Below are 44,429 nucleotides of genomic sequence, written 5' to 3'. Positions count from 1 at the left end.
CAAATCGAGGCAAAACTAAGGACCCTATTAACCACGAGAGCAAAATGTAATCTGATATAACTTCGCAAAAACTGTAACTCATTACGAAAAAAACGATCTATCCTCCGCTGCCCTGCTTCCAGGGCAGTTGTTCAGAGGTTCCTTAAGCGATGCGACCCCCGTCAAGTTATTCTGCGACGAGGCGAAACTGGCAACGACACCGACTTGAATTGGGTCGCCGATGACGCTGAACACGATCGGAATCGTCTGCGTCGCTTTCTTCACAGCCAAGGTTGGCATCGTCGTCACGGTAAAAATCCCATCCGGTTTGCTCTCGATAAGCTTCATGGCGCGCGCCTCGAATGACTTTACGTCGCCCTTGCTATCCTCGACGACATAACTAATCTCTCTGCCCTCTTTGAAGCCGAGCTTGGCCATACCCTCGCGGAGGCCCTCCAGAACCGGATCGTAGCTGCCGCCGGGCGTAAGCACTCCGATGACCGCAGGACCGGCCTGGATTGAAGGCGGAACAATCCCGGCGACCATCCCCAGCAGCGCAATGACGCCGCAAACGAGGTCGGCATTAATGGAACGATAACGATTCATATTGTTCTTCACTCCTAATTTAAGCGAATTGTCTATTCCACCAGGCGATCGATGCGGCCCGCTAAAGTCTGGGGAATTTTCATCCCCAGAAGCTTTAACGTACGGCTATTTAACGTAAGCAAAAATTTCTCGGGAATTTCCGACGGGATATTTTGCGGCTTCTCCCCTTTGAGCACTTTGGCCAGCAGCCGCGCGCTTTGCATTCCGACCAGGCGAAAATCCGGCCCGTAGTTGAAAAGCGCGCCGCGCTCAACGATGTCTTCCGCGGTCACCGCCAGGGGTAGTTTCTCTTCCTTGGATTTGGCGATTAGTTGATCGATCTGATTGAGCAACAGCACCGACGGCAGAAATAAAATCGCGTCCACCGCGCCTTTGTGTTTTTCCGCGAGAAATTTTTCGACTTCCGCCTTGCTCGAAACCTCGCGGCGAATCAGTTGCAAGCCGATCCGTTTGGCCGCCGCTTCGGCGTATTGATAGGAGACCTCGGAAGCAATCTCTTTCGGAGACACCGGCGCAAGCACCCGCTTGACGCTGGGCATAATCTCCTTCAGCAGTTCGAGCCGTTTTTCACTCAACGGCCCAGAGTAGCTGGTAACGCCGGTGAGATTATTTTTTGACGCCGCAAAGCTGGCGATCAGTCCGGAACGGATCGGATCCGACGCCCAAGCAAAGACCACCGGCAAAGTCGTCGTAACTTTCATCGCCGCTTCGGCATGAGCTGTTGGCAGCGCGAAAATGACGTCAGCTTTGGCGTCCACCAGCCGTTTCGCTTGACTGACGAGGTCGGTGATCTCGCCCTTGGAATCTTCGGCGAGATAGGAAATATTTTTATGGTCTTTGAATCCGAGCCGCTCCATTCCCTCTTTCATTCCGGCGACCACCGGCACCCAAGACTTGCCGCCGCTGAGGATACCGACGACCGGATTGGCACTCTGCGCCAACACTGAAGTTCGGTCCCTCGCCAAGATCGCAAGGCAGATCAGCGCCAATAATTTTATTTGCCATCGAAATCGCTGCATTCGTTAGCCCTCCACTCTCGCCTCGAAGCTATTTTGATTGTTTGCCAGAGCGTCGACGGCCGGCGCGCGCGGCAGCGTGAAATGGAACGTCGAACCCTTGCCGGGCTCCGACTCGAGCCAAATCTTGCCGCCATGCCGCTCGACGATTTTTTTGCACACCGCCAGGCCGATGCCGGTGCCGGGATATTCCGCCTGGCTGTGCAAGCGCTGGAAGATGGTGAAAACTTTTTCACCAGACTGAGGATCGATACCAATGCCGTTGTCTTTCACCGAGAATAACCAGTCGTCGCCTTGAGCGGCGCAGGACACGCGGATTTCCGGCGTGTTGCCGTTTCGAAACTTGATGCCGTTACCGACCAGGTTCTGAAAAAGCTGTCCCAATTGCGCCTGATCCGCGGCGACACTCGGCAGCGGCTCGACGACCAGCTTCGCGCCGCTTTCCTCGATGGCGAGCTTCAGGTCCCGGCGCACCCGCTCCATCACCGCGTTGCAATCGGTGCGCTGCAGTTCTTTGCCATGACTGCCCACCCGCGCGTAGACGAGCAGAGCGGCGATCAAGGCCTGCATGCGATCGGCGCCGTCGACCATGAAGTGAAAATATTCATCGGCATCGACATCCAATTTACCCTTGTAACGCCGGGTGATCAGTTGGGCGTAGCTGCTGACCATGCGCAGCGGTTCTTGCAGATCGTGGGAGGCTACGTAGGCGAACTGTTCTAAATCGGCATTGGAGCGCGTTAAATCTTGGGCTTTTTCCGCCAGCGCCTGCTCCGCCCGTTGACGGGCCAGTTGCTGGCGTTGCATTATTTTTTCGGCGTGGCGAACGATTAGAAATAGTACGCCGTAGAGCACACCCAACAGGAGAACGACACCGGCGACCAGCTGGTTCTGCGTCCGCTGCATTTTGTCGAATAGGTCGGTCACGTCATAATAGAGTTCAAAAACTCCCTCGATCTTGCCGTCGGCGCCGTCCGCTCGCACCGGGATATAGCTCGATATCAAGTCACGATTCTCAATGACGCCTTCGAATGCGCTAAACGTGTCTCGATGGGTAATTTCGCTCGCCGCGATGCCGGAGCGGGCCGCAATAAAGCCTGCGTTCTTGCTTTTGCTTTCGCCGATCTGCTTAGCTTCGCTGGAAAAAACCGTACGACCGTGGAGGTCGTAAATTTTGATCTTGAGAACCGAAAGCCCTTTGACCGACTGTGATAAGGAATGGCGAATTTTGTCGATCGCCGCATGCTGACGCAAAGCGTCGTCGCTCAGTTCCGTGGTCGTCGTGAGAAACGAACCGAACTCGGGCCACAGCGAGTTGGCGAGCGCGCGGGTCAGCGCGACGTTGTGGCGTTCGCCGGTTTCGAGCAGATCGTTGAGCGCGACCTGTCGATAAAAGAACGCCAGCAGCGCCGTGATCAGCGCGACGCAAGCCAAACTTGCCAGGGAAAAATAGCGCAGCAGCCTAAACATCGCTTCCTCCATTGCCGGGCAGGGTGAAATAAAACGTCGAACCCTTGCCGGGCTCCGACTCGAGCCAAATCTTGCCGCCATGGCGCTCGACGATTTTCTTGCAAACCGCCAAGCCGATGCCGGTGCCTTCGTATTCCTCGCGGGTGTGCAATCGTTGAAAGATCACGAAAACTTTCTCGGCGAATTGCGGATCGATGCCGATGCCGTTGTCCTTGACGCTGAATCGCCATTCGTTTCCTTGCTTGTGGCACGACAGGTGAACCTCGGGCGCATTACCGTTGCGATATTTGATCGCGTTGCCGATCAGGTTTTGAAACAGTTGGCCGAGCTGGCCGACATCGCCGCGCACCGTCGGTAAAGGATCGTGATGAATCTCGGCGCCGCTTTCGGCAATCGCCACCGCCAAACTCTTTAAAGTAGTCGACAACACCGACTCGCAATCGGTCGGGACAAATTCATTGCCCTTGCTGCCGACGCGCGAATAGGTCAGCAGATCCTGAATCAAGCCTTGCATCCGCTTGGCGCCGTCCACCGCGAAGCCGATGAACTCATCGGCGTCGGCGTCGAGCTTTCCCTTGTAGCGTTTCGCCAACAGCGTGGTGTAGCTGGTGATCATGCGCAGCGGCTCCTGCAAATCGTGCGACGCCACGTAGGCGAATTGCTGGAGTTCTTCGTTGGAAGTGGTGAGTTCAGCTTCGCGCTGTTGCAAGCCTTGATTGGCGCGCGACAAGTCGCCCTCGCGTTGTTTCAACTCCTCGATCAGCTTGCCGTTCTCATCGAGTGCCCGGCGCAGCGACCGCATCGGCAGCACGCGCAACACCCAGAAAATCGCTATGCCGAGAAGCGCCGCCAATGCGCCAACCTGCGCCATTTGCCACAACAATGGCGCCGTCGAACGGCCGATGACCACCTGACCGACTTTGACGCCGGAGTCCATGACATCGGCAAAATACCAAACCATCGGCGGCGTGAGCGCGTCGGCACTTTCGGCGACGGTCTTGCCGTCGAGATCGACGACTCGGCGAATTTCCGGCGTGCCCTGGCGCGGCCGGCGCTTGAGAAATTCTTCCAGTCTCCCGGTCTGGAATCGCCAGAGCTCCGGATTGGCGCGCACCACTTGTGCCGCAATGCGCGCGTTGATCTCCGCCTCGGTTTCGAGCACTGCGTACAGAACGTTTCTAGCGCCCAAAAAATAGGTGAGCGGCAGCGCAATCGCCACGATGGCGCCGATAATCGCCGCAATCCAACTGATGGTAACGAACAATCTGTGGTCGGCTGGAATCACGCCTTACCGTTTCTCTCCGGCTTCGGGCAGCCAGTGTCCCAACTTCGCGATGATTTGTTGGCCGCGCGCCGAGACGACGAAATCGGCGAAGGCTCGCGCCGTCGCTGAACCGTTCGTCTTATTGACGATATAAAAACTTTTGAACCAGGGATAAGAACCATCGGCGATGCTTTTAGCGCTGGGCACGACGCCTTTCACTGACAGCGCTTTGAGAGCGCGTTTTTCCGCTGAGATCAAACAGATCGTCGAGCTGCCGATGGCACCGGGAGTCGACTCGATCAGGTTGGCGCTTTCCTCGTCGGTCATAGCGATCGCCATGCCCTCGCGCTGGTACGCCGCTTTGAGCGCCTGTTCCATGTCGGCACCGATGTTAAACAGAATCTCGCTGTCCTAATCGGCCAGCGGCCGCAAGATCAAGCGCAGCCGCTCGCCGTTGGCCCAAGTAATTTTCTTCGCGCTATAAATATCGATGACATCTTGAATCGTCAGATTGCCGAGCGGATTTTTTACCGGCACGGCGAACACGAAGGGCGAGCGGCCATACAGCCGCGCGCTGGCGCCGTCGATTTTTTCCACCGACTTACCGGGCCGGCTGGTCACCGCGAGATCCAGAGCGCCGCCGATCAGAGCTTTGCGGCCGCCGCCGCTGCCGAGCCCCGGCACCACGACGATGTCGATCTTCGGATGGTCTTTCTTGTAGACATCGCCGAGCACGCGCATGACGCCCAGCGCGGCGCCGGTGCCGCCGACTTTCACGGTCTCGGCCGCCACCGGTGCGGTCAGAAAGCCGATCATCAGCAACGCCCCAGCCGACAAATTTCTCGATCCTAGTTTTCGCATCTTCATCACCTCATGCCTGATGTTAATCTCGGTCATGGTTACAGCGCGGGGTCATGGGCCGGTAGCTTGACGATAGTGAACCAAAACTCTTCGAGTAATTTTACAATGTCGATGAAGGCCTCGATGTCGACAGGTTTGGCGATGTAACAGTTGGCGTGAGCGCCGTAGGTCGCCTGGATGTCCGACTCGGCATGGGATGTGGTCAGTACGATCACCGGGATATGCATGAGTCCGGCATCGCTTTTGATCTCCCGCAGCACTTGCCGGCCATCGACTTTCGGCAAGTTCAAATCGAGCAGAATCAAATCAGGACGGATCGCGTCGCCGAAGCCGTTACGCCGGAAAAGCATTTCAATTGCTTCCTGACCGTCTTTAGCGACGGTCAGATTGACAGCCAATGGACCTTCACGGAGCGCCTCTCGAGTCAGCCTCACGTCGCCGGCATTGTCCTCTACGAGCAACACTTCGATGGGCTTAGAAGTACTTTCGAGCATAATCAGATCTCTCCTTCGATTGCCGAACCATTGATCCTACAGCAATTTTCGTGACGCTCCGTTAAAGGCCGCTACCATTGCCCTGGTAATCGGCAAAAAGAGCTTTTTGTTTAGTTACTTGCCGGGATTGAGCGGGCTGTGGTAGAGTTTTTCAGGTGGTTCACGGACAGGTTTGGTAAGGACCGACTGTTCATATCTGACAGCTAACCGACAAAAATCGTCATCATAGGTATATGAAAATCATTCAAATCCCGCTGTTACGCGACAACTACGGCTACTTGCTGGTCTGTGAAAAAACCCAACAGGCGGCCATCGTCGATCCTTCGGAGGCGGCGCCCGTGCTCAGCCGCATCCAACAAGCGGCGGTGACGCCCGTGGCGATCTTGAACACGCACCACCACCGCGATCATACCGGCGGCAACGAAGGGTTGTTGGCGAGCCGGCAACTAAAAGTCTACGGTCACAAAAGCGATCGGGAGAGAGTTTTTGGTATGACCGACGGCGTCGACGAAGGCGACGAGATCGAGATCGGCGAGCTCAAAGGCAAAGTGTTTTTCATTCCCGGCCACACCACCGGCCATGTGGCTTATTTATTCGGCGATAATTTGTTTTGCGGCGACACGCTGTTCACCGCCGGTTGCGGCCGGCTCTTTGAAGGCACGCCGGCGCAGATGCAGGCGTCGTTGAAAAAACTCATGGCGCTGGGCGACGATATCAATGTGTACTGCGGCCATGAATATACCGAGAGCAATCTGCGCTTCGCGATGAGCGTGGAACCGAAGAATGGCAAATTGGCGGCGCGCTACGAGCAGGTGAAAAATCTCCGCGCCCAAGGCCAGTCGACGGTGCCGGCCAAGATGGCGGAAGAGAAACAGACCAATCCGTTTCTCCGTTGGGATAGCCAAGAAATTCAAGCCAGCGTGAAGTCGGCTATGCCTGACGCAGGCTCAGATCCGGTTTCAGTTTTCGGCGCGGTAAGAAAAATGAAGGACGCGTTCTAAAATTTCTGCGCCGCGTTGCCACGCTGGCGCACAATCTCTGTCTCCGTTCTCTGTCTCTATCTCAAATCTCTGTCGCGCCTATTCCCGTCCCTTGCGATGCATCTTGTCGACGGCGAATTCCCGGCCCCGGCCGTGACAGACGACGCAGCTTTCTCTGCCTATCGAAGCGATCTGCGCTTCCATATGCGCCTTGGCCGGTTCCCGCGTGTGACAACCGACGCAGGCGCTCATGATCGGCGTTAACGGCTTCACGCTGCCGTCCGCTTGGGGAATAAAAGTCGGCAACACCCCGGCGGGCAACGGCAATTCAAAGGCGCCGGGCTCGTGACACTTGGCGCAATTGCGCCGGTCGCCGGGAAAACGAATATCGCCGAAGTCCACCGGCACCGGTGCCGCCGCCGGCCCGCCGTAGACGATGAATGGCTCGCCCAAATTTCGCCCAGTGTGAATCCGATGGATGAAGCGTTTCAAATGGACACTCTCCGCCGGCATCGGTCCCTTGGCGACCTTACGCTTTACCTCATCGTTGTGGTTGGCGTTGTGGCAGAGCACGCAAAACTCGGTGTTGTTGCGTTGCTCGCCGTGGGGCTGCAACTTCAAGTGGCAAACGTTGCAGCGTTCGATTTTCACCGCCATGCGCCGTGGCACCGGCTCTTTGTCGGTGATGGCGAAATACTTGACCACGTTGGCGCCGGCGTTGCGCTGGCCTTTTTCGACGACGGTGCCGTTGGGCCGTTTCACATCGTAGAGCCGATAGCCTTGAATGCCGATGGCGCCGGAGCCGGTGGCGTCGGTGGGAATCGTGTAGCGAAATTTATAAGTATGAACGCCGTTCCCGAGGGGCTCGGCTTTGCGCGCGTCCTCGGGAAATTCCATTTTGTAATCGGTAGTCGGCCACGCCAGAACTAAACCGAGATTGTTCATCTCGCCAGCGTTCACCGGCGCGCCTTTTTTATCTTTCAGGCTAAAAGTTACTACTGGATTGCTGCCGGGCTTGCCGCCGTCGATTTTTAAAATATCGAAAACGAGCCCCGGCAGCCCGCTCCAATTGCCGGAAAAAGTGTGCGCGCCAGTGATCGACGGACCGAACTCCGGCCCGTCCGGTTGATGACAGTTGACGCAGCTGCCGTCGGCCGCCGGACCGGGGCCGTGATGTTTGCCGGAGCTGAGATCGACGTTGTCGTGACACGACACGCAAGCCGCGCTCGACGGTTGGATTTTCCAGTTGGTAACCTTGGGATTGGCGTGGCAGCCGGTGCAGTCGCGATATTCTTTCGGAATGGTTTCGGTGACCACCATGCGCGGCGTGCGAATGCTCGAAAAATCGCGCACCCGCTGCTCGGCGCCGACCAAAAGATACGGCTTACCTTCGCCGACACTGGGCAGATACTTGCCGCGGTGCATCTTGTGAATCAAAAATTTGAAATCGAGACTCTCGCCGGTCTCCGGATCGCTCAACTGCGAGGTATGACACAGCGCGCAGTAACCGGTCTGGCGCGCCGCCCCGCCATGCCAACGCATGGGATCGTGGCAGGTATTGCACGAAGCGGTCTCCGCCAGCTCCCGGCGCATCTGAACTTTGCCGCCGGCGGGGATGAATTCGAAAAGCGGATTGGCGGCGGACAGCCGATTGTTGCGCGTCATCTCGGCGCCCAGCACGTGCGTCGCGCGCGGGTTGAAATTGGCCGGCAGCGCCGACTTGAACGTGTAAGTAAAAACACCCGGCGCCAAACGCGCAAAGCTGCCGCCTTGATCCGAATCCGGCTGCATGGTTTCGCTCAACACCGGCTTGCGGGTTTCGCCTCTGAATACCCAGTTCTTGCCGGCAACTCTGCTGAGCAAATAATTTTGATAATCCTGTTCGCCGCCTTTGCCGATTTTGAGAACCGCGATGGTAAACTTCACGCTGTCGGCGTCGAGGGCGTTCAATTCAAGCGGCTTGCCGCTGGCGTCGGTAATTTTAAAAGTCGCCATCGGCCGGCGATTGGCAGGAATCGCCACCGCGCTGATTTCCGCCTTGAGTCCGCCTTCAGCGTTGCTTTGAGCGTAACCGGGAAGCGCTGGGCCGAAAAATAGCGCGAAGTTAAACAACAGAATGGCAAAATATTGTATTGATGGCTCTCCGTCGCGGGTTGATTCAAGCGCGAGTGAATTTATCGAAAACTTATTCGCCGCGGCTAAACTTGTCAAACCGATTGCGGCAAAACTAGTCAACGAATATCGCGCGCCCGCGGCACGGCGAAAAAGATCACCACCATGCACAGCGTGCCGACGATGCTCATCGACGACGCCGCATAGGGCGCACCGATGAGCGCCGATAAGGCGCCCACCGCCATGCCGCCGAGCAGCAGTAAGACTTGCGTCATGTGAAAGATCGCGATGGTCCGGCCGCGAAATTCCGGCGACGAATAGGTTTGAATCACCGTCTGCACGAGCGCATGGAGCTGACGTGGCACAGACCGATGATCGCCATCAGCGCCATCGACAAGGGAAACCAACTCGACGCCGAAAAAATCACCACCAGCACGCCGTAGATCGCCACCCCGCCGAGCATCATGATGCCGCGCGGCATGCGATCGCCCACCGAAGCAATCACAATCGAACTGCACAGCGCGCCCACGCCCATGGCGGTAAGGAGTAATCCCTGGCCGCGCGCGCCGACGCGCAGCAGATCGCGGGCGAACACCGGCAATAGCGTGCTGGGGACCATGAACAAGGCGGCGACGATGACGATCAAGATGCCGGTGCGCACTTCCGCCGTGCGCCAGCTGAACTTCCTGCCTTCGATGATGCTTTGGCCGAAGGATTCTTTATGGCCATGTTCGGCAGAAGACGCCGACGGCGCCGCGCTCAGCTGCGTGGTCCAGATGGTCGCGAGCACCATGAACAGCGCCTGCACCGCGTAGGAAACTCCGGTGTCGAATAGCGAGATCAGCAGACCGGAAAGCGCCGGGCCGGTGCAGCGCGCCATCTTGAAGACCATGGCGTTCAAGCCGATGGCATTGGTCACATACTTGCGCGGCACGGCGTCGGATATCATCGCCGAACGCGACGGTTGGAGAAACACTTGCACGCAGGCCATTAAGAACGCGCTGACGTAAACATGCCACGGCACGATCAGCTTGGTGAAGATCAACAGCGCCGTCACCGCGTATAAAAAGCCGCTGGCGAATTGCGCCGCCACCACCTGAAACTTACGCGGATAACGGTCCGCGGCGCTGCCGGCGATGGGCGACAGCAATAAAAATGGGATCGCTTGAATGCCGCGCACCATGCCTAGCTGCAACGCCGAGTTGGTCAACTCGTAGATCAACCAACCGCGCGTCACCTGGATCCATCCAGGTGCCCATGGAGCCAAAAATCTGGCCGTACCAGAGCAAACGATATTCCCGGTAGCGCAGCGTCTCGAAGGCGCGCAGTCGAACCAGCATCGCCACCGGCCAAGCGAGGGCTTCGTTTCCTTCCGCGTCGTCAGCGGCGGGCGATGATTCTTTTTCCGGTGAAGTAATAGGCGCGCTCACAGCAATTGTTCAAAGTGGCCGACGACGACGACGGATCCCGAAGTTCTAAAGCCAGAATTCGATCATACACGCGCCACCGAAACGCTTCCACTAAGGCACGGAGAAAGTTTGAGATTCGCGTCAAAAAGAAGGCGAAATTCTTAAAGCAAAGGATCGCGCTGAGGCAGTTCCAATGAGCGCTGTTTGCGTCCGAGCCACAAGCTGTTCAGCAACCACAACATCGAAATCGGCACGGCAACGATCGAGACTCCCGTCATCGCCAAGCCAAGCGCGCCCAAACCCGCGTAGGACCAGGCGCCCACTTGATCGCCCAGGCGGTACACCACGGTGTCGATAAAACTTTTCGCTTTATACTTATCCTCGCGCGGCAGCACGGTGAACAGCACTTCGCGGGCGGGCCGAGCGAAAGCGAAATTACCGGCGCGGCGGATCACTTGAAAGGCCACCAGCGCGGCAATGGTCGGCGCCCAGGCCAAGGTCGCGAAACCGAAAATACTCAGCAGCGGCAACAACGCCAGCGTCAATGCCACGCCAAGTCGTTTCAATGTCCGGCCGGTGACGAACAGCTGCGCTCCCAGCGTGAGAATATTGACCCACAGGTCGACGCTGGCGAAAAATGCCGTACGCGCGCCGCGGTCGGCGAAATATTTTTTGGCGATCTCGGCTTGTTGGAAGTAGAGAAACGTCGAGGTGATGGCGAACAGCAAAAGAAAAGTGCTGACGTTGATCAGATAAGGCGACTTGAGCGTATGGGCGATGCCGCTCAGCGGCGAACCGCCGATCAAACTATCGTCGCGTTGCACCGCCGGCCGTAAGTTCAATGAAGAAGCCAAGCGCGACAAACGGCCGACGCAGAAAACCGCGACTTCGAGCAAGATGGCGGAAGCCAGTAACAGCACCGTCGACGGCACCTGCTTGGCGAGGATCGCCGTCAAGCTGGAACCGACGATACCGCCGACGGTGGCGCCGGCGGCGATGAAGCCGAACAGCCGCTTACTCTGTTCGCTGTCGAAGACATCGACCATCAGCGCCCAAAACACCGAGACCACGAACAGGTTGAAAATCGACGTCCAGATGAAAAACAGCCGGCCGATCCAGATGCTCTGGCCGCTTGAAGCCAAGTGCAACAGCACGACGAAGAGCAACAAATTGACGGCAAAAAATCGGTAAGTGAAAGCGATGAACTTAAGCCGCGGCAGCTTCGCCACCAAGGCGGCGAAGGGCGCATTGACCAAGATCATGCCCAACAGCGTGCCGGTGAAAAGCCAAGGAAGATTTTCCACCCCGCCGGCAACGCCCATCTCGTCGCGAATCGGCCGAAGAATATAGTAGGATACGAAAATCGAAATGATATACAGCCACGCCCAGCCGACGGCGCGCAGCTCCGCCGGCCGCACGTCGATGGCGTAGCGCAGCAAACCACGAACCACTCCCCCTGGCTGTCCGGCTTGCGAATTTGAATCGCTCTCCACGCCTAACCCCTTACCCTTCACCCCTTACCGATCTAAACGTTATCGATAAACTGCTCCATGCGCTTGCGCAGCGCCGCGTCCGGTAGACGGCCGCGGGCGGCGCCAAGATTGTCGATAACATACTCCGGACGCGCCATGCCCGGCACGGCGCAGGTAATCGCCGGGTGAGACACGATATATTTTAGAAAGAATTGCGCCCATGACGTGCAATCGAACTCGCTCGCCCACTCCGGCAGCTTCTTACCCTGCACGGCGTTGAACAGCCGACCGCGGCCAAAAGGCAAATTGATCATCACCGCCATGCCGCGGTCGGCGGCCAGAGGAATGATCCGATCGCCGGCGTCGCGATTGTCCAAAGCATAATCGACTTGGATGAAGTCGAGGGTTTCTTTTTTCATCGTCTGTTCGAACTCGCCGTATTGATTATCGAACGAGGTCGTAATGCCGACGTAGCGCACACGCCCGGCCGCCTTCAGCTCGCGAATCGTTTTGAGCTGGGTATCGGTGTCGAGCAAGTTGTGCACGGCGAGCAGATCGATCTTGTCGGTACGCAGTCTCTTGAACGACTCTTCAATCTGTTTGCTGCCTTCATCCCTGCCACCCCTGCGCAGGCTCACCTTGGTGGCCAGAAACAGCGAGCCGCGAATTTTCAAGCCATCGACCAATTCACCGACGACGGCCTCAGCTGTTCCGTAAGAGGGCGAGCTGTCGATCACCGTGCCGCCCAGCGCTTGAAACTGTTTGATTGTCTCGCGCAGCGGCGCTTTATCCGCGTCGGTTTTGATTTCCTCGTAACGGCGCGCCGTGCCGATGCCGACGATCGGAATGCTCTCGCCGGAGCTAGGAATTCGTTTGCGAATTAATGACTGCGCCTGGGCAAACAAGTTTTCAGGTTGGAACGTGAGCGACGCACCCAAGCCAATTGCCGCCTTGAGCGCGGCGCGACGATTAATATTCAAATTGACTCCTGTGACTCGAAGCATCATGTAGCATCGCGTCTTAATCGCCGCAAGCGAATGGCTGTGCCGGGGCAAAGTTTCTCCTTGCCATTACCCCGCGGCACCATTACGATGCGGCCACGTAAAGCCCAGCAAAGGAGACCGCGCCCGTGAAATATCTTCATCGCAATTTCCTCTTCACTCTCGCACTGCTGTTGTCGCTCAGCCTGATATCACCATCGGCATCGGCGCAGTCCCTCGATAAAGTACGCTTGGGCAACAGCGGCACCGGCATCAACGTTTACTTGCTCGATATCGGCAAGCGCATGGGATTGTTCCGCAAGCACGGCATCGATTTGGAAGCGATCTACGTCAACAGCGGCTCGCTGCTCAACCAAGCGCTCATGGCCGGCACCTTCGACATGGTCATGTCCCAAGGTTCGGAAGCGATGTTGGCGAGACTGCGCGGCGCCGATCTGCGCATGAACGCCGTGGTCGCCAACCGTTTCAACCACGTCTATATCGCCGGCCCGACGATCACCGCGATCAAACAGCTCAAAGGCAAACGGGTCGCCGTCAGCCGCTTCGGTTCGGGCTCCCATTTTCAGACTAACCTCGCTCTCAAGGACGGCGGACTCGATCCGGAAAAAGACGTGACGGTTTTACAAATCGGCAATTCCGCCGCGCGCATGGCGGCGATCCTGGGCGGCACGGTGGACGGCACGATCATGGCGGCCGACTTCGTGCCGAGAGCGAAAAAAGCCGGCTTCAACATTCTCGCCGATCTCACCGAGACCAAGATCGAATATCCGTTTCTCTCGGTGCACATGCTCGGCAGCTACACCGACCGTAATCTGCGCGTCGTCAAAGCCGTGATCAAAGCCATGTCGGAATCGATCCGCGCATTGCAAAGCGATCCGACCATCGCCAAAGCAGCGATCCGCGCCGCGCCGCGCTGCGCACCGACGATGCCGAGACCGTCGACTACGCGCTCCTGAGCAGCGTACAGGTGCTCGACCGCCGGCCGTTTCCGACTCCAGGCGGGATTCAAACCGTGCTCGACGAACTGGGCAAAGAAGCCAAGGGCAAGAATTGGAAATTCGAAGACTTCGTCGATCTGCGCGCGCTGCGGGAATTAGAGAAGGAAGGTTTCTTTAATAGCGTGCGGTGAGTCTTCCGAAAGTTTGTCGGATGCGGTGACCAAAGGGAACCGCATCGTTGACAATTCGCAGGCGTGCGATGCGGTTCGCGGACTCACCACATCCTACGGCTCTTCTTTTACAAATCGAAATTACAAGATCGCGGCTTGCAGCAGCACCAATGGCGCGTCGCCCTCGGGACCTTTACCGGTGCTGTGAACAAGCGGCGCGGGCAGATTCGTATTGAGCTTTTGCAGCTCTTTCCATGACGGCTCGGTCATGATGACGAAACCCTTGCCTGCAACAATTTTTGATGCGACCTCGGCAATGGGCCGCTCATCGACGTCGATGAAACTACCGCGATAAAACAGTACCGGATCGCTGTTGAACTCGCCGTAAATGATCAACTTGTCATTTGCACCGACGCGGCCATTGACCTCGTGCATGAATTCTCGATAACTCTTGTCCGCGGCGATCACCGGCAACAGCACGCCGCGGCTGATGAACATGAACGGCAGGGCGTTGAGCACGATGATCCACGCCGCCATGCGCAGCCGGCCAAACCACAAGTTCCGTCCCAAGCAAAACCATAGAGCCATGGTCACCGACAAAACCACGGTGAAGGCCGCGCCCAGACTATTCAGCGCGTTCTGAATCAAGGCCAAATTGGCGCGATCCTTGGGCTTGAGCAGTTTGGCGATGGGTGAAAAGAACCAGCTGGGCTCATGATTCCACAAAGCGCCGGCAACGATGGCGAGTAGAATCGCACCCACTAGCCCGGCAAACATCGCCAAGCCGCGAAACAGCCAGCGGCGCGCGCCCGCCGCCTCGTTATGATCGTCAATCCATAACCCAGTCAACAGCGCCAACGCCGGATACAGCGGTAAAAGATAAACCGGCCGCTTGCCCGCCGAGAGTGAAAAGAAAATAAACATCACCGCCAGCCAGACTTTTAGAAACAATCGATCGTCGTTTGGAACCGAGCTGCGCCGAAAGCAATCCCAAAGCAAAAACGGCAAGAACAAACTCCACGGCAAGCCCAAACTAAGAAGATAGGGCAGATAATAACCGACGCCGTGGCTATGGCCAGAGCCGCCGAAAAAGCGATTGAGATTTTCCGCCAGCAGCTGACGATTGACGAACCCCTCGCCGCCGCGGGTGATCGCCAAACCGTACCAACCGACGACGAGAATTAACGTCAGCACCACGCCGGGATGAAAAGCGAACTTGGCGATGAGATCCCAACGTCTTTTAAGCAAGAGAAAAACTGCCATCACCAACGCCGGCAGCAAGAGACCCAGCGGCCCTTTGGCCAGCGTGCCCAAACCGACCAAACCGTAAAGCGCGAAATACCAGAGCGGATGGCGCAGCAAGTCGCGATAGAGCGCGTAGAAAAGCAGCAAGCTGGCGCTGACGAAAAAACCCAGCGTCATGTCGACCCGCGCGCTCAGCGCTTGGTTTTGATAGATCAGCGTGGTCGCGAGAATCGCACCGGAGAGCGCAGCCACCGGCCCGCCGAACAGCCGGCGGCCGAGCAGATAAACCAACAGCACACCGAGCGTGGCGTAAAACGCCGAGGGGAAACGAATCGTCGCTTCATTGAGATTCCCGGTTATTTTTTCGCTCAGCGCCGCCGACCAGTGAAACAACGGCGGCTTGGACGGAATCGCCGTGGCGCGCTTGAGCGGAAACAACCACTCGCCGCGCTGGACTATGTCTTGCACCGCCAGCGCCTCGCGCGGCTCGCCTTTGTCGAAAAACGGCAGGTTGCCGAGGTATGGAAAGTAGAGCGCGGCACAGAGCAGGAATAGCAAAAAAAGATGGCGGCTTGCCGGCGTCGCCTCGGCAAAAAGTAATTTTTCCAATTCTGCCATCCGATGACGCTTAAGCGCGCGCCACCGCCGTGGCGTCATTCACGGCACTGCCGCCCGCCGCCGGATCGCGCTGCGAAAGCAGAGCCAACTCCTCGCGGTAAGCCGTCAAAACCATATCCACCGTCGGCCCCTTGTCGCGATAGACAATCCGCGCCAACTCGGCGGGCGGGCCCCAGTGGGCGAAATTATTTCTAAGAAAAATCGCCACCGTGCGAATTCCGAGGGCGCAGGCTAGATGCACCGGACCGCTGTCGCACGCAATAAAAAGATCGCAATTGGCGATCATGCCGGCAAACGCGCGGGCATTCGGTTCGCATACGACCGCCGCCTGGGCGCTGAACGCGGCGCTGAAGTACGGCAACAACTCGCGCTCTTCCGGGCCGACGAAAAGCATCAGCCGCGTGCCGTCGGCAAGCAGACAACGGATCAACTCGAGAAAACTTTCTTTCTCCCAGCGCTTCCCGCGGGTTATTCGCCCACCGACAAAAAACCCGACAATCTTGCTTTCAGCCGGCGCCGCCATCGCCGCACACGCATTGGCCGCCAACAGCGTCGCGACTCGCCGTTTGGCGATTTCTTTTTCCTCGGCGGACAGAGCCACCTTGGGAAACACCAGCTCGCTTTCCAGGCCGAGCGCCGCGATCAGCTGCGGCCGATTGGCGTATTGACTCCGCCTGGCCGGTTTCGCGACCCGAAGGTTGAACCAAAAATCCCATTTGCCACGCGCCCCCGCCCTGAGCCGCGCCTGGGAAAACCCAATGATGAAGGCACCCAGCGCCGCGCTGGACCCGCAGATATCAACGGCTAAGTCGTATTTCGCCGCACGGATTTGCTTTAGCAGGACAATATAGGACCAACACACTTTGGGAAAACTTTTGAAAACCTCGTATTGATGATCGATGGGTAACTTTTGAAACAACACTTTTACCACGCTCGGCCCAACGAAGTCGATTTTCGCATGGGGAAAATTCTTGCGCATGAGCAGGATCGCCGGCGTCGCGAGAATCAGATCGCCCATGCGAAAAATGCTGCACACCAAAAGAATTCTCTGAATATTCTCGCGCCGCAAATCGAACTGCTCCTCGATCGAATTGGGGGTGAGCCGCTTCATCACTCCCATGGCGAGGGCGCGAATTCTCCGGTTCAACCAGTAGCGAATCGCTTTACCCGTCTTGTCTGCCGTCGGCATGACTCACCCTTTGCGACTGTTTGAAGTTGCTGCTCGAAAACACTACTCGAAAATAAAATATCCGTAGACGCGACGTAAAGCAACGCGGCAGCGCTGTTGGAGATCGACTCGAAGCATCATTATTATAGCGAGAGCCTAGCTCAATTGACCAGCGCCGGCAGATCCAGGCGATTTGAAAAAACCACGCTGTAATCGTTGGCCGCGACGACGTGAATCGCCCGCGCTTGTTCGCGCCGAAGTATATCGAACGTCGCTCGATCGGTGACCACGAACATCCGGCGCGGCCCATCCCACTTCTGCCAAAAGGACTTGTCGTCGTTGGTTGCGCGGTTGAAATCAACCTGCCCGAGTTCGAAGGATTCGACCCAGCCCACTTGAGTAATGTGACGTTGCAAATAGAGCGGCAAGTCTTGGTAGTAAGCGTGATAGGTTGCCACCTCGTCGTCAGGCTTCAGCGAAGCCTGAAACGCCGCGGCAAGATCCTTCACCGATCGACGCTGGTCGAACACCGGCAAACTCTGATTGAGCACCAGCAAAAACATGGTCGAGGTCGCCGCCAGAGCGGCAAACGACATACCGGGGCGGCGGCGCTTGCCAAAATAAATCGCCAGTAAAACACCGGACAAAAGGATCGCCAGCTCGGCGATCACATAGGGCTGCGATTTTTGCAGGTCGGCGTAAACCGTCAACGCGGTGGAGGGCAATGTCGATTCATCGGCGGGCACTTCGAGATCGGGCCAATTGGAATATCTTTCGAAATAATGCTGCGGCCCATGCGCCGCCAAAGGGACCAACAAAAGAATCGCCGCCAGCAACATGGCGTAACCGACTCGCAGCCCCTCCACCGCCGGACGGTCCAACGCCGCCGCGAAGTAACGTCCCAAGAGAATCGCCAAGGGCGGAAACATCGGTAAAACGTAGGCGATGGTTTTCGAACTTGAGAGCGAAAAGAAAACAAACACCCAGCCGGCCCACAGGGCGAGAAACAGCGCCTCGCGATAACCATGGCGCGGCCGCGAGGAGCGAAACAAACTATGGCGGATCGCCTGGTAGAGAAACGGCGACCAGGGAAAGAAACCAACCAGCAACACCGGGATGTAGGACCAGGGATGATTGAGCGCTTCGTGTTTAAAGAGAAACCGTTCGAAATGTTCGCCGATGAAATAAAAAACAAAAAAATCTGAATGCAGTGCCGCCACCCAAATATGCCACGGCAAAACGATCGCGGCGAAGATCGCCGCACCAGAACCAAGATGGAGAGAACGGAGCAGCTTCCACTCGCGAAAGATCGCCAGCCAAGAAATAATTATCAGACCCGGCAGAACGATGCCGATCAACCCCTTCTGCAATACCGCCAAAGCGCAGCAAATGAAGAACGACCATACCCAGCGGCGGCGCGAAGCCGCCGGTTCGCGAAGCGCCAACAAGAATGAAATCAACGCGCCGGTCAACAATACGGTTAGCCCCATGTCGAGGTTGGCGGTGCGGCTGAGGACGTAATAGAGACAGGAAGTTGCCAACACGATGACGGCGCAGACACCGCTGCGCCGGCCGAATAAGGTTCGGCCGCAATAGTAAACGGCGAGACAGCCGAACAGCGCGAACAGCGCCGGCCCGAGGCGCAGCGCCCACTCGCGCAAACCGAACAGTTTTATGGCAACGCTTTGGGTCCAATAAAAGAGCGGCGGTTTTTCAAAAAAGCGCACGCCGCCGAGGCGCGGCGTGAGGTAATCGCCGCTGGCCACCATTTCCCGAGCGACTTCCGAGTAGCGTCCCTCGTCGGGAGCCCATAGCGCGCGGCCACCCAGGCCGAAACAAAAGAACAGGCCGAGCAACCCCGTGAGGACCATCAAATCGCCGAGCCAATGTGCGCGCATGGTTTTAGCCTTCGGTCTGGACCGCTTCCAATCCCACGGTGAGAAGCGGCAACTCTTCGGTTAAACGCGCCGGCGGCGCCAATTGCTCGATGGAAAGCGGACCGCGAAACTGGTTGAACATGGCGGTAAAAAACTTGTCATCGCAATGTTCGGCGCTCACGGCATAGAGCAGCGGCAAACCGGTCCACGGCACATTGGGATGGGTGTGATGAATTCGGTGATAGTTGAAATTGAGCACGCAGGAGGCGAGCCAGCGCGGCAGCGCGAGATTATGACCGGAAAGAGTTATTTTTAGCTGCGTGCCGTAGTGATAGATGTTGTCCATCAAAGAGACCACCAACGCGCGCACGGCGACGATGCCGATGAATGCGGGCCAATGGCCGCGGTAGCAGTAAGCGCTGGCGCAAAACAGCAACAAGATCGCCAAGCCGTCAAAACGGATTTCACGCTGACGCCGGTCGTCGAGGAACTTCGCCGCCAGCCACTTTTCCTGGCGGTCGCCCTGTTCGAGCAGCCGCGCGCCAAACTTGCGAAACATGCCGTTCGGCAGGATGAACAACCAGGCGCTGAAAACTTCGAGCAAATAGACCCCGCACAGGATGTAAGAAAAGTACTTGCAGCTGGCGATAAATTTCGAGGACGCCGCGCCGTCATACATTTCCGTGCCCTTCTCCAGCGGCGAGCGGTTGAACTTATGATGCGACAAATGGGTCAAGCGCAAAACCTGAAACGGCGAGCCGAACAAAATCGATTGCCAACGTCCGGCGGCGAGGTTGATCGTCGCCGATGAATGAAATGCGTCGTGAATCGCCTCATGCATCAACGCCCAGAGCGGATTGTTCAAGGCCGCGATGGGCACCAGCGTCAGCGCCCACCAAGGATTCACGTCGAGCAAGTAAAGCGGCAAAATGAAAAACTGAAAAAGATTGGCGCCGGAATGAAGCAGCAGCAAACTGAGATTGATCGACTACGGGATCGCCAGCCCGGCGGGGCGGACGGATTTATTATTTGCTAGGAGCACACTGGACATTACTTGCCCTCCGACTTTTTGGATCTGTCAATTCGTCATTGGCGCAGACTTTATTGCCGCGTCAGTCGCCCCATGGTTCGGCCGGCTAAATAGGTATGCAGCCGGCGCGGCGTAAGTTTCAAAATTCCCACCAACAAGCGATTATGCCAGCCGGGGATCGCCACCGGCGCTTTGCCCAAGCGGCGCAGCGCCAACTCGACCACTGGATGGACCGCCATCGCCGCCACCGGCGGGCTTCCAGCGATGGCGTGAAACTCCGTGTCCGTCGAACCGGGACAAAGAGCGAGCACGTCGACGCCGTCTTTTTTCAGCTCGTAGCCCAAGGCTTCGGCCAAAAATAATTCGTAAACTTTGCTCGCGGCATAGTGGCCTTCATAGGGCGTCGCGATGAACGCGCTCACCGACGAGACCAGGATGATGCCGCCCTTCTTGCGCCGCGCCATGGGGTTGCCAAAGCGATGAGTGAGAATCATCAGAGCACGGCAATTGACGTCGAGCAATGCGATTTCGCGTTCGATGTCATGGGCCAAGAAATTTCCCGCCACGCCGAAGCCTGCGTTGTTGACCAACAGGCCGATGTCGATCGACTCGGTGGCATGAACGATAGCTGGGAGAAAATCTTGGCGCGACAGATCGGCGACGACGCAGAGAACTTGAATCTTGAATTGCCCTTCGAGTTGGCGCGCCAAGCTTTCCAGTTTTTCCCGCCGCCGCGCCACTAAAACGAGATTCAAGCCAAGAGCGGCCAACTGGCGCGCGAACTCGGCGCCGATACCGGCGGACGCTCCGGTAATCAGCGCCCAAGGACCGTAACGCTCGGCAAAATTCCCGGCGGACATGTTTTATTGTACGGCTAGTCGATGCGTGAATCTATAGCTTTGGCGGTTATTTAATCTCGCTCCGGCACTCTGGAATAACGCGCCGATTGGGATTGCCTCGCCGGTCAACGTAGGGCGTCTCTGCGTTGTACCGACTCGGGTTGGCGATCCATTCCTCCCGGCAGATTCCCCCCACTATCTATCCCGGATCATTCATGCAACGAGGAAACCTGACGACACTCTGCTGATCGAGGTGTGACCCTGGAGGAACGAAGGCACCAGCGCGAATGTTTGATTGTGTGGTCGGCGCTCGGCACGATGTTTGACCTTTTCGCTGCTGAGCGCAACGCAACTCGCCGCGCTTGCATCTTCAAGGCACAACTGTTTTGCCTTCGTTCCGGAAGGGTTGCACCTCGATCGCAGTTTTACCGCGAATAATCCGGGCTATGTCCCTTTCACTCTCACTTATGCAGTGTTCCGAATCTGGTGGGACCCGACACCCAACAACCGACAGATGATTCAAACTCTTTAATAACCCGTTCACTGGCTTACCAGCGCACCGGATTCAACACATTGCTCGGCTTGCCGGCGGCGAAGTTCACCAGATCGTCGACCACGGTCGCATAATATTCCTCGTAACTTTCCCGGGTGACGTAACCCAAGTGCGGTGTGCAAGTGACGTTGGCCATTTTAATCAATGGCTCATCGGCGCCCACCGGTTCGCTATCGTAAACATCCACGGCGGCAAACCCCGGTCGCCCCGCTTTGAGCGCGGCGACCAACGCGCCCTTGGCGATCAAGCCGGAGCGGCTGGCGTTGACGAGCCGCGCCGTCGGTTTCATGCGCGCCAAATCCTCGCCCGTGACAATACCGCGAGTATCGTTGTTGAGCGGCAGGTGCAGACTCAAAATATCCGCTTCGGCAAAGAAGCCCTCGCGGCTGTTGGCGACTTCGAAGCCGGCGGCTTTCGCGCGGCCAGTCGAACCTTCCCGCCCCCAGCAAATGACGTGGGCGCCGAACGCTTTGCCGACCGCGGCGACGATGCTGCCGATCTTGCCATAAGCGTAAATGCCGATGGTCTTGCCGCTCACGCCGATGCCCAATGTCGATTGCCAGCCGCCATTTTTCAAACTGGTGACTTCCAAAGGTAGATTGCGTAACGAGGAGAGAATCAATCCCCAAGTCAACTCCGCCGTGGCGTTGGGATTGCCCGACCCGCCCGCAGAGACAACAACTCCCTTCTCGGTACACGCCTTCAAATCGACATGTGTCGCCGCCCGGCCGGTTTGACCGATGAGTTTCAACTTGGGCAGCTTCTCGATTAGCGCGCGCGGAAAATACGAACGCTGCTGGGTCAACACCACGGCGTCGGCATCTTTTAATTTTTCCGCCAGACTCGCCACATCGTTCGCCGTGTCGGTGTAAACGACGACTTCATGAGCGGCCAGCTTGGGAAAACATTTTAAAGTTCTAAAAGCATTTTGGTAATCGTCGATGACTGCGATTTTCATTTTAAACGCCCTCTCTTTTTTTGCGATCTTTGCACTGCAATAGCTGTCAATTTACGCGCCACGTGCAAGTCTTTTCCGATTCGGATACGCCTCTCGCAAAGGCGCAAAGACGCAAAGTTCGGAAGGAAAACATTCATATACTTACTTAATGATTTTCTCGTTTTTCCGACCTTTGCGGCCTTGGCGTCTTTGCGAGACATATTCCGATTCCGAACCAGGCCGGGCCGGTCACGACCGGCCCCTACTTTGGGATCTCGATTTCCTTCGCGGCTAATCCCCCTCCTTCATCCTCCCCCGCATGCGGGGGAGGAAAGAGGTGGGGGTCGTGACTGTTCAAGCCAGCGAAACTTTCATTTCACTCTCCGACAATCCATACAACCGGCAAGGATTCGCCGACAAAATCTGCCGCGTGATCGACTCCGACAAATCGTCGCGGCTGATGAACTTATCTAAGTCGCCGGAGAATTCATGCCAATCCTTCTCATGGGGGAAATCCGACGGCCAGATCAGTTGCGAGCTGCCCATCAACGCCGCCACCGTGGCGAGGGTCGACTCACCGACTTCGCAGGAATAGTAAAGATTGCCGCCGCGCATGATCTCCTTGGGCGATCGCGCCGCCTTGTGCGGCCAGCGGTTGAAGCGATGTTCGAAACTTTCTTCCAAGCGATCCATCAAATAGGGCACCCAACCGCAGCCCGATTCGAGAAACGCCACGCGCAGCTTGGGAAAGCGTTCGAAGACACCGTGAATCATCATGCTGGTCAACTGCTGCATCTGCGCGAACGGATGGCTAAGCGGATAGACGCCGGCGAAACTGGTGAAATGATCCAAGCCCAACTCCGCCGCCGATCCGGCATGCACACCAAGCGGAACGTTCAAGCGCTCCGCCGCGGCGAAGATCGGATCGAACTGCGGCAAGCCGTAGCCGCGCATGGGATTCATCACCGCGGCCAACATGCCGCCGACCATGCCGAGGTCGCGCACGCAGCGTTCGAGTTCCTTCGCCGCCTCCGCCGGCTCCTGAATCGCCAACAGCGCCACGCCTTTGAAGCGCGGATTGACGCGCAGAAAGTGCTCGTGCAGCCAGTCGTTATAAGCCCGCGCCATGATCACCGCCCAGTCGTGATCGTGAATCAAGCCGATGCTCAAGCCCGCGCTGGTGTAGAGCACGGTAGTCGAAATGCCGCAGCTGTCGAGAAAGTGAATCCAGCGCTTCGCATCCGGATGCTCGCGCTTGCGCGGCGACAACGCGCCGCGCATCCAGCCGTCGCGGGGAAACAAAACATATTCCCGCTTGCCATCTTCCTTGTGAAAAGCCGCCGGTAAAAACGCCCGCAGCTCCTTGATATTTTCAATGACGTGCCCATCGGCATCGATAACTGGAAAGGCTCGTTTCACGTTGCGTCTCCTTTTGAATTCTGGCGAAGGTGTATCGGAGGGCGAAACATTTTTCGCCCCTACCTGAGCGACCCGGAACCTAGATGGTGAAATTTTCTTTCCGAACTTTGCGATCTTTGCGTACTTTGCGGTTAATACTCCGATTCCAAAGTCTTCGCCTATCCCTTCTTCAGCTCCGCGATGTAATCGCGCAGCCCCGCTTCCAACTTGTACTCGGGATTGAATCCCAACTCCGTGCGCGCCCGCGTGATGTCCATGCGCGGCCGCGGCGGCGTCAACTTGCCACGTTTCATGTTGACGCTCGGAAAAATCGCCGTGAGTGCAGCTTCGACATCGTCAAGCGTCGTCAGCCTGCCACTGCCTAAGTTATAAACGTTATGCGGCAACGGCGACGTGTGCACCGCCAGCGCGATGCCGTTGGCCAAATCTTTGGCGTAAATAAAGTCGACCGTCTCGTAGACATTGAGCGTCACCGGTTTGTTCGCCATGGCATCCCACACCGCTTGCTGCACGGCGACGCCCGGTCCGCCGGCGACGGAGTAATAACCGTATACGCCGGCGAAGCGCAGCAGCGCTAGCTCAATCTTATGTTTCGCGCTGTAAGTTCTGAGCACATGCTCGCAGCCGATCTTCGAAGCGTTGTAAACCCGCTCGCGGCAGTCGATGGGTGAATCTTCGCGCAGCAACTCTTTGGGATCTTCACCGGAATAAACCGCCTGGGTGCTGGCGTGAACCAACCGGCGCACGCCGGTGAGACGCACCGCCTCGGCGACGTTGATCGCCGCGACGAGATTGATTTGAAAGCCGGCGTAGACGTTGTTGATGTTCGCTTCGCCCACCGAGGCGGCTAAATGAATCACGCACTCCGGCCGCGCGGTTTGAAACGCGTCGACCAACGCCGCCAGATCGCGAATATCGCCGCGCAGCACCGCCACATCGCGACCGGTCACATGACGGATATAATCCGGTCGCGGCGCGAAATCGAAAAACGTCACTTCATCGCCGCGATCGAGCAATTCTTTTGCCGTGTGGGTGCCGATCAAACCGGCGCCGGTAATTAGAACTTTCATTCGTCCTCCGTAATTTCTAAGTAAGAAGTTAGTGGACTCGTCACTTTTGCGTCAGCGACTCCGGCGAAAACTTATAAAACCGCCGCGGATTGTCGTAAAGGATATTCCGCGGTAGCGACTGCGGCAAATCTTTTCTGTTAACCAATGTATCGATATCGCCGCTGAACTCGTCCCATGGCCGCTCGTGGGGAAAGTCGGACGCCCAAAGCAACTGTCCCGCGCCGATCAGCGCGGCGACGTTAGCTAATGTTTTCTCTTCGCGCTCGCAGGCGTAAAAAAGATTACCGCCGCTCATGATCTCGCTCGGCGAACGCTTCGTCGGATGCGGCCAGCGGTTGCGCCGATGCTCCCAGCTTTCGTCCAATCGGTCGGCCATGTACGGCACCCAGCCACAACCCGATTCGAGAAATGCTACGCGCAACTTGGGAAACCGTTCGAACACGCCGTAAATCATCATGCTGGTCAGCTGTTGCATCTGCGCGAACGGATGGCTCAGCGGATAAACGCCGGCGAACGACTGAACATGATCCAGTCCCAACTCCACCGCCGGCCCGCTATGCACGGCGAGAGGAATATCCAATTGCTCGGCCATGCGGTAAATCGGATCGAACTCGAATAATCCCAAACCGCGCATCGGACTCATCACGCCAGGCAGCATGCCGGCGACCATGCCGAGATTGCGCACCGCGCGCTGCAATTCTTTCGCCGCTTCGGCCGGCTCCTGCGGCGCCAATAAAGCCACGCCTTGAAAGCGCGGACTCACGCTCAAGAAATCATGATGCAGCCAGTCGTTGTACGCCCGCGCCAGCCCAACCGCCCAATCGCGATCGCGCTGCAAGCCGATATTCAAACCTTCGTTGGGATAAAGCACCGTCAGAGAAATCTCCGTGGCATCGAGAAAGCGCAACCACAATTCGACGCTCGGTTGTTCGCGCTTGTGCGGCGACAACGCCCCGCGTGCCCAACCGTCCCATGAAAAAAGCGGATACTCCCGCTTCCCCGGCACGGCGCGAAACTCCGCCGGCAGATACTCCCGCAGCTCATGATCCTTTTCCAAAATGTGTCCGTCCGAGTCGATGACGGGAAAAGATCGTTTCATGGTTTCATCTCCGAAAAGATTCGCTTACGCGAGAAAAACAAACTGAACTACCCTCGTTTCCAAGCCTAGGGGTTATGAATTTGTCGACTAGAAGTCGACTTTCCTTCCGTCATTCCCGCCCTATCGTCACCCCGGTGAAAACCGGGGTCCATCCCCATCCCCTTAACCTGGATACCGTTTTCCAACGGTATGATGGACGCCGCCCGTCACCTGGATGCCGGCCTTCGCCGGCATGACGGAACTTCACTTCGCCTGACGGCGAGGGATTTCAAGCGTCCCCGATAAAGATATTAATGCTCCCTCGCTCTTCTACTACCGCGTCGTTGATTTCGTCAACATGAACAGGCGAAATCTGCGATGGTGATTTCCTGACGATTCATTGTCAGCCCTAACGGAAAAAATACCGGTCTACGTTGGTCGGCGGAATCTGTCAGATGAAAAAAATTGACAAGTCATCTTTTTAACAATACAAATCTGGCAATGATATTGAAATCTAGACTCGGTAGTAGGCCGACCGACCTACTCACGGGTTAGGGGGTCCATTGGTCAAGGGGGTGTCGACATTGTTGTCGCTTATCAGCGCATCAATTTTCCTATGGAGTGCACCAGCTTTCTCACAAGACACAAGGATGTTTTCGATCGCCGATGAACGACAGATCCGCCGAGCTGTTGTTGCCCTAAGGGAGGCTATCCTCAAGGAAGACCTCAAGGATCTCTTGCGGCAGATTAGTGGCGCAGGCCTGACCTGTACAGACACGGATTACTCGTACAAAATGATCAGGGCGTTTCTCGATGACAAGAAGAGTCACTTGTACATGAGCTTGTTCGATTCAGCTCGGTTCTCACAGCAGTGTGGGAATGAATATCCTGTGGAGTACCCCTCTATCTCCGAGCAAGAATTCCTACGGACGGCGAATGATTCGATGCTGATCGTTCGGACTGATAGCAACTGGGCTCGCGTGACCCTTACCTCGCAGAACCCACGTCACTACCCACGGGAATGGTCCTTCCATAGAGAAGGCGGGACATGGAAGGTCGCTGGCGGCAGCTGGGTCGTCGGCCGCTGCGGGTGCGGATAGAAGTGAGAAGGCGGCGGCGTGCCCCCTAACACGCGGTTGGAGCGGGCCGCTGAAAAGCGCAGCCGCTCAACCACAGCCCGTTATGCATGACTGCCCCAACCTGATAAGAAAAATCCATGCCGATCATTTCCACGTTTTTTGGAATTATTATTCGGATGTATTTCGGAGATCATAATCCTCCGCACTTTCATGTCGAGTTTCAGGGAGAGAAGGCCACGTTCAACTTTAACGGCCAACTGCTTGTTGGCAGTCTTTCATCCGCGACGGCTCGGAAACTTGTGCGTGATTGGGCTCGTCGTCACAGACTCGAACTCATGATAAATTGGAGAAACATTGAAAATGGGCGTGCACTCAATCGAATCAAGCCCTTGGAGTAATTTATGAGTTATTTGCCACAAGTTGTCGGAGCCCGCTATGTAAGTGGATTTGTCGTTTCTACTCGTTTCGATGACGGAACGGAGAAGCACATCGATGTTTCCCAATGGTTCAAAGGTCCAGTATTTGAACCTCTCAAGGATCTGAAGCTTTTCAAGAAATTCTTCGTCGAAGCAGGAACGCTCGCTTGGCCGAACGGTGTTGATATAGCGCCTGAAGCCTTGTATGCCGCGAAGGATTCAAAAAAACGACACAAAGAACAAACAAGGAAAACACGTCGCTCATCTTGATGTGATTTATTAAAGAAAGAGGAGGAACTCACAATGGCAAATTCAATTTCCGTTCATCCCGCGGTTGATCAGGGACTGAAACCCGCCGCGGCCAATTTCTCTGGCGGCAAACTTAATTGCCGCTGCTCCGAGAAAAAAGTCTCGGTCGCCATCGACAGCCAGTGCGCGCACAATCATGTCTGCGGCTGCACCAAATGTTGGAAACCGGCCGGGGCGATGTTCTCGCAGGTTGCGGTGGTGCCGCGCGACAAAGTCCGCGTGACCGCCAATGGCGACAAGTTAGCGGTCATCGACGCCAAGGCGGCGATCCAACGCCACGCTTGCAAGAGCTGCGGTGTGCATATGTTCGGCCGCATCGAGAACGACAAGCATCCGTTCTTCGGCCTCGACTTCATCCACACGGAATTATCATCCGAGCAAGGTTGGGCGCCACCGGAGTTCGCCGCGTTCGTGTCGTCGATCATCGAATCCGGCGCCGATCCGGCGAACATGGGCGCCGTACGCGCCAGACTGAAAGAGTTGAAGCTGGAGCCTTACGACTGCCTATCGCCGGCGTTGATGGACGCCATTGCCACGCATGCAGCGAAGGCGACGGGCGCGCTGAAGGGTTAGTAGCGGGACATGCTTCAACGGGCTCAGCATGAACGGAATAAATTGGATCGATCCAACTCTTGATCCGTTCGTCCTGAGCCCGTCGAAGGACTCCGAGATCGCATTCCATTAACCCGCGCACGAAGCGTTAGAAAACCATGACACTGCGCAAAGCTCGGCACGACGTCACCCGCGCGATAAAAAGTAATACCGCGGACGTGAATCAGTACCGGCCCCATCCATGGCATGGCCTGCCCGTGGGGCCGGAACCGCCTGAGCTACTCAACGCCTACATCGAGATCACGCCGTTCGATTTGATGAAGTATGAAGTGGACAAGGTCTCCGGCTATCTGCGCGTCGACCGGCCGCAGCGCTCATCGGCGCAGCCGCCGACGCTTTACGGTTTTATTCCCCGGACCTATTGCAGCGAGAAAGTGCGCCGGCTGGCGCCGGGCGCGAAACGGGGCGACGGCGATCCCCTCGACGTTTGCGTGCTCAGCGAACGGACCATCGCGCGCAACGAAATCATCCTGCGTTGCCGGGTCATCGGCGGGTTACAAATGATCGACCACGACGAGGCCGATGATAAAATTATCGCGGTGTTGGAAAATGACTACGTGTGGGGCCACGCCCGCGATATTGGCGACGTGCCGCCCGTCTTCATCGAACGGCTCCAGCATTACTTCTTGACCTACAAGCTCGTGCCCGGCGAGCGCGCCAAAGTACGCATCGCCAAAGCCTACGGCCGCGCTCACGCGCTTAAAGTTGTGCGTGCCGCAATGGCAGACTACCAAGACAACTTCGGCCGCTGAACAACCCTCGGCTTAAAGCCGAGAAGTTCTGAATACGTCGACTAGAAGCCGACTCTTCGTTGCGTCATTCCGGCGAAGGCCGGAATCCATGATTTTTTTAGCACTGCACCTAAAGTGAAGATGGATGCCGGCCTGCGCCGGCATGACAAAACTTTTCTTCGCGTGAAGGCGAGGGATTTAAACCATACCCGAAAGCGACATTAAAATCCGCGCAAGATCGTAGCCGCTATTCCGCCGCAGCATTCTTGCCGCAGATAAATCCCTGCGTCGTGCAGCGGCCCAGGCCATGCTGGTTGAAGCCGCCCGCCGACTCGCCCGCGCAGTAGAGTCCCGGAATCACCTGCCCGCTCATGTCCATCACCTGGCATTTCGAATTGATGCGCAGTCCCGAGCGCGTGTCGTGCACGTTGGGCGTGCCCCAGGCGGCGTAGAACGGCGGCTTGGCGATTTTATATTTCGGCGTGGGCTTGCCGAAGTCTTCGTCTTTGCCGGCATCGACGAAGGAATTGTAGCGCGCCACGGTGGCTTCCAAAACTTCGCCGTTCACCGGTTTGACTTGGAACTCGCTTTTGATCTTGGCGGCCAACTCTTTCAAAGTATTGGCACTGAAAAAGTAACCGTCGGGATCGACATGGGGCGGCTCGACGATCCATTTGTTGCGCGCCACCGCTTCGGCGTCGAAGATCGCCCAGATCGGCCCACCGGAATATTCCGGCGCTTCGGAATGTTCGTTGATCGCCACGGCGGCGTTGAAAAAATTGTAATTGCTCGGGTGGTAGTGAATGTTCTCGTTGTTGCGATAATCGTTGGGCGTGTAGGGATCGATGTCGCCGGCGACGTTGCCATGGGGATAGTCGCCTTTGGTTTCGTCGTAGAAACGCTTGCCGACCTGATTGACCAAGATCACGTTCTGCCAGTCTTTGAGCGTCAGTCCGACCGCCTTGACCAGCGGAAAGATCGGCGACTCCAATTCCCAATTCATGTAGTTCCATTTGGTGCCAAGGACGCGCTGGGTGCGGATTTGGTCGCCGACTTCCAAGGTCTGGTTGACCAAACCCCAGAGCGACGCGCCGATCTCCATGGCGGCGCGCTCGCCGCTGGCGTCTTGATAACTGTACGGCTCGCCGGCGACGGTCAGCACTTCGGTCAAGCGCGGATCGAACATGCGGCGAAAATTGACATCGCTGGTCATCCCGCCGGTGGCGACGATCACGGCTTTTTTTGCCCGCACGCTGACGCTCGCCTGGGTGCTCTCGATATTGCCGTCGGAGCGAAAACTTTTGAGCGGCGTCGATTGCCCCGGCATGATGCGCGGATTGTACGCCGCGCTAACGCCGGTGACGCGCCCGCTCTTCTGCCCTTCGCGCACGAAGCCGGTCATTTTATAGCTCAATAAAAATTTGACGCCCTTGGCGCGCGCGCTATTTTCCAGCGGCCGAATCACGCCGGTGCCGGGCCGCGCGTTGGGACTTTCCAGCCCGGCTCCCTTCGTCCAGAAAGCATGATTTTCCCGCGGCGCCGAATTACCCAAACAGTGGCCGCCCTGATTGTCCGGCGCGATCGGTTTGAACTCGACGCCGTTTGCCAAGAGAAATTCAAAGGTCGGCGCGCAATGATCGGCGAACGCGCGCATCACTTCGCGGTCGTTGTAGCGAAAATCCGGCCAGCCGTTGTTCTGCACCACGGTCCAGTCGGTGAGATCGGAGAACACCATGTCCGGCGAATCGGCGATGCCATATTTTTTTTGCGCGCTGGTGCCGCCGCCCAGCGGCACGTTGCCGCCGCTGACGATCGCGTGGCCGCCGACATCGTAGTTGGCTTCCACGACGATCACCGATGCGCCGCCATCGGCCGCTTTGATCGCCGCGGGCAAGCCCGCGGCGCCCGCGCCGATGATCACCACGTCAGCTTCAAAATCCCAGTTATGCTTCGACTCCGCCTGTGCCATTGATGTCTCCTCCGCTTCGGTTTTGTGATTGTGATTTACGCCGCCAAGCTAGGGCGATGGTTCGCAACTCCCCGGCTTCTACCACGCAGGACAAAACCCAGCAACAGAAAAAACAGCACCGGCAAATCGCCGGCGCCACGTTGTCATAGAATTTTGTAATAAGAAGTGAATTGGTCGGGGCGGCCGGATTTGAACCGGCGACCTCACGCACCCCAAGCGTGCGCGCTACCAGGCTGCGCCACGCCCCGACGGCGGTCGAAAGACAGGCGCGAATGTAACACTCCGACCTGGCTAAATCAATTTGCCGAAGCGAAATCGAAGGTAATCGGCCGGCCTAACTTTAAGAAAATATGCTCTCACCACGAAGGACACGAAGATCACGAAGATCGGAGTTTAAATTATCCGAAACCTTCGTGTCCTTCGTGGTGAATAGTGTCTTTCTTAATGGGATGCGGCTACGGTTGAAATGCCTACGGCACTAACGCGGGATATTCGCTTTAGGAAACCAGACGGCGCAGGGATTCTAATTCTTTTTTAAGCTTCATCAGCGCGCTTTTGTATTTTTGTTCGGTGAGCGGCAGCTTGAGCTGATTTTTTTCGTCCTTCTTGGACTCTTTGAGTTTCTTGCGCGCCCCTTCGATGGTGAAGCCTTCGCTGTAGAGCAGCCGTTTGATTTCGAGCAGCAGCTCGACATCGCGTTTCTTGTAGAGCCGATGTTTGGACGGCGCTTTGGAAGGTTTCAGCAGCTCGAACTCGGTCTCCCAGTAGCGCAGCACGTAGGGCTCGACGCCGACGATCTGGCTGACCTCGCCGATCTTGAAGTAAATTTTTTCCGGCAGGCGAGTGACCATCGCTGCTGTTTACTCCGCCGCGTCGGAAGCCGGCGAACCTTGGCCGTTGGCCGCCATGCCGTTCAAACTCTTCTTCATGATTTGGCTGGCTTTGAATGTCAAAACTTTGCGCCCGACGATGATGATCTCCTCGCCGGTCTGGGGATTGCGCCCTTTGCGCGGCCGCTTGGTGTTGACGACGAAATTGCCAAAGCCCGAGACCTTGACCTTCTCGCCCTTCTCGAGACAACTTTTGATGATGTCGAAGGTCGCCTCGACGACATCGGTGGCGTCTTTTTTAGAAAAGCCGACCTTCTCGTAGATGCGCGTGATTATTTCCGCTTTTGTCATAAACCCTTCATCCCTTCGGAGCCGCGATCGACTCCCGCTAACTGCGCCGTTCGGCGCCAAAGCTGTTGCCCAGCCGCTCCACTAAACTCTGATGCAATGTGTTGACCTCCAAATCGGTCAGCGTGCGATCCTCCGCGCGGTAAGAAACTTTGTAGGCCAAACTCTTTTTACCTTCGGGAATGGGCGCGCCGAAATATTGGTCGAAGACATCGACATGTTCGATCAAGGCTTCGCCAAGTGTGGCGATCCAAGCGATCACTTTTTGGGCCGCGAAGTCGCCGTCGACCACCAGCGCAACGTCCCGTTCCACCGCTGGAAAGCGCGGCAGCGCATGGGCCGCGATTCGCCGCGGAGCATACTCAAGCAGTTTTTCGAAGTCAAGTTCAAAGACGCAGCAAGTCGGCACTTCCAACTGTTCGCAAGCGTCCGGATGGAGCTGTCCCAAGTAACCAGCGGCGACGCCGTTCAGTGATAATTGCGCCGACTGTCCGGGATGCAAGCTCGCCATTTCCACGGCCGACCAAGTGGCCGCCGAGCTTAGATCAAATTGTTCAAGCAGCGTTTCGATCAATCCTTTGCATTCGAAAAAGCCTAAAGGCGTAACATTGCCGAGCCGCAAGCCGCGCCGCGCACGCGGGCCGAAGAGAATTCCGCCGACAACCTGGCGCTCGGCGCTTTCGACATCCCTCGTTAGAGCAAAAGTCTTGCCCAAATGATACAGCGCCACACTCTCAGTCTTGTGCGCCAGATTATATTTCAAATTTTCGATCAGACCGCCAAGCAAGCTGTGGCGCATTTCGCCGTTGTCCTTGGCCAACGGATTCAGCACCGGCACCGCCTTGGGCGCGCTCCACAGTCCGGGAAACACTCGGTTCAGGGTTTCGCTGGTAAACGGCAAGTTGATCGTCTCCGCCAAACCTTCGCCGGCCATGAAAGACCGAAGCTTGCGTTCCCAGATCAAACGGTAATCTCGTTTGCCGCCCGACGATTTGAGCCACGGCAATGTCGAAGGAATCCGATCGTAGCCATGCAAGCGCGCCAACTCTTCGATCAAGTCCGCTTCCCGGGAAATATCCGGCCTGCTAGTCGGACAAAAAACTTTCACGCCGCCCTTGCCTAGACGGGCGGTTTTCATGCCGATGGAACGCAAGAGCTTTTCCGCTTGGCTTAGCGGCAGCGCCACGCCCAACAGTTTTTCGATGCGCGCTTCGCGCAGGACGATCGCCGTCGGTTTAGCTTTGCGCGGATAGCGATCGATCACCGCGCCGACCGGTTGCGCACCGGCGATTTCACCGAGCAGATAAACCGCGCGGTCGAGGGCGGCCAACGTGCCTTGGGGATCGACGCCGCGCTCGAAACGATGCGACGCTTCGCTGCGCAGGGCGAGCCGTTTGGCGGTGCGGCGAATCGACGCCGGCGCGAAGTTGGCGCTTTCGAGCAAAAGCGTGCGCGTTGAGTCGATCACTTCAGAATCGCTGCCGCCCATGACGCCGGCCAGCGCCACCGGCACATCGTTATCGCAGATGAGTAAATCGTCCAGCGCCAGCTCACGTTCGACACCGTCCAAGGTTTTTATTTTTTCTTGTTGATGGGCCCGACGCACGACGATCTGCTTGTGCGTCAAACGCTCCAAGTCGAAGGCGTGCAACGGCTGGCCGGTTTCGAGCATGACATAATTGGTCACGTCGACGACGTTGTTAATGGCGCGAAAGCCGCAGGCTTCAAGCCGTGCGCGCAGCCAGCCGGGCGAAGGCGCGATTTGCACGGAGTCGACGACGCGCGCCGAATAGCGCGGGCAAAGATCGCGATTGTCAATTCTCACCTTGACGCGTGGATACGTCGCCGCGTTTTTTGTCGGCGCACAGACTGGCGGTGATTTTAGACTCGCGCCGGTAAGCGCGGCGACTTCCCGGGCGATGCCGGCGATACCCAGGCAATCGCCGCGGTTGGGTGTGACACCGATTTCAATAAGCTGATCGGCGCTGCCCGCTCCGTCAGTTAAAGCGCTGACCGATTCAACTTCGAGTCCGGCCATGGTGAGCAGCTTGGCCAGCTCATCGGTGGTGCCGGTGAAGTCGACAAATTCTTTGAGCCAGTTGAGAGTGAACTTCATAAGATTGGAGTGGCGGAGTATTGGAGTGATGGAGTGCTGCTTCCGGAACCCAATACTCCATCACTCCAGTACTCCATTACTCCGCCTTTCACCTGAATTGCCGCAAGAAACGTAAATCATTTTGAAAGAACGCACGAATATCATCGATGCCGTATTTCAGCATGGCGATCCGTTCGACGCCCATACCGAAGGCGAAGCCGGAAACTTTTTCCGCGTCGTAACCGACGCATTGAAACACCGCCGGATCGATCATGCCGGCGCCGAGAATTTCCAGCCAACCGGTGGCTTTGCATACCCGGCACGTCTGGCCGTCTTTGTGAACGCCGCTGCCGCCGCAAATGACGCATTGAATATCGATCTCGGCGCTGGGCTCGGTGAACGGAAAAAAACTAGGCCGAAAGCGCACGCCGGCGTCACGCTCGAAGATTTGCTGGAGAACGTGAGTCAGCACGCCTTTGAGATCGGCGAAAGTGATGCGCTCGTCGACCATGAAGCCCTCGACTTGATGAAACATCGGCGAGTGGGTCGCGTCGTCGTCGTGGCGGTAGACCGCGCCGGGCACGATCACTTGCAGCGGCGGTTTACGTGTCTCCATGGTGCGAATCTGCACCGGCGATGTATGGGTGCGCAGCAAGCGGCCGTCGGCGACGAAAAACGTATCCTGCATGTCGCGCGCCGGATGGTCTTTGGGGATATTGAGCGCTTCGAAGTTGTGGTAATCGTCTTCGATGTCCGGACCGCGGGCGATCTCGAAACCCATGCCGCAAAAAATTTCGACGATCTCGTCGATCACCAGCGTCAGCGGATGGCTGCTACCGCGCTGCCAGCGCGTGCCTGGCAAGGTGATATCGATGCGCTCAGTTTTGAGAGTTTGCGCCTTGGCCTGCGCTTTAAACCCGTGCAGGCGCTGGTCCAGAAGCTCTTCAAACTCACGACGCAGTTGGTTGAGCGCTTCGCCGGCGCGCGGCCGCTCCTCCGCGGACAAGTCTTTGAGCCCGCGCAGACGCAAGGTCAAACTACCGCTTCGGCCCAGGACTTCGACCCGCAGCTGCTCAATCTCCTTGTCGGAGTTCGCTTGCTGGATTCGCTCCAGAACCTCTCCGCGGAGAGTTTCCAGTGAATCGTTCATGGCACTGGAGAGCTAAGCGCTTACGCGCTTAGGTGAGATTTTGCGGTTTGTGCGATTTGACCGAAGGCGGTCATGTCCGCCGCGGCGATTTCCGCCAGAATTTTGCGGTCCAACTCCACCTTGGCTTCTTTGAGTCCCTTGATCAGCTGATTGTAAGAGATGCCGCAGATTTTCGCCGCCGCGCTGATGCGAGTGATCCACAGACCGCGAAAGGTGCGCTTTTTCACGCGCCGGTCACGATACGCGAACACCAAGCCACGCTCGACGGTCTCTCTCGCAGAACGATACAAACTGCCGCGGCCACCGACGTAGCCCTTGGCCAGCTTCATGATCTTCTTATGCTTCTGCCTGGTCTTTACTCCACCTTTAGCTCTAGGCACGATGAAACTCCTTCCCTGATTCGCGTTGAGAGATTGGCTTCGAGATCAAAACGCTTGAGAACGCGCCGATCCCAACCTCAACGCTTTTTGGTCAATCCTCGACGCTTTATTTATACGGTATCAGCTTGCGGATATTCTTCACTTCCGCGCTAGCCACCAAGGTCGCGTGACGCAAATTGCGCTTGCGCTTTTTCCCTTTGCTCGAAAGAATATGGCGCTTGTTCGCTTTATTGCGTTTTATCTTGCCGCTTCCGGTTACGCGAAAGCGCTTCGCGGCGGATCGGTTGGTTTTGATTTTAGGCACTTTTCACTCCTCTACTCTCATTCCGATTGATTCAGCGACTTAACCTTTGGGCGTCACGAGCATCGCCATGTTGCGCCCCTCGAGGCGCGGATCGATGTCCAATTTGGCGACGTCGCGCAATTGCTCCATGACGCGCATCAGCATTTGCCGGCCCAGCTCCGGATGGGTTATTTCCCGGCCGCGAAAGAACACCGAAACTTTCACCCGCTGGCCTTCGCCGATAAACTTGCGAATGTTTTTGACCTTATGCTCGACGTCATGAGGATCGGTGCGCGAACCCATTTTGACTTCTTTGATTTCGACCACCGAGCGCTTGCTCGCGCTATGAGTTTTCTTTTTCTGCTCGTAGCGAAACTTGCCGTAGTCCATCATGCGACAGACCGGCGGCTGGGCTTCGGCCGCGACTTCGACCAAATCCAATTCTAGCGCTTCCACTTGCTTGAGCGCTTCATGCAGCGGCAAGACTCCGAGCTGTTCCCCCTTAGGCCCAATGACGCGCACCTCACGGGCGCGAATTTGGTGATTGATTCTCGCTTCTCTAGCTATTGGACACCTCCGTCCGGTTTCCCAGGATCATCTATTTCTATGCTGCTCCAACGTCGAGTGCAACCTCGGCGCGTAACTGGGCGATAAATTCCTCGACCCCCACAGCCGGCAGGTTCTCGCCACCGCGCCGGCGCGGCGCCAGCGTCTGGCCCGCCACTTCTTTGTCGCCGATCACCACGGCGTAGGGAATCTTGGCTAACTGGGCTTCACGAATTTTGTAGCCGAGCTTTTCATTGCGGCCGTCGAGCTCGACACGCCAGCCACCGGCGCGCAACTGCTCGAACACGCTATTGGCGTATTCCTTATGATCGATGGTGACAGTCAATAACTTTACCTGCACCGGCGCAAGCCAGAGCGGAAACGCGCCGGCGCAATGTTCGATCAAGATGCCCATAAAGCGCTCGATGGAACCGAGAATCGCCCGGTGAATCATCACCGGCCGTTCGTCAGTCCCAGCCGACGAGGTATAAACCAAATCGAAGCGCTGAGGCAAATTGAAATCGAGCTGTATCGTCGCCAGCTGCCAACCGCGCTTGAGCGCATCGAGCACAACGAAATCGATCTTGGGCCCGTAGAAAGCGCCGTCGCCGGGATTGATCTGGTAGTCGATCCCTTCTTTGCTGAGCGCTTGGCTGAGGGCGGCCTCAGCTTTGTCCCAAATGACCTGCTCACCGATAAAATCCTTTGGCCGGGTCGAAAGCTTGACCTGCATATCGCTAAACTGAAAGGTCTTATACACTTCACGCAGCATTTTAATCAGGCTACCGATCTCCGCTTCGATCTGCTCCGGCGCGCAAAAGATATGGGCGTCGTCTTGCGCGAAGGAACGCACTCGAGTCAAACCCGCGGTCACGCCGGAGCGCTCGTAACGATGGAGCCGGCCGAAGTCGGCGATACGCAGCGGCAGGTCGCGATAGGAGCGCTTCTTCGCCGCGTAAACGAACGTGTGGCCGGGGCAGTTCATCGGCTTGACGCCGAACTGGCGCTCGTCGACCTCGGTGAAATACATGTTGTCGCGATAGTGTTCGTAATGGCCGGAACGGCGCCACAGATCGACATCGAGAATTTGCGGCGTGATCACTTCGTCGTAACCGTAACGCACGTAGAGCCGGCGCATGTAGGCGATCAACTCGTTGTAAACCGTCGCGCCCTTGGGATGAAAAAATGGACTGGCCGGCGCGATCGGATGAAAACTGAAAAGGTCTAGTTCCTTACCGAGCCGGCGGTGATCGCGCTTCTTGGCTTCTTCCAGCAAGCGCAAATGTTCTTTGAGCGCGTCTTTGGAATTCCACGACGTGCCGTAGATGCGCTGGAGCATCTTGTTCTGCTCGTTGCCGCGCCAATAGGCGCCGGCCACGCCGGTTAGTTTGAAAGCTTTAATCGCGCCGGTCGACGGTACATGAGGGCCGCGGCACAGATCCACCCAGTCGCCTTGACGGTAGAGCGAGACGAATTCTTCTTTTATACCTTCGATGATCTCGACCTTATAGTCCTCGCCCATCTTGCGAAACAGCTCGATGGCTTCCGCCCGTGGCAGCTCCTCGCGGGTAATTTTCAAATTGGCTTTGACCAATTCCTGCATGCGCGTTTCGATCTGTTCCAATTCTTCCGGCGAGAAGGACTGGCTGCGTTTGAAATCATAGTAAAACCCGTCGTCAATGGTCGGACCGATGGTCACTTGAGTTCCCGGAAAAAGCGCCTGCACCGCCTGGGCCATCAAATGAGCTGTGGAATGACGAATCACGTCGAGGCCATCGGCGCTCTCGGGCGCGATCCACTCGACGGCGCAATCTTTGTCCAACGGACGATTGAGATCGACGGCAACGCCGTCCACCTTGGCGGCGATGAGATTTTTAGCGCCGGCGGCAGCCGCGATCTCCACAACTCGGGTTCCTGAACGAACGTCAACGGCACTACCGTCAACAAAAGTGACGTGAATACTTTCCATGCCGGCAAATTAAAAAATGGTAGGCACGGGCAGGATTGAACTGCCGACCTCTTCCGTGTCAGGGAAGCGCTCTCCCACTGAGCTACGTGCCTGAAAGATCTGACGGGGTGGAGCGCAATCGGTCGCGTTTTCGAAGTGCGAATACATGACTATCTGCTGTGCCGATCGGGAATCTGCTAAAAGCCTAAAGCTCCATCGTACTAGACAATGCAAGAAATTGATTTTACTACCAATTTTTGGCCAAACTGTCAACCGGGCGGAGTGATCGACGGTGCTTTGACTTGCAACCAAAGCAAACCGCGATACAAATATTGAGCCCCCGAAACCAGGGTCGTCAGCGCGGTCAGACCAACAAAAAAAGTCAGCACATCGGCACTGAACAACTTCGGATCGTGCAACAGCGCCAACGCCACCGCCAAGGTCAGCAACTGAAATGTCGTGCTCCATTTGCCGAGGCGGCTCGGCCGCACCTCCAAGGTCTCCGAAACTAGGAAATAGACGATGCCGTAGCCGACGACAATAAACACGTCGCGTAGGACAACCACGATCGCCAACCAAGGCGGTATTCCGCCGATGGAACCCAGCATGCCAAACGACGTGAATACCAATAGCTTGTCCGCCACCGGGTCGAGATAGGCGCCCAAGGCCGTCTGCTGGTTCATCCAGCGCGCCGCCAGCCCATCGAGAAAATCGGTGAGCCCGCCGATGGCAAAAATTACCAAAGCTTCCCAATAGAGATGATAGGCGAGGCATTCCAAAAAAAATGGAATGGTGAGGATGCGCAGCAGCGTCAACGTGTTCGGCAGGTTGAGCATCGATCGCTTTCACACCAGAAGCTTCGCCGCCGCACGATCGCCATTGAGTAGTTTACGCATTTGCCCGGCAAGCTTGGCCGTCACCAAGGCGGTGACGTGAATACCCTCGGCATCGTAGGTTTCCTTGACGATCCGGCCGCGCTCGCGCAAGAGCGCCACCCAACTACCCTGCTGCAAACTAAAGCTGGCATCGAACAGCTCTTTTTCGCGGTCGAGAATTCCGCCGACTTGCGCGAGCAGCTCGGCGACGCCGCCGCCCGTGAGAGCTGAAATCGGACAAACTCCGGCAGCGTTCTTGCTCATGCTTTGAATTTCACGGACCGGCACCGTTGCCACCACATCGATCTTGTTCGGCACCAACAGCGTCGGAATTTCCCCGGCACCGATCTCGTCGAGGACGCCGTCGATGACTTTGATTTGCTCGTCGTAGAGCGGGTTGGCCATGTCTATCAAATGCAGCAGCAAGTCGGCGCGGCTCACCTCTTCGAGGGTTCCCTTGAACGCTTCGATCAAGGAATGGGGAATCTTATTGATGAAACCGACGGTGTCGACGATCATCACCTTGTCGCCGTTGGGCAGCCGTAGCGCCCGGGTCGTCGGATCGAGCGTCGCAAACAGATTGTCCTCGACGAAAACTCCGGCGCGCGTCAGCGTGTTCATCAAGGTCGACTTGCCGGCGTTGGTGTAGCCCACCAGCGCCACGGTAGCAAAAGGCACTTCGCCGCGCTCTTTGCGCTGCAGCGTGCGCGTCCGCTCGACGGTTTCTAGCCGATGCTTGAGATGGCCGATCCGTTCGCGAATGCGCCGGCGGTCGACTTCGAGCTGAGTTTCGCCCGGTCCGCGGGTGCCGATGCCGCCGCCAAGTCGCGACAAGTGGGTCCACTGGCGCGTCAGCCGCGGCAGCAAGTATTGCAGCTGCGCCAGCTCGACCTGCAGTTTGCCTTCATTGCTGCGCGCCCGCTGGGCGAAAATATCGAGGATCAATTGACTGCGGTCGACGACCCGGACTTTGAAAGCGGTTTCCAGATTGCGCTGCTGCGCCGGCGTCAAATCCTCGTCGATGATGACTAAATTGGCATCGAGATCGTGAATGCTCGCCTTGATCTCGTCCACTTTACCGCTGCCGATTAAGGTCGCCGGCGTCACCCGGCGCACCTGTTGGGAATGTTTGCCGAGCACGGTGGCGCCGGCGGTTTTCGCCAGCCGTTCTAGTTCTTCCAGACTATATTCGAGAGGAAGCTGCGGGTCGCGGGACGGCAACTCGACGCCGACGAGAAGGGCTTTCTCTTTGGGGCGCTGGGTGGAGATGAGCGGCATTAAGCGTTCAAGGCGTGGAAGCGCACTCGCGCACCGAAGAGTTTTTCCACCGCATCTTCGAGCTCCGGCGTCGCGGCGATGCGCACTTGATCGGAGAGCTCGATGACGGTCTCATCCTGCACCGCCGCCAGCAGATGAAGATAAACCGTCGCCGGCCCGGGATAGTCTAACAACGTATCGCGCAAGCGCACCAACTCATCGGCGGAGACTTCGCACTCGCGCACGTAGAGATGAATCTTCTCGCTGTTGCCGTTAGTCTTGCCGTTACCGTTGGCCAAATTGTTTTTCTGATTCTTCACCGCCTCGGCCAGGCCGATCACTTCATTGGCGATTACTTGAATGCGGTCCTCGCCCACTTCCATTTTACCTTTGACGTAGATCGGATCGTCGGTACCGAGCAGATCGGCGCATTTTTTGTAGGTCTCCGGCCAAGCGAGCACTTCGATAAAACCGCTCATGTCTTCGAGATGGAAACTGCCGTAGCGGTCGCCCTTCTTGGTGTTGCGCAAGCGCAACGCCGAAACTACGCCGCCAAGGCGCACTTCGCCCGACTGGGCGCGCTCCTTCATCGCCGCGATGGTGCCGTTGGTGATCCGCTTGAGGGCGCGCTCGTATTTGTCCAAGGGATGTCCAGTGATGTAGAAGCCCAGCGCTTCTTTTTCGAAGGCGAGTAATTCCTGCGACGACCACTCGGCGACCTGAGGATAAATATCGCCGGGCTTCTTGGCGCCTTTGACCGGCGTCCCGAGCATGGCGAAAATGTCGATCTGATTACTCGATTGATCGCGCTGGTGCGCCTGGCCGGCCTTCATGGCATCGTCCAAGGCGCCCACCATGCGCGCCCGCGAGGTCTGGGTCGAATCGAAAGCGCCGCACTTGATCAAACTCTCGATCACCCGCCGGTTGACCGCCTGCATATCGACACGACGGCAAAAATCGAAGAGCGAAGTAAACGGCCCGTCTTCGGTGCGGCTTTTGATGATCACTTCGAGAGCTTTTTCACCGACGTTTTTGACCCCGGCCAAACCGAATCGAATTTTCTCGCCCACCGGCGTGAAGTTGGCCAGACTCTCATTGATATCCGGCGCCAACACGACGATGTCTTTCTCACGGCACTCGGAGAGGTTCTTGATGACCTTTTCGGTATCGCCCATTTCCGAAGTCAACAACGCCGCCATGAACTCGACGGGATAATGGCTCTTGAGATAGGCGGTCTGATAGGAAACCAAAGCATAGGCCGCCGAATGGGACTTGTTGAAACCGTAGCGCGCAAAGGTTTCCATCTGATCGAAAATTTCCGTGGCGCGCTGGCCGTCGATCTTCTGCGCTTTGGCGCCGTCGACGAAACGGGAACGCTGGGCGGCCATCTCCTCGGGATCTTTTTTGCCCATGGCCCGGCGCAAGATGTCGGCGTCGCCCATGGTGTAGCCGGCGAGAATCTGCGCCGTCTGCATGACCTGTTCTTGGTAGACGATGACGCCGTAGGTGTCTTTGAGAATCCCTTCGAGCATGGGATGGAGATATTTAATTTTTTCTTTGCCGCTTTTGCGCTTGATGTAATCCTCGGCCATGCCGCTATCGAGGGGGCCGGGGCGGTAAAGCGCGAGGATCGCGACCAGATCCTCGAAACAGTTGGGCCGAATCCGCACGGTCATGTCGCGGATCCCGGTGCTCTCAAGCTGGAACACGCCGGTGGTGTTGCCCTGGCACAGCGTGCGGTAGGTTTTCTTGTCGTCCAAGGGCAAGCGGTTGAGATCGATCTTATCGCCGCAGGTGACGTCAATAAGCTTCAGACAATCATGCAGCAAGGTCAGCGTTTTCAAGCCGAGAAAATCGAACTTGACCAAACCGATTTTTTCCACCCAGGTCATTTCGTACTGGATGACGATGCCGCCTTCTTTATCGACGAACAGCGGACAGTGGTCGACTAACGGCAAATTCGACAGCACCACGCCGGCGGCATGAGTGGACGCGTGGCGCACCAGACCTTCCAAGCGCAGCGCGTGATCCATCAAAGTTTTCACCCGCGGATCGTTCTTGATCAGCTCGGGCAGACGTGGCTCCATTTTCATCGCTTCGGTGAGCGAATAGTCGAAGCCCTGCCTGGGCGCGGGAATCAGCTTGGCGATGGCATCGGTTTCGGCGAAGGAAAAACCCAACGCGCGACCGACGTCTCTGATCGCGGCCTTGGCTTTCATGGTCCCAAAGGTGGCGATCTGCGCGACCCGATCCGCGCCGTACTTATCCTTGACGTATTGAATCACCTGGGCGCGGCCGCGGATGCAAAAATCGACGTCGATATCGGGCATCGACTTGCGCTCGGGATTGAGAAAGCGCTCGAAGATCAAGACATGGCGGATCGGATCGAGATCGGTGATGCGCAGCGCGTAGGCCACCAAACTACCGGCGGAGGAGCCGCGGCCGGGGCCGACGGGAATGCCGTTTTGCTTGGCGTAGTTGATGAAATCGGCGACTACCAAGAAATAACCGGGAAACTGCATGTCCTTGATCACGCCCAGTTCGTAAGCGAGCCGCTCCTGGTAGTTTTTTTTAATTGTGGGGTCGGTCACGCCTTCGAGACGCTCGGCCAAGCCCTGCTGCGCCAACTCGTCGAGATAATCGTCGAGGCTGATTTCTTTCGGCGGGGTGAAATTCGGAAAGTGATACTTGCCGAATTCGATCTCGAGGTTGCAGCGCCCGGCGATCTCAATCGTGCGTTCCACCGCGCCGGGACACCAGTCGAAGCCATTGGCCATCTCCTCGGCAGACTTTAAAAACAGTTCGTCGGTTTCGAGCTTCAGCCGATTGTCGTCGTCGATAGTCTTACCGGTTTGCACGCAGAGCAAAACATCGTGCGCATGAAAATCGTCGCGCTCGCCGTAATGGCAATCGTTGGTCGCGACCACCGGGATCGACACTTCCTTGGCCAGTTCGACGAGCAAGCGATTGACCTTTTCCTGCTCCGGCAGCTTGTTGTCTTGAATCTCGATGTAGTAGCGGTCGCCGAAAATCGACGCGTAATTCTCCACCGCCGCCTTGGCCTTTTCATAGTTGCCGTAATTGAGCGCCTGGGAAACTTCGCCCTGCAGACAAGCGCTCAAGGCGATCAAGCCGCCGTTGAGTTCTTTGAGAATTGCTTTGTCGATGCGCGGTTTGTAGTAGAACCCTTCCATGTAGCCGAGTGATACGAGTTTGCACAGATTGCGGTACCCCTCGTTGTTCATCGCCAACAGGATCAAATGGTTGTTGTACTCTTTGGGGCCCTTATCGATCCCCTTGCGTTCGAAGCGGCTGGCCGGCGCGACGTAGATTTCGCAGCCGATGATCGGTTTGATGCCCTGGCTCTTGGCCTCGCGGTAAAACTCGATGGCGCCGAACATGTTGCCATGGTCGGTCATCGCCACCGCCGGCTGGCCCAGCGCCTTGATGCGGCCGAACATTTTGTCGACCTTGTTGGCGCCGTCTAGGAGGCTGTATTCGGTGTGACAGTGTAAGTGAACGAAACCCGCGTGATCCATCGTAGTGAAAGTTTTCTACCACAAAGACAATGGCTCGACAATTATGCCGCGGTAAAAATCGTTCAGGAGTTATCCACAGGCTTGGGCCACAAGTTTGCAGCGATGAAATCTTCCAACAGCGAACCGAGCACGTTGGCGAACTTCAATGCCCAACGTTCTTCAGCGGCGATGGCGATCAAGCGTTGCCCTTCGTAAAGCACCAAAGTTTCGGCATCGACATCGAGCCGCGCCCAATAGAGATATTTGACGTTGGGATAAACATCGCCGGTGGTGCACTCGAAACGGCGATAGTTGTGAAAATGTCTTAGGGAACCTCTGAACAACTGCCCTGGAAGCAGGGCAGCGGAGGATAGATCGTTTTTTTCGTAATGAGTTACAGTTTTTGCGAAGTTATATCAGATTACATTTTGCTCTCGTGGTTAATAGGGTCCTTAGTTTTGCCTCGATTTGCCCCCG

At 56.9% G+C, this 44,429-nt stretch carries 40 protein-coding genes and 2 tRNA genes; 6 read left to right on the top strand and 36 right to left on the bottom strand.

What is annotated here, in order from left to right:
• Positions 1-81 precede the first annotated feature (81 nt).
• The 7 genes from EXR70_10715 to EXR70_10685 all read right to left on the bottom strand — a co-directional run bounded on the left by EXR70_10715 (position 82) and on the right by EXR70_10685 (position 5,690).
• Positions 82-585: a hypothetical protein gene (locus tag EXR70_10715; protein MSP38950.1), complete on the bottom strand. Its 504-nt coding sequence runs from the start codon at positions 583-585 to the stop codon at positions 82-84.
• Positions 586-617: 32 nt separating this feature from the next.
• A complete protein-coding gene (locus EXR70_10710; protein MSP38949.1) occupies positions 618-1,604 on the bottom strand; it encodes a hypothetical protein in 987 nt (328 codons plus the stop codon).
• 3 nt (positions 1,605-1,607) lie between these two features.
• Complete coding sequence (locus EXR70_10705) at positions 1,608-3,152, bottom strand: hypothetical protein (GenBank protein MSP38948.1); 1,545 nt, start codon at positions 3,150-3,152, stop codon at positions 1,608-1,610.
• Positions 3,064-4,032 (bottom strand): GHKL domain-containing protein, encoded by a 969-nt coding sequence (locus EXR70_10700; GenBank protein MSP38947.1) that lies wholly within the window; start codon positions 4,030-4,032, stop codon positions 3,064-3,066. Before EXR70_10700 ends, EXR70_10705 begins: the two co-directional genes overlap by 89 nt.
• A gap of 327 nt (positions 4,033-4,359) precedes the next feature.
• Positions 4,360-4,713: a hypothetical protein gene (locus tag EXR70_10695; GenBank protein ID MSP38946.1), complete on the bottom strand. Its 354-nt coding sequence runs from the start codon at positions 4,711-4,713 to the stop codon at positions 4,360-4,362.
• Between the two features lie 33 nt (positions 4,714-4,746).
• Positions 4,747-5,232 (bottom strand): hypothetical protein, encoded by a 486-nt coding sequence (locus EXR70_10690; GenBank protein ID MSP38945.1) that lies wholly within the window; start codon positions 5,230-5,232, stop codon positions 4,747-4,749.
• A gap of 2 nt (positions 5,233-5,234) precedes the next feature.
• Positions 5,235-5,690: a response regulator gene (locus EXR70_10685; protein MSP38944.1), complete on the bottom strand. Its 456-nt coding sequence runs from the start codon at positions 5,688-5,690 to the stop codon at positions 5,235-5,237.
• Between the two features lie 233 nt (positions 5,691-5,923).
• On the opposite strand from EXR70_10685, the gene gloB reads away from it, so the two are divergent.
• Positions 5,924-6,691 (top strand): hydroxyacylglutathione hydrolase, encoded by a 768-nt coding sequence (gene gloB / locus EXR70_10680; protein MSP38943.1) that lies wholly within the window; start codon positions 5,924-5,926, stop codon positions 6,689-6,691.
• A 78-nt stretch (positions 6,692-6,769) separates the two neighbouring features.
• Here gloB and EXR70_10675 read toward each other — a convergent pair whose 3' ends face one another.
• The 5 genes from EXR70_10675 to EXR70_10655 all read right to left on the bottom strand — a co-directional run bounded on the left by EXR70_10675 (position 6,770) and on the right by EXR70_10655 (position 12,667).
• Complete coding sequence (locus EXR70_10675) at positions 6,770-8,782, bottom strand: OmcA/MtrC family decaheme c-type cytochrome (protein MSP38942.1); 2,013 nt, start codon at positions 8,780-8,782, stop codon at positions 6,770-6,772.
• A gap of 119 nt (positions 8,783-8,901) precedes the next feature.
• Complete coding sequence (locus EXR70_10670; protein ID MSP38941.1) at positions 8,902-9,147, bottom strand: hypothetical protein; 246 nt, start codon at positions 9,145-9,147, stop codon at positions 8,902-8,904.
• Complete coding sequence (locus tag EXR70_10665; GenBank protein ID MSP38940.1) at positions 9,111-10,166, bottom strand: MFS transporter; 1,056 nt, start codon at positions 10,164-10,166, stop codon at positions 9,111-9,113. Before EXR70_10665 ends, EXR70_10670 begins: the two co-directional genes overlap by 37 nt.
• A 186-nt stretch (positions 10,167-10,352) precedes the next feature.
• Positions 10,353-11,684 carry an MFS transporter gene (locus EXR70_10660; GenBank protein MSP38939.1) on the bottom strand — a complete coding sequence of 444 codons (1,332 nt, stop codon included), beginning with the start codon at positions 11,682-11,684 and terminating at the stop codon, positions 10,353-10,355.
• Positions 11,685-11,716: 32 nt separating this feature from the next.
• Positions 11,717-12,667 carry an aldo/keto reductase gene (locus EXR70_10655; GenBank protein MSP38938.1) on the bottom strand — a complete coding sequence of 317 codons (951 nt, stop codon included), beginning with the start codon at positions 12,665-12,667 and terminating at the stop codon, positions 11,717-11,719.
• 125 nt (positions 12,668-12,792) lie between these two features.
• Between EXR70_10655 and EXR70_10650 the strand changes: the two genes are divergently transcribed.
• Positions 12,793-13,620 (top strand): hypothetical protein, encoded by an 828-nt coding sequence (locus EXR70_10650; protein MSP38937.1) that lies wholly within the window; start codon positions 12,793-12,795, stop codon positions 13,618-13,620.
• 293 nt (positions 13,621-13,913) lie between these two features.
• Here the strand turns inward: EXR70_10650 and EXR70_10645 are convergent, their stop codons facing one another.
• The 9 genes from EXR70_10645 to EXR70_10605 form a co-directional block, all read right to left on the bottom strand.
• Positions 13,914-15,674 (bottom strand): phospholipid carrier-dependent glycosyltransferase, encoded by a 1,761-nt coding sequence (locus EXR70_10645; GenBank protein ID MSP38936.1) that lies wholly within the window; start codon positions 15,672-15,674, stop codon positions 13,914-13,916.
• Positions 15,646-16,824, bottom strand: coding sequence for a lipopolysaccharide heptosyltransferase family protein (locus EXR70_10640; protein ID MSP38935.1), 1,179 nt, complete (start codon positions 16,822-16,824; stop codon positions 15,646-15,648). The genes EXR70_10645 and EXR70_10640 overlap by 29 nt, the downstream gene beginning before the upstream one ends.
• 140 nt (positions 16,825-16,964) lie before the next feature.
• The gene (locus EXR70_10635) at positions 16,965-18,701 is read right to left on the bottom strand and encodes a glycosyltransferase family 39 protein (GenBank protein MSP38934.1); all 1,737 of its coding nucleotides are present in this window, start codon (positions 18,699-18,701) and stop codon (positions 16,965-16,967) included.
• Between the two features lie 4 nt (positions 18,702-18,705).
• Positions 18,706-19,665: a hypothetical protein gene (locus EXR70_10630; protein ID MSP38933.1), complete on the bottom strand. Its 960-nt coding sequence runs from the start codon at positions 19,663-19,665 to the stop codon at positions 18,706-18,708.
• A 116-nt stretch (positions 19,666-19,781) separates the two neighbouring features.
• A complete protein-coding gene (locus EXR70_10625) occupies positions 19,782-20,570 on the bottom strand; it encodes an SDR family oxidoreductase (protein MSP38932.1) in 789 nt (262 codons plus the stop codon).
• Positions 20,571-21,097: 527 nt separating this feature from the next.
• Positions 21,098-22,060 (bottom strand): D-2-hydroxyacid dehydrogenase family protein, encoded by a 963-nt coding sequence (locus tag EXR70_10620; protein ID MSP38931.1) that lies wholly within the window; start codon positions 22,058-22,060, stop codon positions 21,098-21,100.
• A gap of 333 nt (positions 22,061-22,393) precedes the next feature.
• Positions 22,394-23,458 carry an amidohydrolase gene (locus tag EXR70_10615; protein MSP38930.1) on the bottom strand — a complete coding sequence of 355 codons (1,065 nt, stop codon included), beginning with the start codon at positions 23,456-23,458 and terminating at the stop codon, positions 22,394-22,396.
• A gap of 158 nt (positions 23,459-23,616) precedes the next feature.
• Positions 23,617-24,528, bottom strand: a complete 912-nt coding sequence (locus EXR70_10610; GenBank protein MSP38929.1) for an NAD(P)-dependent oxidoreductase — start codon at positions 24,526-24,528, stop codon at positions 23,617-23,619.
• 40 nt (positions 24,529-24,568) lie between these two features.
• Positions 24,569-25,627, bottom strand: a complete 1,059-nt coding sequence (locus EXR70_10605; protein MSP38928.1) for an amidohydrolase — start codon at positions 25,625-25,627, stop codon at positions 24,569-24,571.
• Positions 25,628-26,822: 1,195 nt separating this feature from the next.
• Between EXR70_10605 and EXR70_10600 the strand changes: the two genes are divergently transcribed.
• From EXR70_10600 to EXR70_10585, 4 genes are all read left to right on the top strand, one after another.
• Positions 26,823-27,083, top strand: a complete 261-nt coding sequence (locus EXR70_10600; protein MSP38927.1) for a DUF4160 domain-containing protein — start codon at positions 26,823-26,825, stop codon at positions 27,081-27,083.
• Positions 27,084-27,086: 3 nt separating this feature from the next.
• Positions 27,087-27,371 carry a DUF2442 domain-containing protein gene (locus EXR70_10595; protein MSP38926.1) on the top strand — a complete coding sequence of 95 codons (285 nt, stop codon included), beginning with the start codon at positions 27,087-27,089 and terminating at the stop codon, positions 27,369-27,371.
• 33 nt (positions 27,372-27,404) lie between these two features.
• Complete coding sequence (gene gfa / locus EXR70_10590; protein ID MSP38925.1) at positions 27,405-27,983, top strand: S-(hydroxymethyl)glutathione synthase; 579 nt, start codon at positions 27,405-27,407, stop codon at positions 27,981-27,983.
• 137 nt (positions 27,984-28,120) lie between these two features.
• A complete protein-coding gene (locus EXR70_10585; protein MSP38924.1) occupies positions 28,121-28,774 on the top strand; it encodes an inorganic pyrophosphatase in 654 nt (217 codons plus the stop codon).
• A 226-nt stretch (positions 28,775-29,000) separates the two neighbouring features.
• Here the strand turns inward: EXR70_10585 and EXR70_10580 are convergent, their stop codons facing one another.
• The 15 genes from EXR70_10580 to EXR70_10510 all read right to left on the bottom strand — a co-directional run bounded on the left by EXR70_10580 (position 29,001) and on the right by EXR70_10510 (position 44,296).
• Positions 29,001-30,722 carry an FAD-dependent oxidoreductase gene (locus EXR70_10580; GenBank protein MSP38923.1) on the bottom strand — a complete coding sequence of 574 codons (1,722 nt, stop codon included), beginning with the start codon at positions 30,720-30,722 and terminating at the stop codon, positions 29,001-29,003.
• Between the two features lie 171 nt (positions 30,723-30,893).
• Positions 30,894-30,970, bottom strand: a tRNA-Pro gene (locus EXR70_10575).
• Positions 30,971-31,219: 249 nt separating this feature from the next.
• Positions 31,220-31,573, bottom strand: a complete 354-nt coding sequence (locus tag EXR70_10570; protein ID MSP38922.1) for a MerR family transcriptional regulator — start codon at positions 31,571-31,573, stop codon at positions 31,220-31,222.
• Between the two features lie 9 nt (positions 31,574-31,582).
• Positions 31,583-31,903, bottom strand: coding sequence for an integration host factor subunit alpha (locus EXR70_10565; protein ID MSP38921.1), 321 nt, complete (start codon positions 31,901-31,903; stop codon positions 31,583-31,585).
• Between the two features lie 37 nt (positions 31,904-31,940).
• Complete coding sequence (locus EXR70_10560; GenBank protein MSP38920.1) at positions 31,941-34,016, bottom strand: phenylalanine--tRNA ligase subunit beta; 2,076 nt, start codon at positions 34,014-34,016, stop codon at positions 31,941-31,943.
• An 88-nt stretch (positions 34,017-34,104) separates the two neighbouring features.
• Complete coding sequence (locus EXR70_10555; protein MSP38919.1) at positions 34,105-35,145, bottom strand: phenylalanine--tRNA ligase subunit alpha; 1,041 nt, start codon at positions 35,143-35,145, stop codon at positions 34,105-34,107.
• 20 nt (positions 35,146-35,165) lie between these two features.
• Positions 35,166-35,525, bottom strand: a complete 360-nt coding sequence (locus EXR70_10550; GenBank protein ID MSP38918.1) for a 50S ribosomal protein L20 — start codon at positions 35,523-35,525, stop codon at positions 35,166-35,168.
• 106 nt (positions 35,526-35,631) lie between these two features.
• Entirely contained in the window at positions 35,632-35,829 is a 198-nt protein-coding gene (locus EXR70_10545; GenBank protein ID MSP38917.1) for a 50S ribosomal protein L35, read from the bottom strand.
• A gap of 39 nt (positions 35,830-35,868) precedes the next feature.
• Positions 35,869-36,375, bottom strand: a complete 507-nt coding sequence (locus EXR70_10540) for a translation initiation factor IF-3 (GenBank protein ID MSP38916.1) — start codon at positions 36,373-36,375, stop codon at positions 35,869-35,871.
• Between the two features lie 37 nt (positions 36,376-36,412).
• Entirely contained in the window at positions 36,413-38,323 is a 1,911-nt protein-coding gene (thrS, locus tag EXR70_10535; GenBank protein ID MSP38915.1) for a threonine--tRNA ligase, read from the bottom strand.
• A 17-nt stretch (positions 38,324-38,340) separates the two neighbouring features.
• A tRNA-Val gene (locus tag EXR70_10530) sits at positions 38,341-38,415 on the bottom strand.
• A 156-nt stretch (positions 38,416-38,571) separates the two neighbouring features.
• Complete coding sequence (locus EXR70_10525) at positions 38,572-39,138, bottom strand: CDP-alcohol phosphatidyltransferase family protein (GenBank protein ID MSP38914.1); 567 nt, start codon at positions 39,136-39,138, stop codon at positions 38,572-38,574.
• 9 nt (positions 39,139-39,147) lie between these two features.
• On the bottom strand, positions 39,148-40,455 hold the full coding sequence (hflX, locus tag EXR70_10520; protein ID MSP38913.1) for a GTPase HflX: 1,308 nt from the start codon (positions 40,453-40,455) through the stop codon (positions 39,148-39,150).
• The gene (locus tag EXR70_10515; protein MSP38912.1) at positions 40,455-43,973 is read right to left on the bottom strand and encodes a DNA polymerase III subunit alpha; all 3,519 of its coding nucleotides are present in this window, start codon (positions 43,971-43,973) and stop codon (positions 40,455-40,457) included. The genes hflX and EXR70_10515 overlap by 1 nt, the downstream gene beginning before the upstream one ends.
• A gap of 62 nt (positions 43,974-44,035) precedes the next feature.
• Positions 44,036-44,296 carry a hypothetical protein gene (locus EXR70_10510; GenBank protein MSP38911.1) on the bottom strand — a complete coding sequence of 87 codons (261 nt, stop codon included), beginning with the start codon at positions 44,294-44,296 and terminating at the stop codon, positions 44,036-44,038.
• Positions 44,297-44,429 lie beyond the last annotated feature (133 nt).

It is taken from the genome of Deltaproteobacteria bacterium (assembly GCA_009692615.1).
Lineage (GTDB): Bacteria > Desulfobacterota > Binatia > UBA9968 > UBA9968 > DP-20.
Note: the sequence above shows the minus strand (reverse complement) of the source record. Positions and strands in the feature narration are given on the sequence as shown.

Excerpts from the sequence above, each read along its gene's own strand:
- EXR70_10715 (MSP38950.1), bottom strand. The coding sequence starts at position 585 with ATGAATCGTTATCGTTCCATTAATGCCGACCTCGTTTGCGGCGTCATT.
- EXR70_10710 (MSP38949.1), bottom strand. The coding sequence starts at position 1,604 with ATGCAGCGATTTCGATGGCAAATAAAATTATTGGCGCTGATCTGCCTT.
- EXR70_10705 (MSP38948.1), bottom strand. The coding sequence starts at position 3,152 with ATGGCGGCAAGATTTGGCTCGAGTCGGAGCCCGGCAAGGGTTCGACGT.
- EXR70_10700 (MSP38947.1), bottom strand. The coding sequence starts at position 4,032 with ATGGTTTGGTATTTTGCCGATGTCATGGACTCCGGCGTCAAAGTCGGT.
- EXR70_10695 (MSP38946.1), bottom strand. The coding sequence starts at position 4,713 with ATGGAACAGGCGCTCAAAGCGGCGTACCAGCGCGAGGGCATGGCGATC.
- EXR70_10690 (MSP38945.1), bottom strand. The coding sequence starts at position 5,232 with ATGACCGAGATTAACATCAGGCATGAGGTGATGAAGATGCGAAAACTA.
- EXR70_10685 (MSP38944.1), bottom strand. The coding sequence starts at position 5,690 with ATGCTCGAAAGTACTTCTAAGCCCATCGAAGTGTTGCTCGTAGAGGAC.
- gloB (MSP38943.1), top strand. The coding sequence starts at position 5,924 with ATGAAAATCATTCAAATCCCGCTGTTACGCGACAACTACGGCTACTTG.
- EXR70_10655 (MSP38938.1), bottom strand. The coding sequence starts at position 12,667 with ATGCTTCGAGTCACAGGAGTCAATTTGAATATTAATCGTCGCGCCGCG.
- EXR70_10645 (MSP38936.1), bottom strand. The coding sequence starts at position 15,674 with ATGACGCCACGGCGGTGGCGCGCGCTTAAGCGTCATCGGATGGCAGAA.
- EXR70_10640 (MSP38935.1), bottom strand. The coding sequence starts at position 16,824 with ATGCCGACGGCAGACAAGACGGGTAAAGCGATTCGCTACTGGTTGAAC.
- EXR70_10635 (MSP38934.1), bottom strand. The coding sequence starts at position 18,701 with ATGCGCGCACATTGGCTCGGCGATTTGATGGTCCTCACGGGGTTGCTC.
- EXR70_10625 (MSP38932.1), bottom strand. The coding sequence starts at position 20,570 with ATGTCCGCCGGGAATTTTGCCGAGCGTTACGGTCCTTGGGCGCTGATT.
- EXR70_10620 (MSP38931.1), bottom strand. The coding sequence starts at position 22,060 with ATGAAAATCGCAGTCATCGACGATTACCAAAATGCTTTTAGAACTTTA.
- EXR70_10610 (MSP38929.1), bottom strand. The coding sequence starts at position 24,528 with ATGAAAGTTCTAATTACCGGCGCCGGTTTGATCGGCACCCACACGGCA.
- EXR70_10605 (MSP38928.1), bottom strand. The coding sequence starts at position 25,627 with ATGAAACGATCTTTTCCCGTCATCGACTCGGACGGACACATTTTGGAA.
- EXR70_10600 (MSP38927.1), top strand. The coding sequence starts at position 26,823 with ATGCCGATCATTTCCACGTTTTTTGGAATTATTATTCGGATGTATTTC.
- EXR70_10595 (MSP38926.1), top strand. The coding sequence starts at position 27,087 with ATGAGTTATTTGCCACAAGTTGTCGGAGCCCGCTATGTAAGTGGATTT.
- gfa (MSP38925.1), top strand. The coding sequence starts at position 27,405 with ATGGCAAATTCAATTTCCGTTCATCCCGCGGTTGATCAGGGACTGAAA.
- EXR70_10585 (MSP38924.1), top strand. The coding sequence starts at position 28,121 with ATGACACTGCGCAAAGCTCGGCACGACGTCACCCGCGCGATAAAAAGT.
- EXR70_10580 (MSP38923.1), bottom strand. The coding sequence starts at position 30,722 with ATGGCACAGGCGGAGTCGAAGCATAACTGGGATTTTGAAGCTGACGTG.
- EXR70_10570 (MSP38922.1), bottom strand. The coding sequence starts at position 31,573 with ATGGTCACTCGCCTGCCGGAAAAAATTTACTTCAAGATCGGCGAGGTC.
- EXR70_10565 (MSP38921.1), bottom strand. The coding sequence starts at position 31,903 with ATGACAAAAGCGGAAATAATCACGCGCATCTACGAGAAGGTCGGCTTT.
- EXR70_10560 (MSP38920.1), bottom strand. The coding sequence starts at position 34,016 with ATGAAGTTCACTCTCAACTGGCTCAAAGAATTTGTCGACTTCACCGGC.
- EXR70_10555 (MSP38919.1), bottom strand. The coding sequence starts at position 35,145 with ATGAACGATTCACTGGAAACTCTCCGCGGAGAGGTTCTGGAGCGAATC.
- thrS (MSP38915.1), bottom strand. The coding sequence starts at position 38,323 with ATGGAAAGTATTCACGTCACTTTTGTTGACGGTAGTGCCGTTGACGTT.
- EXR70_10525 (MSP38914.1), bottom strand. The coding sequence starts at position 39,138 with ATGCTCAACCTGCCGAACACGTTGACGCTGCTGCGCATCCTCACCATT.
- hflX (MSP38913.1), bottom strand. The coding sequence starts at position 40,455 with ATGCCGCTCATCTCCACCCAGCGCCCCAAAGAGAAAGCCCTTCTCGTC.
- EXR70_10515 (MSP38912.1), bottom strand. The coding sequence starts at position 43,973 with ATGGATCACGCGGGTTTCGTTCACTTACACTGTCACACCGAATACAGC.